Origin of the sequence: Streptomyces sp. NPDC058985, from assembly GCF_042740985.1 — a bacterium.
GTDB lineage: Bacteria > Actinomycetota > Actinomycetes > Streptomycetales > Streptomycetaceae > Streptomyces.
Genome location: NZ_JBHYJX010000002.1, coordinates 34,153 through 91,823, shown reverse-complemented (window position 1 = coordinate 91,823; position 57,671 = coordinate 34,153). Strand labels below are relative to the sequence as shown.

Here is a 57,671-nt window from a genome sequence, read left to right as displayed (position 1 = left end):
CACCCCGCCAGTACAGCTCGTTGTGGCGGCAGCGGCCGGCGTCGGAGGTGGCCCAGTTCGACACCTCGTACCAGTCGAAGCCCGCCGCCGAGAGGGTCTCCTCGGCGATCAGGTACCGGTCGGCGTGCACGTCGTCGTCGGTCATCGGGACCTCGCCGCGCCGGATGCGCCGGGCGAGCTGGGTGCCCTCCTCGACGATCAGGGCGTACGCCGAGACGTGGTCGGGTCCGGCGCCGAGCGCGGCGTCGAGGGAGGCCCGCCAGTCGTCGTCGGACTCACCGGGGGTGCCGTAGATCAGGTCGAGGTTGACGTGGTCGAACCCGGCGGCGCGGGCCTCGGCGACGCAGGCCTCGGGGCGGCCGGGGGTGTGCGTGCGGTCCAGGACCTTCAGGACGTGCTGCCGCGCGCTCTGCATGCCGAAGGAGATCCGGTCGAAGCCGCCCTCGCGGAGGGTGGCCAGGTAGGCGGGGTCGACCGACTCGGGGTTGGCCTCCGTCGTCACCTCCGCGTCCGGCGCCAGGCCGAACTCGTCGCGGATCGCGCCCAGCATCCGCACCAGGTCCCCGGCGGGCAGCAGCGTGGGGGTGCCGCCGCCGACGAAGACCGTGCGGACCTCGCGCGGGTCGTCGCCGAGCACCTTGCGGGCCAGGCGGACCTCGTCGACGAGTGTCCCGGCGTAGTTGTCGCGGGAGGCGAGGACGCCGCCGGTGCCGCGCAGCTCGGTCGCGGTGTAGGTGTTGAAGTCGCAGTAGCCGCAGCGGGTCGCGCAGTAGGGCACGTGCAGGTAGAAGCCGAGGGGGCGGTCGGCGGCCCCGGCGAGCGCGGACGCGGGCAGGGCACCGTCGGCGGGGACGGGTTCGCCGTCGGGGAGTGCGGAGGGCATGCGTTCCATTGTCCCGTACGGGAACGGTTGCCCCGTCCTGCGACCGCCCGGCCCGCGCCGCCCCGGCCCGCCACCACCCGGCCCGCCACCACCCGGCCCGCGACCACCCGGTCCGCCGCTATTGGGCCTGGAGCACCAGCAGCGCCAGGTCGTCCTCCGGGGGCCGGGGCCCGAACTCGTGCACCAGCCGCCGGATGCGCTCGGCGACCAGTTCGGCGTCAAGCCCCGCGCACCCGGCGAGCGCCGCGGCGAGCCCGTCCCCGTCGTCGAACTGGCGGGAGCCGCTGCGCCGCTCGGTGACCCCGTCCGTGACGCAGAGCAGGGTCTCGCCGGACCGCAGCTCGAAGGTCTCGCTGGCGTACGTGGCGTCCTCGACGACGCCGAGCAGGGTCTGCGGCGCGGCGACCGGGCGCACCGCGCCGTCGGGTCCGAGGAGCAGCGGCAGCGGATGCCCGGCGGAGGCGAGGGTGCAGCGGACACCGCCCTCGAAGGGTTCCAGTTCGCCGTAGAGCAGGGAAAGGAAGCGGGTCTGCGGTCCGTCGCCCGGGGCAACCGGCGGACCGCCGACGGCGACCAGGGCGCGGGCGGCGGCGTCCGCGGCCTCGGTGGCGTCGTCGAGGAGGAGCTGGTTGAGGCGGTCGAGGACGTCGGGGACGCCGTACTGCTCGCGGGCGAGCAGCCGCAGCCAGGGCCGGGCGAGGCCGATGACGACGGCGGCCTCGGGGCCCTTGCCCTGGACGTCGCCGACGGCGAAGCACCAGCGGCCGTCGCCGGCCGGGAAGAGGTCGTAGAAGTCGCCGCTGGGGCCGCCCTTGTCGCAGGGCTCGTAGACGAGGGCGCTGCGCATGCCGGGGATCTCGGCGACGGCGCCGGGCAGCAGGCCGCGCTGGAGGACGGCGCTGATGGTGGCCTGGCGCGCGTACTGGCGGGCGGCGCCGATGGCGAGCGCCACGCGGCGGCTGAGGTCCTCGACCAGGCCGGTGATCTCGTCCGGGAAGCCCGTGGTGCCGGCCCGTCCGATGACCAGGGTGCCCAGCGGCCTGCCCCCGGCGACCAGGCGGTAGGCGAGCGCGGCGCCGTGCGGGCCGAGCGCCCCGGCGGGCCAGGGGTGGCCGACGGGGCCGGAGCGCCACGGGTCGCGGGCGCGGGGCGGGTCCTTCTCCAGGGCCCGGCGCAGTTCGTCGATGTGGCCTTCGCCGGCGTGCCAGACGCGGGCCAGCCGGGCGCCCACGGCCGTGCCGGGGTCGTCGCTCCAGGCACCCCGGCCCAGGGACTCGTCCTCCAGCCACACCCCGCACCAGTCGGCGAGCCGCGGCACGACGAGCTGCCCGGTGAGCGAGGCGACCAGGTCCTCGTCGAGCTGCCCGGCCAGGAGGTCGGAGGCCTCGGCGAGGAAGGAGAGCGCGCCGCGCCCGAGCCACTCCCGGTCGCGCAGGCCGCGCAGGCCGGTGCCGGGGGCGGCGTCCGGGCTCTCCCGGCCCTCGTCCGCGGCGTACACCTCGATCTGCCCGGCGGTCACGGTGTCGTTCCCGGCGTCCGCCGCCGTCTCCGTGCCCGCGGCCGGGAGCCGGGCCCACACCGTCTTGGTGCCCGGCCGGTACGTGATGCCCCAGGCCTCCGAGAGCGCGGCGACCAGCCGCAGGCCGCGCCCGTACTCGGCGGGGTCCTGCGGTGTCCCGTGGTCGCCGCCCCTCGGCGCGCGGGAGGGGTGGTGGTCCGTGGCCTCGACGACGAGGGTGCCCGTCTCCTCCATCCGGCAGGTGACCTCGACGTCCGTACCGGCGTGCACGACGGCGTTGGTGACCAGCTCGCTGACGACCACCAGGACGTCGGTGGCGCGGTGCTCGGTCAGCTGCTCCGTGCCGGGCAGACCGCGCGCGGACCAGTCGGCGAGCGCCGCCCGCACCATCGCGCGCGCGGCGCCCGGCGCCAGGGAGCTGCCGAGCAGCACCGCGTGCGCCCGCGCGCACTCCTGGGCGGATGCCTCAGCGGTGTACGCGGGCGCCCCGCTGGCGCGGAAGGCGGTCTCCCGCTGCGTCGGAATGGCCCCCATTGGACGTCTCCCCGGGCAGTTCGTGCGAGGTGCTCGCAGTCGATGCCGACAGAGTGACAGACCGGACCCGTTCATAAGCACGGAGTTACCGAAGTCGGCCGCCATGGGGGAGTTCCGTGCTACGCGAACGCTCGGATCCCGCCGGAAACGGACGGTTCCGAGCATCCGCCGGCCACGGAGCGAGGAGCGACGAGCGCGCTCACGCCTCGCGCGAGCCCTCGTACATCTCCTCGATCAGGTGCTTGTACTCCCGCTCCACGACCGGCCGCTTGAGCTTGAGGCTCGGGGTGATCTCGCCGTGCTCGACGTCCAGGTCACGCGGGAGCAGGCGGAACTTCTTGATGGTCTGCCAGCGCTGGAGGCCCTCGTTGAGCTGCTTGACGTAGCCGTCGACCATCTCCACCGTCACCGGCGCCGCGACGATCTCCGCGTACGGCTTCCCCTCCAGGCCGTTCTCCTTGGCCCATTCGGTGATGGCGATCTCGTCGAGGGAGATGAGCGCGGTGCAGAAGTTCCGGTCGGCGCCGTGCACCAGGATGTTGGAGACGTAGGGGCAGACCGCCTTGAACTGGCCCTCGACCTCGGCGGGCGCGATGTACTTGCCGCCGGACGTCTTGATGAGGTCCTTCTTGCGGTCCGTGATCCGCAGGTAGCCGTCGGCGGAGAGTTCGCCGATGTCGCCGGTGTGGAACCAGCCGTCGGCCTCCAGCACCTCCGCCGTCTTCTCGGGCAGCTTGTGGTAGCCCTCCATGATGCCGGGACCGCGCAGCAGGATCTCGCCGTCGTCCGCGATGCGCACCTCGGTGCCGGGCAGCGGCTTGCCGACCGTGCCGGTGCGGTAGGCCTCGCCGGGGTTGACGAAGGACGCGGCGGAGGACTCGGTGAGGCCGTAGCCCTCCAGGATGTGGATGCCGGCGCCGGCGAAGAAGTAGCCGATCTCGGGGGCGAGGGCGGCCGAGCCGGAGACGCAGGCGCGCAGGCGGCCGCCGAAGGCCTCGCGGATCTTGGCGTAGACGAGCTTGTCGGCGACGGCGTGCCTGGTGCGCAGGCCGGCGGGGGCGCTCGCGGTGCCGGTGCGCTTGAAGTTGTCCTGGGTGACCTTGGCGTATTCGCGGGCCACGCCGGCGGCCCACTGGAAGATCTTGTACTTGGCCCCGCCGCCCGCGCGGGCCTTGGCGGCGACGCCGTTGTAGACCTTCTCGAAGATGCGCGGCACGGCCGCCATGTAGGTCGGCTGGACCACCGGCAGGTTCTCGATGATCTTGTCGACGCGGCCGTCGACGGCGGTGACGTGGCCCACCTCGATCTGGCCGGAGGTCAGCACCTTGCCGAAGACGTGCGCGAGCGGCAGCCACAGGTACTGCACGTCGTCCCCGCTGACCAGGCCGGTCGCGGCGATGGCCTTCGCCATGTACGACCAGCAGTCGTGCGGGAGCCGTACGCCCTTGGGCTTGCCGGTGGTGCCGGAGGTGTAGATGAGGGTGGCGAGCTGGTCCTTGGTGAGCGCGCCGACCCGCTTGGCGACCAGCTCGGGGTCCGTCTCCAGACGGGCCGCGCCGCTGCGCTCCAGCTCGTCGAGGGTGAGGATCCAGTCCTCGGTGGTGTCCGCGCCGGTCGCGTCGATCACCACGACGTGGGTGAGTTCCGGCAGCTCCGCGCGCTTCTCCCTGGCCTTGGCCAGCTGCGCGGCGTCCTCCGCGATCAGCACGCGGCTCTCGGAGTCGGAGAGGATGTACGCCGACTCGTCGGCGTTGGTCTGCGGGTAGACGGTGGTCGTGGCGGCGCCCGCGCACATGATGCCGAGGTCGGCGAGGATCCAGTCCAGCCGGGTGGCCGAGGCCAGCGCCACGCGCTGCTGCGGCTGCACGCCCAGCTCGATCAGGCCGGCCGCGATCGCGTAGACCCGTTCGGCGGCCTGGGACCAGGTCAGCGACTTCCACGCGTCGGGGCCCTCGCCCGAGGCCGGCGGCACCGGGTAGCGGTACGCCTCGGCGTCCGGCGTGGCGGCCACCCGCTCCAGGAAGAGTCCCGCCACGGAGGGCGGACGGTTCTCGATCGTTGTCTGTGTGTCGCTCACGACATCCTCCGTGGGCCCGCGACGGCGCGGCTTGCTCAGGTGCGGCTGGATTCACTCTCGGGCGGTGTTCAGGCAGGGCTCGGACAGTTGCCCGATCACTTGTTTAACTCACGAGTAACTACGGGGCAGGCATCAGAGTAGAGGGCGACCGGCCCCCGCGTAAGAGTCCGCGCCCTGTCACTTCCTACAGACGCGCGCCCGTGACATGCGAAGGGACCCGCCGCACTTTCGCACGACGAGCCCCTCTGCGTCCTTTTTGCCCGGACTCGGCATGCCGCGGAGCGGTTACTTCTTGCCCTTGCCCGACCCCGCGCTGTCATCGCTGGAGAGGACCGCGATGAAGGCCTCCTGCGGAACCTCCACGGAACCCACCATCTTCATCCGCTTCTTGCCTTCCTTCTGCTTCTCCAGCAGCTTCCGCTTGCGGGAGATGTCACCGCCGTAGCACTTGGCGAGGACGTCCTTGCGGATGGCGCGGATGGTCTCGCGGGCGATCACCCGGGAGCCGATGGCGGCCTGGATGGGCACCTCGAAGGCCTGGCGCGGGATCAGCTCACGCAGCTTGGCGACGAGCCGCACGCCGTACGCGTACGCCGCGTCCTTGTGGGTGATCGCCGAGAAGGCGTCCACCTTGTCGCCGTGCAGCAGGATGTCGACCTTGACCAGGCTGGAGGTCTGCTCGCCGGTGGGCTCGTAGTCCAGCGACGCGTAACCGCGCGTCTTCGACTTCAGCTGGTCGAAGAAGTCGAAGACGATCTCCGCGAGCGGGAGGGTGTAGCGGATCTCGACCCGGTCCTCGGAGAGGTAGTCCATGCCGAGCAGCGTGCCGCGCCGGGTCTGGCACAGCTCCATGATCGCGCCGATGAACTCGGTCGGTGCGAGGATCGTGGCGCGCACGACCGGCTCGTAGACCTCGTTGATCTTGCCCTCGGGGAACTCGCTCGGGTTGGTGACGTCGACCTCGGTGCCGTCCTCCATGATCACGCGGTAGACCACGTTGGGCGCGGTGGCGATCAGGTCGAGGCCGAACTCGCGCTCCAGCCGCTCGCGGATCACGTCGAGGTGCAGCAGGCCCAGGAAGCCGACGCGGAAGCCGAAACCGAGGGCCGCGGAGGTCTCCGGCTCGTAGACGAGGGCGGCGTCGTTGAGCAGGAGCTTGTCCAGGGCCTCGCGCAGCAGGGGGTAGTCCGAGCCGTCCAGCGGATACAGACCGGAGAAGACCATCGGCCTGGGGTCCTTGTAGCCGCCGAGCGCCTCCTCGGCGCCCTTGTGCATGCTGGTGACGGTGTCACCGACCTTGGACTGGCGGACGTCCTTCACGCCGGTGATCAGGTAGCCCACCTCGCCGACGCCGAGGCCGTCGGCGGCGAGCATCTCCGGTGAGTTGGTGCCGATCTCCAGCAGCTCGTGCGTCGCGCCGGTGGACATCATCCGGATCCGCTCGCGCTTGTTGAGCTGGCCGTCGACGACACGGACGTACGTCACGACACCCCGGTAGGAGTCGTAGACGGAGTCGAAGATCATCGCCCGCGCGGGGGCGTCCTTGACGCCCACCGGGGGCGGGACGTCGGCGACGACCTTGTCCAGCAGCGCCTCGACCCCGAGGCCGGTCTTGGCGGAGACCTTGAGCACGTCGTCGGGGTCGCAGCCGATCAGGTTGGCGAGTTCCTCGGCGAACTTCTCGGGCTGCGCGGCCGGCAGGTCGATCTTGTTCAGCACCGGGACGATCGTGAGGTCGTTCTCCATCGCCAGGTAGAGGTTGGCGAGGGTCTGGGCCTCGATGCCCTGGGCGGCGTCCACGAGGAGGATCGTGCCCTCGCAGGCGGCGAGCGACCGCGAGACCTCGTAGGTGAAGTCGACGTGCCCCGGGGTGTCGATCATGTTGAGGATGTGCGTGTTGCCCTCGTCGTGGGACGGGGCCCACGGCAGTCGCACCGCCTGGGACTTGATCGTGATGCCGCGCTCGCGCTCGATGTCCATGCGGTCGAGGTACTGGGCGCGCATCTGCCGCTGCTCGACCACACCGGTCAGCTGGAGCATCCGGTCGGCGAGCGTGGACTTGCCGTGGTCGATGTGCGCGATGATGCAGAAGTTGCGGATCAGCGCCGGGTCGGTACGGCTCGGCTCGGGCACATGGCTGGGGATCGCGGGCACGCAGGGTCCTGATTCTTGAGGCGTCCGCAGTGTCTGCGGTCTCGGGTCTCGGGTCGGATCGATACGTAGCCTCCATCGTCCCACGGGTGGGGAGCCGGTATGGGTCTGGGACGGCCTGAGGCGGGGTTGTGGCCGGGTTGTGGCCCGGGTTGCGGGCTGGTTGCGGCCTGGTTTTGGGGGCGCTGCGGGCCGCTGGTACTGTGGGGAGCTGTGTCTCTTGCCCTCTCAGCGTGAGGCACTCCTTCAAGAAATCATCGGTACGGGACCCTCGTGGCCTCGTGCCTGAACCTGCAAAGGCTCAATTCGTGGCGAACATCAAGTCCCAGATCAAGCGGAACAAGACCAACGAGAAGGCCCGGCTGCGCAACAAGGCCGTCAAGTCCTCTCTGAAGACCGCGATCCGCAAGGCCCGTGAGGCCGCTGCCGCGGGTGACGTCGAGAAGGCCACCGAGTACCAGCGCGTCGCTTCGCGCCAGCTCGACAAGGCCGTCTCGAAGGGTGTCATCCACAAGAACCAGGCCGCCAACAAGAAGTCGGCGCTTGCGACCAAGGTCGGCGCCCTCAAGGGCTGAACCCCTCATCTGGTCTGATCGGCCGGGTGGACCCAGAGCGGGCCCTCTCTCATCCGCTCCCGTCCGGCACCCAGGATCCATGCGCGGCCTGCGTTCGCCACGCGGGCATGGATCCGCGAGCTTGATCCGAAGGCCCCGGTGGCCGTCCTTCCCCGGACGGACGCCGGGGCCTTCGGTCTGTCGTGCGCCCGGGGCCTTCGGTCCGCCGTGTGCCCGGGGCCTTCGGCCGGCCGGTGCGGTCGGGGGCGGACTACGAGCGTCCGCGTGAGCGCGCCGCGCGTGCGATCGTCACCACGGCCTTCTCCAGCGCGTACTCGGGATCGTCACTGGCGCCCTTCACCCCCGCGTCCGCCTCGGCCACCGCGCGCAGGGCCACCGAGACGCCGTCCGGTGTCCAGCCGCGCATCTGCTGCCGGACGCGGTCGATCTTCCAGGGCGGCATCCCCAGCTCGCGGGCGAGGTCAGCCGGGCGGCCACCACGGGCGGAGGAGAGCTTGCCGATGGCCCGCACGCCCTGCGCCAGCGCGCTGGTGATCAGCACCGGCGCGACCCCGGTCGACAGCGACCAGCGCAGCGCCTCCAGGGCCTCGGCCGCACGTCCCTCGACGGCCCGGTCGGCGACGGTGAAGCTGGAGGCCTCGGCCCGTCCCGTGTAGTACTGCCCGACCACCGCCTCGTCGATGGTCCCCTCGATGTCGGCGGTCAGCTGCGACACCGCCGAGGCCAGCTCCCTGAGGTCGCTGCCGATCGCGTCGACCAGGGCCTGGCACGCCTCGGGGGTGGCCGACCGCCCGGCGGCACGGAACTCCGAGCGCACGAAGGCCAGCCGGTCCGCGGGCTTGGTCATCTTCGGGCACGCCACCTCGCGCGCGCCCGCCTTGCGGCCGGCGTCCAGGACGCCCTTGCCCTTGGCGCCGCCCGCGTGCAGCAGGACCAGGGTGATCTCCTCGGCGGGAGAGCCGAGGTAGGCCTTGACGTCCTTGACCGTGTCGGCGGACAGGTCCTGCGCGTTGCGTACGACCACGACCTTGCGCTCGGCGAAGAGCGAGGGGCTGGTGAGCTCGGCGAGCGTGCCGGGCTGCAGCTGGTCGGGGGTCAGGTCGCGTACGTCCGTGTCGGCGTCGGCGGCCTTCGCGGCGGCCACCACCTCCTGCACGGCACGGTCGAGCAGGAGGTCCTCCTGGCCCACGGCAAGGGTCACCGGGGCGAGAGGGTCGTCATTCGCAGTCTTCCTGGCCATCGCGACAAGCATCGCACGCACCACTGACAACGGACGCCGGCCGCCAGTGCCAGGGCCGGTGCCGGGGCCGGGTCCGGTGCGGGACTACGGCTCCTCGCGCCAGCCCTCCCACTCCCCCGCGAACTCGTCCAGCTCTCCGGGGTCCAGCAGTTCCCGCTCGTCGCACAGGAGGACGAGCCACTGGGCGTCCTCGGCGTCGTCCTCGCCGGCCAGGGCGTCCCTCAGGAGCCGGGGTTCCTCGTCGAGCCCGAACCGCTCCCCGAGTGCCTGGGCCGCCTCCTCCGCCGCGTCGCGGTCGGGCAGCACCAGTACGTGTCTCACATCGCTCACGGGTGCCATTGTCGGACACCGCGCGGCGGGCGGAGCGCGGGGGCGGACTCCGAGCGGCTTCCGGGCCGCGGTCAGCCCTTGGGCACCGTCTGCACGTCGAGGTCGATGCGGATGCTGGGCCCGACCACGGCGATGCCGCGGGCCAGCATCGTCTGCCAGCTCACCGTGAAGTCGTCGCGGTGCAGTTCGGTGGTGGCGCGGCAGGCCGCCCGCGTCTCGCCCTCCATGCCGTTGCCGAGGCCGAGGTACTCGGTGTCCAGCGTGACCGTGCGCGTCACACCGTGCAGGGTCAGCGCTCCCGTGACGGCCCACCGGTTGCCGCCGCGGTGCGTGAACCGGTCGCTGTAGAACTCCAGTGTCGGAAACCGCTGCACGTCGAGGAAGTCGGCCGAACGCAGGTGGTCGTCGCGCATCGTCACGTTGGTGTCGATGGAGGCCGCGTCGATGACCACGTGCATCGCCGACCGCTCCATCTCGTCCGCGATCCGCACCGCGCCCGCGAAGGAGTTGAACCGGCCGTGGATCCGGGCCAGCCCGATGTGCCGCGCGGTGAACGCGATCGAGGAGTGCGCGGGTTCGATCTCCCAGTCACCCGGCGTGGGCAGCTCCGGCGGCTGGGCCACCTGGAGGGTCACGTCGCCGAGCGAGGCCAGCGCGTCCTCGGCGACCGTCACGGATGCCCGGTACGGCGCGTAGCCCTCGGCGGAGACGGCGAGCCGGTACTCCCCGGCGGGCACCGCCGCCAGGAACGACCCGAAGGGATCCGTGCCGCCGCCGACCACCTTGCGTCCCATGCCGTCGCTGACCACGAACTCCGCGTTCGGCACCGGCTCGTGGACCGGGTCGAGGACCCGGCAGCTGAGCACCCCGGCGTCCGGCGGGGTGCGCACGGCGGCCAGGGGACCCGTCCGGTGCATCCGCTTCGTACGGCTTCCCAGCAAGCGGCCGATCATCTGCGACACCCTCTGCCCCACATCAGAATTGGTTGACGAAGCAACATTCGATCACCGATGGGGCTTTCGAGGCAACACGGGACCACTCACCCGGTATCGGCACACCTCCGTACCGGGACCCGGTCGAGCCGGATGCCGAAGTGCTCGCGGTACGCGGTGAGCACCTCCTCGTCCGTGCCCAACTCGCGCTCCTCCCGGTCGCCGCCGGGAGCCGTCGCCGTGAGCCGGCGTCCGCTGAGCGTGATCCGTCCCCCGTCCTCGGTGATCCGGGAGCAGACCGTCGACTGGAGGAAGTGCGACCGGGGAGAGGTGCTGTGCCACCACGCGCCGGTCACGAAGTCGTCCAGCACCCTCGGGCGGACGTCCACCCGGTACACCGGCCGCCCCTCGCGCAGCACGTCCAGGTCGGCCGCCCGCGCCGTGGCCTCCGCCCCGCGCACCCCGGCCGCGTCCGGCCCCGCCTCCACGACCCGGAACGTCCCCCCGGGGTCCTCCTGCTCCGCCCGCTCCGCGAACGCCAGCGGACCGTGACTGTGCGCCCCGAACCCGACGTCCGCCAGCCAGTCGCCCCCGTCCACCGTCCGCACCAGCAGCACCATGTGGTCGTACGGGATCCCGAGCCGCCCCCCGTCCCCGTACACCCGCGCGGCGAGCATCGTGACCTCGTATCCGAGCGCCGCGAGCAACGCGCCGAACAGACCGTTGAGTTCGTAGCAGAAGCCGCCCCTGCGCCCGCCCACCACCTTGTCCAGCAGCCGCCCCTCCTCCAGGACGATCTCCTCGCCCAGGTGGACGGAGAGGTTCTCGAACGGCACCGCCCGAAGATGAAGCAGGTGCAGTGCGCGCAGCGCGTCGAGGGTGGGCCGTGCCGGGTACTCGGCCCCCAGCCGGCGGAGATAGGCGTCGACCTGTGCGGAATCCATGCCCTCAGTCTCCCGCCACTGCGCACTCAGTACGATGCACCGGTGGTCAGCCCGTCCAGGCTCGGAGATCCGCGCCGGTTGTTCTTCGTCGCCTGCGCGGTGCTCGCCCTGGGCGCTGTCGCCCTAGCCTGGTATGCGACACGGACCGTACGTCCCGACTGCGTGGTCGGCGTCTCCACCGTCACCGGCCGCGACGGACCCGGCCTGCCCGGCGCGAACGGCCGGATCCGGCCGGACCCGGAGCTGATCGACCGCGCCTACCGACAGGCCATCGCCTCGGGGCACTGCGATCCGCCCGGCGCCCGTTGGAAACGGTGGCTCGACTGACGGCCGGTGGCGCGATGTCTTGTCACGCCTCCCAGTACAGGCCGCGGACCTTCGCGCTCGTGACCGTGATCGGGGCCTGGTCGCCCGAGTCGGGCGGGTAGTGGATGAACTCGAAGCGCAGCCGTTCGTTGGCGCCGATCGAGCCGCTGTTCCCGAAGTCGGGGAAACTGCTGCCGTCGGTGCCCACCCGTTCGACGATCGGACCGGTCCACCGGGTTCCGTCCGGACGCAGGTGGTAGAACCGGCCCTGGAGTGTCGAGCCGGGTGGAACGACCGCCCGGAGGTGGGCCGTGGCCTGGTAGTGGGACGCGCCGGTCAGCAGGTCCACACCGTCCACGGGGAGCGTCGTCCACTGTCGGGGCGTGATCTCCCGGTCGTGGCTGTCGGACCGGCTGATCGCTCGCGGCATGTCTTCCTCCTCGGGATCGCCGGGTGTCCAGCCGGCGGGGTGGGTGAGGCGTTCTTCGACCCGGGCGCGCATCGACGCCATCGTGAACCCGCGCGGGTCGATCTTTCCGGGCTGCCATTCGAGGTGGCCGATCACCGAGCGCTCGTTCCAGCCGTGGTGCCGGCACACGGCCGCGGCCGCGCGTTCGATCGCGTTCAGTTGCGCGGCCGGCCACGGGTCCTTGCCGTCGCCGAGGTTCTCGCACTCGAAGCCGTAGAAGTGCCGGTTGCCGTCGGTGTTGGCCTCGTTGTCGGGGGGCAGGGCCTTCTCCGCGATGACGGCACGCAGGACGTCGTCGTCACCCAGGCCGGCGTGGTTGGCACGGCCGTAACCGACCAGGTGCACGCGTCCGTCCTTGGTGATGACGCCGTGACACAGGGGACCGGGCAGGCCCGCGTAGCCCTTGCGGCAGATCTCCACGGTGGCGGCGCTGCCACGGGTCACGGTGTGATGGAACATCACACCGTTGACGGGCCCCCACGCGCCCACGTGATTGCGGTTGTGGTCCCGCCAGTCGCCGACTTCGACGACGACCAGCCCCTCGTCCCGCAGGGCCTTCAGGAAACTGCCGGCGGTCATGGGCGCGGCCATCACACACACTCCGGCCACGGATGGGTGACCCACCGGTCGTCCGGTCGGGGCGCTTGGGGAGGTTGGGGCGGTTGGGGCATAGGGTCCTCCTTCTGCCGGGGGCGGGCATCCCGTTGACGAACCGCATCGCTGTCAGGTCGCGACGACCGGCACGTCCTGCGCGTCAAGGGTGTGGTGGACGCCGCCCGCGGCCGCGCGTGTCCGCTGCACGGCACCGCCGGCGTCTTCCGCGCTGGAATCAAAATTCCCGGCGATCGCCAGGCCTACGCCTTCTACGGCACGGCGGCGACCGGAGCGACTCACGATCCGGCCAGTCCCGGACCGCCCGCGCCCTCGCCGCTACAGGGCGCATGCCTGCTGACGAGCAGAGCGAGGTCGCCCCCACGCAGACTGAGGGCGCGACCTGCGAGAGGGCCGCCGCAGGCGACAGCCGCCTGCCAAAGGCGCGATGACGGCGCGCAGGACAGGGGGGCGGCCGGGCAGAACCAGGCGAGCGGTCCGGAACGGCGAACGCGGCCGCAGCGGGCGATGCGTCTTCCCTCGTCATTCTTCCGCCACCCGCAACTCCCTGCCGGTACCCGCGACCGCCAGTGCGCCGTCCCGGTCGGTGCGCAGCACGGTCGCTCCCTGGGCGCGCAGTGCCGCGACCGTGGCGGGTGCGGGGTGGCCGTAGGTGTTGTCCTCGCCGCAGCTGATGAGCGCCAGGCGCGGGGCCACGTTCCGTAGGAGGCCGAAGTGCTGGTGCGCGGAGCCGTGATGGGCCACCTTCAGCACATCGACGTCCGCCAGCTCCGCTGCGGCCGGAGAGCGCGCCAGCTCCCGCTGGGCCGGCGGCTCCAGGTCCCCGAGCAGGAGGAGACGCAGGCCCGCCGTCCGCACCAGGAGGGTGACACTGGCGTCGTTGGGTCCCTCGGTGCTCGTGGGTGGCATCGCCCGCGAACCCGTGCCGGACGGCGGCCACACCACCTGCCAGGAGAGCGGGCCGGCCCGTCGCCGCTCCCCGGCGGCCGCGTGCCGCAGGGGGATCCGTCGCGCCGCCGCCTGTCTGCGGACGGCGTCGGCCTGGTCCGCGGGCTCTTCGAGGGCGGTCGTCTCAATGGCCCCCACCGCACGCCCCCGCAACACCCCGGACAGCCCGGCGACGTGGTCGGCGTGGAAGTGGGTCAGCACCACGAGCGGGACGCGGGTGACGCCGAGCGAGCGCAGACAGCGGTCCACCAGCGCCGGATCGGGCCCGGCGTCCACGACCACGCCCGCGCCCTCCCCCGCCGCGAGCACCATGGCGTCGCCCTGTCCCACGTCGCACATCACCATCCGCCAGCCCGGCGGCGGCCAGCCCTTGATCACCCGGGCCAGCGGCGGCGGCTGCACCACCGCGAGCACCAGCAGCAGCGCGCAGACCCCGCACCACCAGGGATGCCGCAGCAGCCGCCGACCGACGAGCAGCCCGCCCGCCGTGACGAGCGCGAGCAGCGCCGCCCCCGCCCAGCTTCCCGGCCAGTCCACTCCCGCGCCGGGCAGCGCGGCCCCGGTGCGGGCGATCCCCGCGATCCACCCGGCCGGCCAGCCCCCGCACCAGGCCAGCGCCTCGGCCACGGGCATCGCCACCGGCGCCGTCGCCAGCGCCGCGAACCCCAGCACCGTGGCCGGGGCCACCGCGAACTCCGCGAGCAGGTTGCACGGCACCCCCACCAGGCTCACCCGCGCCGACAGCACGGCGACGACCGGCGCGCACACGGCCTGCGCGGCCCCCGCGGCGGCCAGCGCCTCCGCCAGCCGCGGCGGCACCCCGCGCCGCCGCAACGCCGCGCTCCACCGAGGCGCGAGCGTGAGCAGCGCCCCGGTGGCCAGCACGGAGAGCAGGAACCCGTAACTCCTGGCCAGCCACGGGTCGTACAGCACGAGCAGCAGTACGGCCGTCGCCAGCGCCGGGAGCAGCGACCTGCGCCGTCCGGTGGCCAGGGCGAGCAGGGCGACGGACCCGCAGGCCGCGGCCCGCAGCACGCTCGGGTCGGGCCGGCACACCACCACGAAGCCGAGTGCGAGCGCCCCGCCGAGCAGCGCCGTCGTCCGCAGGGAGAGCCCGAGACGGGGCGCGACTCCCCGGCGTTCACTGCGCTGAGCCAGCCCGGGCGGGCCGAGCAGCAGGGCGAGCACGATCGTGAAGTTGGCCCCCGAGACGGCCAGCGTGTGCGCCAGGTCCGTCTCCTTGAACGCCTCCTCCAGCTCCGGAGTGACGCGGGACGTGTCCCCCACGACCAGGCCCGGGAGCAGCGCCCGCGCGTCACCCGGCAGACTGTCCGTCGCCTCGCGCAGCCCGGCCCGCAGCCGCCCCGCCAGCCGCTGCGCCGCCGACGGGCCGGCCAGCACCTCGGGCGCGGCCCTGCCACCCCGTACCCGGAGCACGGCGGCGATCCGGTCCCCGCTCGTCCTCGCGGGCGCCGAGCGGGCGGTGACGCGGAGCCGGGTGGTCGGCAGGAGCCCGAGCCAGCGCGAGGCCGCGGGATCGGCACGCGACGGCCGGGCGTCCCCACCCTGGTCCTCCTCCCCCACGTCGACGAGGACGAGCACCGGCGTCCGCGTAGCGACCACCGTGCCGTCCTTCTCCATGACCCGTCGTACGTCGGCCTCGATCAGCACCGTGGGCGGGGCGGCACGGTTGCCCCGGACCCGCGGCGTGGTGAGGCGGGGATCCGCGGTGACCTCCACCTCGGCGGTGACCGTGGCGTACTCCCGGGCCGACCCCGGCACGGGCCCCCGGCGCAGGTCGGCGCCGTGCAGCGCGGCCGAGGCGGCGGACGCCGCGACGCAGAGAAGCAGGGCGGCGACGGCGACCGGGGACCGCCCCAGCCTCACGCGTTGCCTCCGCGACCTCCGGAGCAGCACGCAGCCCAGCACCACGGCACCGGTCACCATGCCCACGGCCCACCCGGCCGGTGCGCCCAGCGTCAACGCCGCCGTCGCCCAGGCCGCGAGCGCGGGCGGCACCAGCCGCAGGTCCGTGGGCCCCTCCTGGCGGGGGTGGGCCGCGCCGAGCCGGTGGCCGGAGGCGGCGTGCACGGCCGCGCGTGGGGGTGCCGTCCGGGTGTGGGACCGCCCGGCAGGGTCCGTCGGCTCACCCGTGGGCAGGTCCGGGGACAGACCCGCAGGCCGGTTCGGGGACAGACCCGTGGACCGATCCGTGCTCATGGCCGTACGAGATCCCGCAGGTCGGCGAAGCGGCGCTCGCCGATGCCGTTGACCTCGCGCAACTCGTCCACCGAACGGAAACCGCCGTGCTGGGCGCGGTAGTCGATGATGTGCTGGGCGAGCACGGGGCCCACGCCGGGCAGGGTGTCCAGCTGGTCCGGGGTCGCGGTGTTGAGGGAGACCGGTGCCGCGGGCGCCGCCGCCCCGCTCCCCGCGGTACCTCCACCGCCTGGGGCGACCCCCGCGACGGGTGCGGGAGCGCCCACGACGACCTGCTCGCCGTCCACCAGGAAACGCGCCTGGTTCAGCCCGTCGGTCTTGGCGCCGTCCCGCACGCCTCCGGCGGCCCGCAGGGCGTCCGCGACCCGTGAACCGGCCGGAAGACGGTGGACACCGGGCTTGCGGACCTTTCCGCCGACGTCCACGACGATCTCGGCACCGGCCGTGGGCGCCGCCCCACCGACCGTCGCACCGACCGCCTTGCCCTCACCCTCACGCGCGCCCTCGTCCCGCGATCCGAACGGCGCCGCCTGCCGCACCACCTCGGGCGCCGCCACGGACTGGGTGCGGCCGGTCCAGAAGTGCTGCACGGCGAAGAGACCCGCGACGACGAGCAGCACCGTGAGCGCGGCCACGCTGCGCCGCTCCAGCCCGCACCGCGCCTGCAGCCACACCGGCATCCGCTCCCGCAGCGCCTGCCCGGCCCGCTCCTTCCAGGTCGCCCGGACGGCACCATCGGCCGCGACGGGAAGCGGCGCGTCTCCGCCTCCGCCGTACACCGGCGGCCCCTTCCCCGACTCCCCGCGCGATCCATCGTGCTCGGCCTGCCCGGCCCGCTCGGCGAACAGCGCCTCCGCCCGCCGGCGCAGTTCCTCCGCGGGTGCGGGCCGGCGTCCGTGCCGGGCGTGGGGGCGGGGCGGGTGGCGCCGACGGAGCCGGCCGTCGGAAGCCGGTGCGCGACCCGGACCGCTGGATCCGGTCGCCGTGCGGGACTGTGAGCGTGATCGAAGTGCCATGCGCCGAGGATCCGACACCTCGCCCCACCCGCGACGATCATGGTCAATTCCCGTGGACTACCCACGGGTTGTGGAAAACTCCGCCCCCCGAACGGGCGACGAGCCACGGCGCGATCGCACCACCGCGCAACGCCCCCTCACCGCGACGAGACGACAACCCCCAGCAACCCGGGCCCCGTATGCGCCCCGATCACCGCCCCCACCTCGCTCACATGCAGGTCGGCCAGCCCGGGCACCCGCTCCCGCAGACGGTCCGCCAGGGCCGACGCCCGGTCCGGGGCGGCGAGATGATGGACGGCGATGTCGACGGGTGCGCCGCCCGCCCGGTCGGCGGCGATCTCCTCCAGCCGGGCGATGGCCTTGGACGCCGTCCGGACCTTCTCCAGGGGCTCGATGCGGCCACCGTCGAGCTGCAGCAGCGGTTTCACGGCGAGCGCGGAGCCGAAGAGCGCCTGGGCCGCCCCGATCCGGCCACCGCGGCGCAGATAGTCGAGGGTGTCGACGTAGAAGTAGGCGGAGGTGCCCGCGGCCCGCTTCTCGGCGGCCGCGACGGCCTCGTCCACCGTGCCGCCCGCCTCCACCGCGTCCGCGGCGGCGAGCGCGCAGAATCCGAGGGCCATCGCGATCATCCCCGTGTCCACGACGCGCACCGGGACCGGCGCCTCACGGGCCGCGACGACGGCCGCGTCGTGCGTGCCGGACAGCTCGGCGGAGAGGTGCAGCGAGACGATGCCGTCGACGCCGGACTCGGCGACCTTCCGGTAGGTCTCCGCGAACAGGGCGGGGCTGGGGCGGGAGGTGGTGACCGGGCGCCGTTTCTGCAGGGCCTGGGCCAGGGAGCGGGTCGAGATCTCGGTGCCCTCCTCCAGCGCCCGGTCGCCCAGGACGACGGTCAGGGGTACCGCGGTGATGCCGTGCCGCTCCATCGTCCGGGCCGGGAGGTAGGCCGTTGAATCGGTGACGATCGCGACATGGCGGGACATGAGCTGGAGGTTACCTGGCGTACTGTCCGTCCGGCAGCCCGGCCCCGGTGACCGGGTGTTCACACGGGAGTCGTCAGGTCGTGCTCTCCGGGCGGGCCTTCTTCTGCCAGGGATACACGGGGTTGGGTCCGGGCGGGTCGAGGGCGGGGCGTGTCGTCTCCTGCGCCGGCTCCTGGACCGGGGGCTCCGGCCAACTCTGCCGGGCGGCGGGGGCGTCGGCGGCCGGGGCCTCGGGCCAGGGCGGCGGCGCGGCGGCGGGCTCCGTCTCCGTCCAGTGCCGCAGGGCACCGGCCTCGACGTCGATCTGCGCGCTCAGCGAGTCGAGGTCGTCGTCCGCGAAGCGGCGGGCCCGGTCACGGGCCGCCCAGCGCAGGGACTCGGCCGACCGCGTGATGCGCTCGGTGCGCTCGCGCAGCGAGGGCAGCAGCTCGGCGAGCGTCACGCGGTCCGGCTCGGCCTCCAGCCGCCGCAGCTCGCCGTCGAGTTCGAAACCGTGGGCGCTGAGCCGCTCGAAGAGGGCCAGCGACTCCTTGAGGGACGCGTCCTCCGCCACGCGCGCGTGCAGCGCGTCCTGCGTGGCCCGCATGGACGTGCGCAGGCTCAGCCGCAGCTGCGCCAGCTCGCCGACGGGGCCGGCCTGCACGAGGGACTTCGCGCGCAGGGTGTGGTCCTCGACCGTGCGCCGGGCCTGGGTGATACCGCGGTCCACGCTGCGCTTGGCCGCGCCGACCGCCTTCACCGTGGCGTAGACGCCCAGCACCACGGCGAGCACGAAGAGCAGGGCGAAGACGGTGATCACTGCTTCCACGAAGCTCCTCCTCCGAGCGTCCGGCCCGCGCGCGCCGGCGTCCGCGGCGCTCTTCGCGCCGCTCTTCCACGGTAAACGCAACGGGCAGGCCCAGGGTTCCGGCGGAACCCCGAACCTGCCCGTACTCGACCCCGGACCTCCCCGTAAGGGACCACCCCGAGACCGGCGAAATCCAGCACCCGGCCCGCCCGAGCGGGCCTCTGAGCCGAAAAGCCTCAGCGCCTCAGGACCTCCGGGCCTCCGCGCCTCCGCACCTCAGGACCTCAGGACCTCACGCGGGAACGATGTTCACCAGCTTCGGCGCCCGCACGATCACCTTCCGGATCCCGGCCCCGCCCAGCGCGGCCACGACCTTCTCGTCGGCCAGCGCCGCCTTCTCCAGGTCGCCCTCGGAGATGGCCGGGTCGACCTCCAGCCGCGCCTTGACCTTGCCCTTGATCTGCACGACGCAGGTCACGGTCTCGTCGACGACGTAGGCCGGGTCGGCCACCGGGAAGTCGTGGTGCACCACGGAGTCCGTGTGCCCCAGCCTGCGCCACAGCTCCTCGGCGACGTGCGGGGCCAGCGGCGCGACCAGCAGCACCAGACGCTCGGCGACCGGGCGCGGGACCGGGCCGCCCACCTTGGTCAGGTGGTTGTTCAGCTCGGTGACCTTGGCGATGGCGGTGTTGAACCGCATCCCCTCCAGGTCCTGCCGCACGCCGTCGATGGCCTTGTGCAGGGCGCGCAGCGTGTCCGTGTCGACGTCGGCCTCCGCGACGTCCGTGACGGTCACCTCGCCGCTGTCCTCGTCGACGACGTTGCGCCACAGCCGCTGCAGCAGCCGGAACTGGCCCACCACCGCGCGCGTGTCCCAGGGCCGGGAGACGTCCAGCGGGCCCATCGCCATCTCGTACAGGCGCAGCGTGTCGGCGCCGTACTCGGCGCAGATCTCGTCGGGGGTGACCGCGTTCTTCAGGGACTTGCCCATCTTGCCCAGCAGCCGGGAGACCTTCTCGCCCTGGTGGTAGTAGGCGCCGTCGCGCTCCTCCACCTCGACGGCCGGCACCGCGATGCCGCGGCTGTCCCGGTAGACGTAGGCCTGGATCATGCCCTGGTTGAACAGCTTGTGGAACGGCTCGGCCGAGGACACGTATCCCAGGTCGAACAGCACCTTGGACCAGAAGCGGGCGTACAGCAGGTGCAGCACGGCGTGCTCGGCGCCGCCGACGTACAGGTCGACGCCGCCGTGCGGCAGGCCCTCGCGGGGGCCCATCCAGTACTGCTCGATCTCCGGGTCGACCAGCCGCTCGCTGTTGTGCGGGTCCAGGTAGCGCAGCTCGTACCAGCAGGAGCCGGCCCAGTTGGGCATGGTGTTGGTCTCGCGGCGGAACCGGCGGGGGCCGCGCCCGTCGCCCAGGTCCAGGGTGACGTTCACCCAGTCCTCGTTGCGCGACAGCGGCGTCTCGGGGCGGGTGTCGGCGTCGTCCGGGTCGAAGGTGCGCGGGGAGTAGTCCTCGACCTCGGGCAGCTCCAGGGGCAGCATCGACTCGGGCAGCGAGTGCGCGATGCCGTCCTCGTCGTAGACGATCGGGAAGGGCTCGCCCCAGTAGCGCTGGCGGCTGAACAGCCAGTCGCGCAGGCGGAAGTTGACGGTGCCCTCGCCGGTGCCGGTGCGCTCCAGCCACTCGGTGATGCGCTCCTTGGCGTCGGCGACGCCCAGGCCGTCCAGGCTGATCTCGCCGTTGGACGAGTTCATGATCTTCGCGTCGTAGGAGCCGAAGGCGTCCTCCCACGTCGCCGGGTCGGTGCCGCGGCCGTCGGTCGGCTCGACCACGCAGCGGATCGGCAGCTCGAAGGCGCGCGCGAACTCGAAGTCACGCTGGTCGCCCGCCGGGACGGCCATGATCGCGCCGGTTCCGTAGCCCATCAGCACGTAGTCGGCGATGAAGACCGGGACCCGCTCGCCGTTGACCGGGTTGGTGGCGTAGGCGCCGATGAAGACGCCGGTCTTGTCCTTGGCCTCGGCCTGCCGCTCGACGTCGGACTTGGAGGCGGCCTGCGCGCGGTACGCGGCCACGGCCTCGGTCGGCGTGGCGTGACCGCCGGTCCACACCTGGTGGGTGCCCTCGGGCCAGGCGGCCGGGGTGAACTTCTCGACCAGGGGGTGCTCGGGCGCCAGCACCATGTAGGTGGCGCCGAACAGGGTGTCCTGGCGGGTGGTGAAGACGGTGATGCGCTCGCCGTCGACGGGGAAGTCGACGCGCGCGCCCTCGGAGCGGCCGATCCAGTTGCGCTGCTGCAGCTTGATGGCCTCGGGCCAGTCCAGCTCGTCCAGGTCGTCCAGCAGCCGGTCCGCGTAGGCGGTGATGCGCATGTTCCACTGGCGCAGCTTCGACTTGAAGACGGGGAAGTTGCCGCGCTCGGAGCGGCCGTCGGCGGTGACCTCCTCGTTGGCCAGCACGGTGCCCAGCCCGGGGCACCAGTTGACGGGCGCGTCGGAGGCGTAGGCCAGGCGGAACTCGCCCAGGACGTCGGCGCGCTCGGCCTCGCTCAGCACGCTCCAGGCGCGTCCGGCGTGCCCCGGGATCTCCCGCTCACCGGAGGCGAACCGGGCGACCAGCTCGTCGATCGGGCGGGCCTTCCTCGCCTCCTCGTCGTACCAGGAGTTGAAGATCCGCAGGAAGATCCACTGGGTCCACTTGTAGTACTCGGGGTCGATCGTGGCGAACGACCGGCGCTTGTCGTGGCCCAGGCCCAGCCGGCGCAGCTGGCTGACCATGTTCTTCATGTTGGCCTCGGTGGACACGCGCGGGTGCGTGCCGGTCTGCACCGCGTACTGCTCGGCGGGCAGTCCGAAGGCGTCGAAGCCCAGGGTGTGCAGGACGTTGTGGCCGGTCATCCGCTGGAAGCGGGCGAAGACGTCGGTGGCGATGTACCCCAGGGGGTGGCCGACGTGCAGGCCCGCGCCCGAGGGGTACGGGAACATGTCCATGATGAACTTCTTGGGCCGGGCGACGACCTCGGGGTCGCCCGCCAGGTCACCCTTGGGGTTCGGCGCCGCGTACGTCTCCTCGGCGTCCCAGAAGTCCTGCCAGCGTGCCTCGATCTCGGCGGCCATGGCGGCCGTGTAGCGGTGCGGCGCGGCGTCCGCCGACACAGGGGCGGTCGCCGCGGGGTTCGTCTCGCTCATGATCCTCAAAGCTCCATCGATCGTCTCTGCCAGCGGCTGCGACCTTCAAGACCAGCGGCAACCAGCGGCTGCGAATGCCGGGAAATGAAAAATCCCCTCGCACAGGAGGGGACGCCGCGCCGATTCCGGCCACCGGACTTCGACCGGGGTCGGGACTGATCAGCGCGGCTCGCTAAGCAGAAGGCGTACGGCACGCATGGCGTCAGGGTACCGCAGTCGCCGATCGTGCCGCGACGCGCGTTCCGGCCACCACACGACCGGCAAACCTGAACCAAGGTCAAAGGTTACTTCGCGTAACAACCAGTAAGGGGACAACACTACGAGCGCACTGTCATTTGATAACAACGCAATAACTCAAACCTCGTACCCACGGGTATGGCGCCACTTAGAGTGCGGCAGCGGGACCGCTTTCCCGAACCGCTCCGGAGTTGCCCCCATGAACCCTCCCCCGATCCGCCCTCCGCTCAACCCCCCGTTCCACCCTCGCGACACCAGCCCGACGCCCCTCGGTACGTCCGCGGCGTGGGGAGGTCTGCCGTGGTGACCAACGACAGCACGGCAGACGACACCTTCGCCGAGTTCCTCAACTTCGGCGCCGGCGTCCTCTCCCTGGTCTTCCTCAGCTGCTCGGTGATCTGGGGACTCCTCGCCCAGGACCGGATCGTCCTCGACACCCGCCAGCGGATCCTGGCCCAAGCGGTGCACCGGATCACCGCGGTCGCCTCGGTCGTGTTCCTCCTGGTGCACATCGGGGTCAAGCTGGCCCTGGACCACACCACCTGGGTCGCCGCCGTCCTCCCGTTCGGGCTGCTCGCCACGGACGACGAGGCGTTCGGCGGCCGCGCCGTCCTGATCGGCTTCGGCACCCTGGCCAGCATGCTCATGATCTTCGTGAGCGTCACCGGCGCCCTGCGCACCCGCTTCGCCTCCGCGCCCCCCGTGGCCTCCCGCTGGCGGGCCATGCACATGCTCGCCTATCCGGCGTGGTGCCTGGCCCTGCTGCACGGGCTCTACGCGGGTCGAGCGGCAAAACCGGTCTTCACGATCCTGTACGGCCTGTCCGTACTGGGCGTCATGGGCGCCCTGGCGCTGCGGGCGGCCCCCCGGCCGGTCAAGCGCAGGGCCGCCGACCGGATCGCGGCCCTCTTCGGCACCGGGGAACGGCCGGTCCGCGAGGAGCGGCCGGAGGAGGGGGCCCAGTGGAAGGACCCCGCGGCGCTGCCCGGCTACGAGCGGGCCGGGGCGAGGCGGCGGCGCGGCAGGTCCGCACCGCTGTACGAGACCGCGGAGCGCCTGGCTCCGCCGGAGCGCGCGAGCGGCTTCGCGGCGGCCTACCGCGCCGTGTCCGGCCCTTCCGGCGCCCGTCGGCCACCGCTGGCGAGCGACGGCACCGGGTCCCACACGCTGCCGCCCGACATGCGCCCCACCGAGACGATGCCCCACGTGGACAGCGCCGCCGGCACCTCGGGCAGCTGGCCCATACCGTCGCCGCCACCGGTCGGCGAGGCACCCCCGTCGGCCTACGACCCGCTCAACGACACGGGACACACCATCCCGGTCTACGGCAATCCGGACGCCTCCGGCTACGGGTCGAGTGACGTGTACGACACCGCTGAGACGAACGCGGTCTACGACACGTACTACCCGAACGACACGTACAACAGCGGTCCCGCCAATGAACCAGCCCCCGGTGCGCCGTCGTCGGCCTACGACTTCGACGCACCGGGTTCGGGCGAACCTTGGAACACGCCTTCCGGAGGCCATAAGTGAACGAGGCCCTGCCCGACGTCCCAGAAGTCCGCGTGGTCGGCCTTCCCCAGCTCACGTCGGGCTTCGACCTTGTCGAGCGCCTGGATCTGCCGATGCACCTCAAGGTGCACGGTCCGCTCGAACCGATGGGCGGGGAGCAGCTCGCGCAGCTCTCGGAACGCATCAACCTGAAGGGCCGCGGCGGCGCGGGCTTCCCCTTCCACAAGAAGCTGCGCTCGGTCGCCGAGGCGGCGATCAAGCGCGGCGTCCGGCCGGTCGTGGTCGTCAACGGCAGTGAGGACGAGCCGGCCTGCCGCAAGGACACGGTGCTCATCAACCGTGCCCCGCACCTGATCCTGGACGGCGCGCTGCTGTGCGCCGAGGCGATGGGCGCCCGCACCCTCGTGATCGGGGTCACCCGCGAGTCCACCCAGCGCTCCATGGAGGCCGCCCTCGCCGAACGGGGCCTCAGCAACGGCCGCCGCTCCGCCCTGCGGGCACGCGTGCAGCGCAACCCGGTCCGCATGGTGACCGGCGCCGCCGCCTCGCTGATCCGCTCCATCGACGGCGGCCCGGCGATCCCGCCCGGCCGCAAGGTCAGCGCCTCGAAGAGCGGGGTCGGCGGCGCCCCGACCCTGCTGTCCAACGCCGAGACCTTCGCCCAGCTCGCGATCGCCGCCCGCATCGGCCCGGAGCGCTACGGCAACACCGGCCTGTACGACGAGCCCGGCACCGTGATGCTCACCGTCTCCGGCGCGGTCGCCCGGCCCATGGTGATCGAGGTGCCGACGGGGGTGCCGCTGCGCTACGTCCTCCAGCTGGCCGGCGCCCCGCCGGTGCCGCAGGGCGTGCTGACCGGCGGCTACCACGGCAAGTGGATCGACGCGGCGAGCGTCGACGAGGCGATCGTCTCCCGCAACTCCCTGCAGCAGGTGGGCGGCTCGCTCGGCGCGGGCGCGATCCTGCCGATCGGTCAGGACACCTGCCCGCTGGGTGAGTCCCTGCGGGTGGCCCAGTGGCTGGCGCAGGAGAGCGCGGGCCAGTGCGGCCCCTGCTACCTCGGTCTGCCCGCCGCCGCGCGGGGTCTGGAGGACATCCTGAACGGCGGCGGCCCGGCCGCCCTGGAGGCCGTCAAGCAGGTCGCGCGGAACGTGAAGCGGCGCGGCGCCTGCTCGCACCCGGACGGCTCGGCGATGTTCCTGGAGTCGACCGTCGCCGCGTTCACCGACGACCTCGCCGCGCACGTCCTCGGCAACGGCTGCGGACGGCCCGTGGAAGGCGTCCTGCCGCTCTTCGAGGGGGGCATGGCACCCACGGGCGTCCCCGGCGGTGACGGGGCGAACGGCCCCAGCCGCCAGAAGATCTTCGTCGACTGGACCCTGTGCCGGGGCCACGGGCTGTGCGCGGACATCCTCCCGGAGGTCTTCCAGCTGGGCGCCGACGGTTTCCCGACGGTCGCACAGGCCGACGTGCCGCGGTTCGCGGAGGCCAAGGCGGTGCGCGCGGTGCGCCGCTGCCCCGCGCTGGCCCTGCGGATCGAGGAGGATCTGCGCGGACCCGCTCCGTCCTCGCGCACCAACCTGCCGGTCCTCTCCCAGGGCCGGGGACGCCGGGCGCTCGGCCGCTGACGGCGGACACACGGAGAAACCCCCGGATCGGTGATCCGGGGGTTTCCTTCTGAAGCTGTGGAGCTAAGGAGAATTGAACTCCTGACCTCCTGCATGCCATGCAGGCGCTCTACCAACTGAGCTATAGCCCCTTGTCCTTCATCCGCCCGGTCTCCCCGGCGGCGACGCCAACATTACACGGTCCACCGGGGCGAACACCAAATCGTTTCCGTTCCGTCCGGTTTGCCCTAGTGCGTTGCAGTACTAGGCCGTCACGAACGAGTAGAACCGCTTGAGGGTGCAGTGCTCCTCCAGGAGCCGGCCGTAGATCGGTTCGCCCTCCAGCTCGCGGTACGTCTCGATCGGGTCGCCCTTTATGATCAGCGCCCGCGCGCATTCCTCGCACCAGTACTGGTAGTCCGGGTTGAGCGGCTCCATGTCGCGCACGATCGGCGTACCGCTGCCGCACCAGTCGCACTTCCGCCTGTGTGCACCCATCGATCAGCTCCAGCTGTGGCCGCAGGCCGTGCACACGTACGAGATTCCGCCGTTGTCACCCAGGACTTGGGCCACGTGGCCGGAACCGCAGGAAGGGCAGCGGAGGCGAGTGACCGTGTTCCGTGCCACCGCTCCGCCGAGGAGGTGACCGACCTCCTCGAGGATGCTCGCAGGCATCGCCACTCCCTCCCGTCGGGTCGCGGTCCCCTTCCGGCCGTTTGATTCTGCCACGACCGGGCCAATACGGTCAGCGACGCCTCAGTACCAGTCGGGACACGGAGTTCCACAGGGGTATACGCCCCTGGGAGCCCAGTTGCTCAAGCGGGCGGATGCGAAAAATCCCGCCCCCCGAGGGGGACGGGATTCGTCCGTGGGCTGTGGAGCTAAGGAGAATTGAACTCCTGACCTCCTGCATGCCATGCAGGCGCTCTACCAACTGAGCTATAGCCCCTGGTGTCACGCGGCCGGGCCGCGTGCTCCTGTTCGCTCCGCTCGGCGGGGCGAACAAGAAGAACTTTAGCCTGTGGCCTGCCGGAAAGTGAAATCCGGGGACCGGGCCCGCCGCCGGCGGCTCAGTCGTCGTCGCCGAGCACCGGTTCCGGCAGCGTGCCGGCGTTGTGCTCCAGCAGCCGCCAGCCGCGCGCGCCCTCGCCGAGGACCGACCAGCAGCAGTTGGTCAGGCCGCCGAGGCTCTCCCAGCTGCGCGGGTCGAGGCCGAGCAGGCGGCCGATGGTGGTGCGGATGGTGCCGCCGTGGCTGACCACGACGAGGGTGCCGTCCTCGGGGAGCTTCTCGGCGTGCCGCAGGACCACGGGAGCGGCGCGGTCGGCGACCTCGGTCTCCAGCTCACCGCCGCCGCGGCGCACGGGCTCGCCGCGCTTCCACGCCGCGTACTCCTCGCCGTGCCGGGCGATGATCTCGTCGTGGGTCAGCCCCTGCCAGACGCCCGCGTAGGTCTCCCGCAGGCCCTCCTCCAGGGTCACTTCGAGGCCGGTGAGGACGGACAGCTCGGCGGCCGTGTCCGCGGCCCGCACCAGGTCGGAGGCGACGATCGCGTCGGGCCTCAGGTGGATCAGCAGCTCGGCCGCGCGGCGGGCCTGGGCGACGCCGGTCCCGGTCAGCTCGACGTCCGTGCTGCCCTGAAAGCGGCGCTCCACGTTCCACGCGGTCTGGCCGTGCCGCCAGAGGATGACGCGCCGGCCGCGGCCCGGCCGGCCCGCCGCCACCTCGCCGGTGGCGCTCATCGCCAGTCCCCGTCGGTCTGCGTCGCCTCCTCGGCGGCCTGGAGCCTGGCGTGCTCCTCGGCCTTGCCGCGGGTCTCCTTGGCGTCGGCGGGCAGCTCCAGCTCGGGGCAGTCCTTCCACAGCCGCTCCAGGGCGTAGAAGACGCGCTCCTCGCTGTGCTGGACGTGGACGACGATGTCGACGTAGTCGAGCAGGACCCAGCGGGCCTCGCGGTCGCCTTCGCGGCGCACCGGCTTGGCGCCCAGTTCCTTGTTCAGCCGCTCCTCGATTTCGTCGACGATCGACTTGACCTGGCGGTCGTTGGGCGCGGAGGCCAGCAGGAAGGCGTCCGTGATCGACAGCACGTCGCTGACGTCGTAGGCGATGATGTCGTGCGCGAGCTTGTCGGCCGCCGCCTGGGCGGCGGTGCTGATGAGTTCGATGGAGCGGTCGGTCGCGGTCACTGCCTGGCTTTCGGGTCGGCGGTCGGTTGACCTCAAGGGTCTCACGACCGCCGACGGCGGCCCACGCGATAACCGGGCCGCCGCCCCGCGAAGGGGCCCACGGCCGCTACGACGCCGGTTCGTAGTCCTGGCCGAGCACCACCGAGACCCGTGCGTTCGCCGAGGTCTTCCCCTGGGCGACGGCGTCGGTGGGCAGGCCCAGGGTCTTGGCGACCTGGACGGCGTTCTCCTGGTCGGCGGCCTCGGCGTAGACGACCTCCGACTTCGCCTCGGTGCCGGAGGCGGTGCCACCGGACAGGAAGGTGAAGCCGCCGTTGAGCAGGACGACGCGGGCCTTGCCGGCGCGGTCCTCGACGCCGGTGGCGTTGCGGACGGAGACGCTGACGGCCGCGTCCTTGTCGGGGCTCTTGGCGGTGCCGCCGAGGATGTCCTTGACGACGCTGTCGCTCGCCTCGGCGCTGAGCGAGCCGCCCTCCTCGACGGGCAGCAGCTCGGTCCTGAAGTCGCCGCCCTTGGCGAGGTCGGAGAGCCCGGCGAGGAAGGAGCCGAGGTCCTTCTCGGTCAGCGGCGGGTCGAGGATCAGCCCGAGGGTCTGGATGGTGGTCGTCGCCGCCTGCGGGTCGGACGACAGCTTGCGCAGCACCCCCTGCATGACCTGCCCGAACCGCTGCAGCTGGGCGTCGGCCCGCTCGTCCGGGCCGCGGTGGGTGGCGTAGGCGACGGCCATCTTGCCGCTGAGGGTCTGGCCCTGGCCCTTGCGCACCAGCGGTGTGGCGCCCTTGTCCTTGGCCTCCGGGTCGGCGACGTCGGCGTCGGTGTCGACCTCGATGTTGCCGACCAGGTCGACGAGGATCTGGAGGTACGGGGTGTCCAGGCGCCAGGTGCCCTCGATGTCGGTGCCGAGGGAGGAGTCCAGGGCCGTCCGGGTGGCGTCGGGGCCCTCGTCGTCGACGGACTTGGCGAGCGTGGTGGTGCTGCCGTCGTCGCCGGTCAGGGCGAGGTCGTTGGGTACCAGAACGGCGGTGCCCTTCTTGGTGGTGGTGTTGTCGACGAGCAGCGCGGTGGAGGTGGAGCCGCCCTTGGTGTCGTGCAGGTGGACGGCGATCACGTCGCGCTTCTGGGCGCCCGCCGCCGTCGCGGAGCCGGTCTTGTCGTCGGAGGAGCCCACGCCGGGGAGCTTTCCGGCGTACCAGAGGTAGCCGACGCCGCCGACCGCGACCAGGGCCAGGACCACGACCAGGGCGACGGCACGCGTGCGTGCGCGCCGACGGGCCTCCTCGCGGCGCTCGGTGCGGTTCTCCGTGAACTTCATCCAGTCGATGACGTCCTCGGAGTCGTCGGCCGGCTCCTCGACGAAGGCGAACTGCTCGGTCCGGTAGTCCCGGTCGTCGGCGGCGGGGGCGGACGGCTGCGGCTCCTCGCGCGGACCCGCCTGCTGCGGGATGTGCGCGGTCTGCTCGGCGACCCGGGGCTGCGGGCCGCTGGTCGCGGCCTGGCCGTAGGGGTCGTACGGCTGCTGCGCGGCGGGCGGATGGCCGTAGGAGCCGTGGCCTGGCGTGGCGGGCTGCTGCCCGGTGTCGTAGGCGGACCCGGAGCCGTAGGGGTCGTACGGGTCGTAGGGCCGCTGGGCGGCCTGCCCGCCGTCCGCGGCGGTGTACTGGTCGTAGCCGTAGCCCTGCTGCCCGTACTGCTGGCCCTGCTGCTGGTACGGGTCGTACTGCTGCTGCCCGCCGGGAGCGGCCTGGGCCTGGCGGTAGACCGGCCGGCCGTACTCGTCGTAGCCGACGAGTTCGTACTGGTCGCCGCCGTATCCCGCGTCGTATCCGTCGTTCACCGGTGCCCCTCTCGGTTCACTCGCCGCGGTACAGCTGGCGTTTGTCGATGTAGCGCACGACTCCGTCCGGCACCAGGTACCAGACGGGATCTCCCTTGGCGACTCTCGCCCGGCAGTCCGTGGAGGAGATGGCGAGGGCCGGGACCTCGACGAGCGAGACGCCGCCCTTGGGGAGCCCGGCGTCCGTGAGGGTGTGGCCGGGCCGGGTGACGCCGATGAAGTGCGCCAGGGAGAACAGTTCCTCGCTGTCGCGCCAGGTGAGGATCTGGGCGAGGGCGTCGGCGCCGGTGATGAAGAACAGGTCCGCGTCCGGATTGAGGGCGCGCAGGTCGCGCAGGGTGTCCACGGTGTAGGTGGGGCCGCCGCGGTCGATGTCGATGCGGCTCACGGAGAACTGCGGGTTCTCGACGGTCGCGACGACGGTCATCAGGTAGCGGTCCTCGGCCGCGGACACCGTTCGGTGGCTCTTCTGCCACGGCTGTCCGGTGGGGACGAACACCACCTCGTCGAGCTGGAACTGCGCGGCGACCTCGCTGGCCGCCACGAGGTGCCCGTGGTGGATCGGGTCGAAGGTGCCGCCCATGACGCCCAGGCGGCGCTTGCCCGGCGACGACGGGCCGTTGCCCGGACCGGTGGCGCGGGCGGGCACCGCGTTCTGCGTGCCGCGCCCCGGCGTGTACGCCGGGCCGGTAGGCGTGTCCTGCTCTCCCATGCGTGCAGACCCTACCGGCCCTCCCCGGGCACCCCGGCCGCCCCCACGGCCACGGGTGCTCAGCGGTCGCGGTTGAACCGGGTGGTGATCCACAGCAGGAGCATCAGGGCGATGAACGCGCCGACGCCGGTGACGTAGGGGCTGAGGCTCTCGTGGTTGCCGCTGTGCTCCTCGCCGCCCTCGGCGGCGAGGGTGGCGAACTGGGCGGCGCTGAGGGGAAGGCTCATCGGCAGGACCTATCCGGTGTGGGCGGGACAAGACGTCCGCTCATCGTATGCGGGCCGCTCACGGGCGATCACGCCGACTCCGCCGACGGGGCCGGGCGGGAGGGGGCCGGGGAACCTTCGGATCGGCTCAGTCGTCCTTCCGCTTGTACCCCCGCAGCAGGAACCACGCGGTCAGCACGGACCCCAGGACCATGACGATCAGGACGATCCGCAGCAGATTCCCCGGCCCCTGCTGCTCGGCGGCGGTCGCGGCCCCGGCGAGCCAGTCGGGGTGGGGGATGGGCTGCATGGCGTGGACTCCTTCGACGTACTGCCCGTCCACGGTATCTCCGCCTAGGCTGGACCCGGCTCCGGGGGTGCAAAGGACCGCACAAGGGTTCGCAAGGGCCAGACACCCGCACAGGCCACACACACGCACATGGGGGAAGACATGTCCGACGGCCATCAGGACAACGGGCACGAGCACGTGCCGAGCCGGCAGCGCAGGCGCTTCCCGGGGATCTCCTCGCGTGCGTACGAGCATCCGGCCGACCGCAGCGCGCTGGTGGCGCTGCGCAAGCTGAGCGGTTTCGACACCGTCTTCAAGGCGCTGAGCGGCCTGCTGCCCGAGCGGAGTCTGCGGCTGCTGTTCCTGTCCGACTCGGTGCGCGTCTCGGACCGGCAGTTCGCCCATCTGAACGTCATGCTGCGCGACGCCTGCTACATCCTGGACCTGGAGAAGGTCCCGCCGATGTACGTCAACCAGGACCCGGTGCCGAACGCGATGTGCATCGGCCTGGACGAGCCGATCATCGTCGTGACCACGGGCCTCGTCGAGCTGCTCGACGAGGAGGAGATGCGTGCGGTGGTCGGGCACGAGGTCGGGCACGCGCTGTCCGGGCACTCAGTCTACCGGACCATCCTGCTCTTCCTGACCTCCCTGGCCGTCCGGGTCGCCTGGATCCCGCTGGGCAACGTGGCGATCATGGCGATCGTGACCGCGCTGCGCGAGTGGTTCCGCAAGTCGGAGCTGTCCGCCGACCGCGCGGGGCTGCTGGTGGGCCAGGACATCCAGGCGTCCATGCGCGGCCTGATGAAGATCGCGGGCGGCAACCACCTGCACGAGATGAACGTGGACGCGTTCCTGGAGCAGGCCGAAGAGTACGAGGCCGGGGGCGACCTGCGCGACTCCGTGCTGAAGATCCTGAACGTGCTGCCCCGCAGCCACCCCTTCACCACGGTGCGGGCGGCCGAGCTGAAGAAGTGGGCGGCCTCCCGGGACTTCCAGCGGATCATGGACGGCCACTACCCGCGGCGCGACGAGGACAAGGACACCTCGGTCCGGGACTCCTTCCGGGAGTCGGCGTCCCACTACGCGACGCACGTGCGCGGCTCCAAGGACCCGCTGATGAAGCTGGTCAACGACATCGCGGGCGGCGCCGGTGACCTCGGCGACCGGATGCGGCGGGGCTTCGGCGGCTTCACCTCCTCCCAGCCGCGGCCGCCCGGTGACGCGAACGGGTCCTCCGAGGGCCCGGCGGGCACCGACGGCCCCCAGGACCCGGACGACCGCCCGCCGCGCGACGGCGCCTGAGCCGGCGCGGGAAGCTCACACCTCGGGCTGGGCGCTCGCCGCGAGGGTCCCGCACAGGGCGGTGGCGTTGTCCGAGGTGTACGGGTCGGTGCCGGCGGGGGCGCCGGTCCTGGCCGTCTGGCCGGCGAGCAGCGGGCGCAGGTGGTTCGCCGAGTCCTCGGCGCAGGAGAGCGGCCCGGCCTGCACGTAGGAGGCGACCAGCCGCGTCTGGTGCAGGCGCAGGTCCTCCCGGTCGTAGCGGAAGGTCAGCTCGCGCCGGACGGTGAACAGCGACGTCCCGGCCCGCTGGTCGCCGGCCGGCCGCAGCGCGTAGACCATGGTGTGGTCGGCGGTGACCTCCAGCGTGGACGCGTCGGTCTCCAGGGCCCGCAGGCTGCCGTCCACCCGGATCTCGGGGTCGGCCAGCTCGGCCCGGGCGGGGTCGAAGCGCACCAGCCACCCGGTGGGCGCGTGCCGTCCGTCGGCGGTGGGCCGCTCGAAGCTCTCGTCGAACTGGTGGAGCTGGTCGGGGTCGAGCAGGACCCGCACGGAGCGCACCTCCCGGCCGCCGAGCACGTCCGGGTCCAGCGCCGAGCGGACGATGTAGTTCTTGGCGGTGGTCAGGGCGTTCAGCACCTGGTCCTCGGAGAAGTGCGCCGTGCGCCGGGCCCCCGGCAGCGGGACGCCCTCGGCGGCGGTGCGGAACCCCGCGGCGGGACTGTGCTCGTAGAGGAAGCCGGCGTCGTCGGCGCCGGGCACCCTGCCCCGGGGTGCGAGCGGGACGACCGTCATCCGCACCGGCTCCGCGGCCCGCTGCGCGGACGGGTTCTGGTACGGGTGCCGTACGCCCATGTAGATGGCGGTGCCGAAGGCCACGGCGATCAGGACGACGAGGACGAGCGCCTGCCGGGAGAGGCCGGCCCGGCGCAGCGGCGGGCGGCGGCGGACGGCGGGGGCGTGGTCGGTGATGCGTTCCTGGGCGGAGAACTCCTGGAGCCGGGCAGCACGGACGAACGACTCGTCGAAGACGGTGGATCGGTATTCGTCCTCTCCGCCGCCGGGGGCGCCTTCGGGCGTCCCTCCGGGCGGATCGCCAAGCCCTGCCATACCTTCAGGGTAGGTCGGCGGAAGGTCGCGTAAACGCGCCGGTGCAGGTCAAGTTGGGACAGCTTAGGACCGCGGGACGGCAGGTCAGGGGCTGCTCGGAAGCACCGGGACGGCGGGCTGCGAGTAGTCGGCGGAGGCCGAGGGGGTCACGGAGCCGCCCTGCTCGGGGCCGGTCGACGCGGGTGGCGGCACCTGCTGCGTGCCGCTGCCCGAGGACGCTCCCCGGTAGACGGCCGCGAAGGCCAGTGCGACCATGCCCACGCCCATCACGAGGGCGAGCATCCAGGCGACGGGCCGGTGCCAGCGGACCTGCTTGCCGGACGCGGGAGGGGCGCCGTAGGGGCGGTCCAGGAGGTCGCGGTCGTCGTCCGGGTCGTCGAGGTCGGGATCATGGCCGAAATCGCCGTACCCGTCGTCGTAGCGCTCGGCTCTGGTGCGCCCGCGGCGGGCCGCCTCCGCCTCGGTGGCCTCGGCGCGGGCCTGCGCGGCGGCCAGGAGGCGCTCGACGGCGGTCGGCTCGTGCACCGCGGCCGCCCGTACGAAGGCCTCGTCGAAGACCACGGAGGCGAACTCTTCGTCCGACACCCCGCGGTCGTGTTCGTCGTCGGGCTCCCAGCCGTCGGGAAACGGCGTACCCCCCACGTCCTCCGGCACGGATCCAGAGTAGACCTGGGGGGTCGTTTTGGGCAGACGGCCGGGAAATTCGTCCGTTGGGTGGGATGCCCCGATCGTGTCAGCGCCGTACGTGCCCGTCGCCGGTGACGATGTACTTGGTGCTGGTCAGCTCGGGCAGCCCCATCGGGCCCCTGGCGTGCAGCTTCTGGGTGGAGATGCCGATCTCGGCGCCGAAGCCGAACTGGCCGCCGTCGGTGAAGCGGGTGGAGGCGTTCACCGCGACCGTGGTGGAGTCGACCAGCTGGGTGAAACGGCGGGCGGCCTGCTGCGAGGTGGTCACGATGGCCTCGGTGTGGCCGGAGGTCCACAGCCGGATGTGCTCGACGGCCTTGTCGAGCGAGTCGACGACCGCCGCGGCGATGTCGTACGACAGGTACTCCGTCTCCCAGTCCTCCGGGGTGGCCTCGACGGCCGTCACCTTGGAGTCCTGGGCGTACGCCATCACGCGCTCGTCGGCGTGCACCGTGACCCCGGCCTCCGCGAGGGCGTCCAGGGCGCGGGGCAGGAAGTCGGCGGCGATGTCCTGGTGGACCAGGAGGGTCTCGGCGGCGTTGCAGACGCCCACCCGCTGGGCCTTGGAGTTGACCAGGATCTCGACGGCCGTGCCGATGTCGGCCAGCGCGTCGACGTAGACGTGGCAGTTGCCGGTGCCGGTCTCGATGACGGGGACGGTGGACTCCTGGACCACGGTGTTGATCAGCGAGGCGCCGCCGCGCGGGATGAGGACGTCGACCAGCCCGCGGGCCCGCATCAGCTCGCGCACGCTCTCGCGGCTCTCGCCGGGCACCAGCTGGACCGCGTCGGCGGGCAGCCCGGCCCCGCCCACGGCGTCGCGGACCACCCGGACCAGGGCGGTGTTGGACTGGTAGGCCGAGGAGGAGCCCCGCAGGAGGACCGCGTTGCCGGACTTCAGGCAGAGGGCGGCGGCGTCGACGGTCACGTTGGGCCGGCCCTCGTAGATGATGCCGACCACGCCGAGCGGCACCCGGACCTGGCGCAGGTCGATGCCGTTGGGGAGCGTGTTGCCGCGCACGACCTCGCCGACCGGGTCTGGCAGGGCGACGACGTCCCGCACGTCGGAGGCGATGGCGCGGACCCGCTCCGGGGTCAGGGTGAGCCGGTCGATGATGGCCTCGCTGGTCCCGGCGGCGCGGGCCTTGGCCACGTCCTGCGCGTTGGCCTCGACGATCTCGCTGGTCCGCACCTCCAGCGCGTCCGCGACGGCGAGCAGCGCGTCGTCCTTGGCGGCCCGCGGCAACGGCGCGAGGTCGGCCGCGGCGGCCTTGGCCCGGTAGGCGGCCCGGGTGACCGGGGACATCGAGTCGTACGGCGAGAGCGTGGTCATGGGGGCAGCGTAGTGGGCCGGACGGGGGCCCTCACCGCATGTCCCGAACCCCGAGACATGCAACGGACGGTACGGAGCCCCGCCAATAGGAACTCCGCCAAGAGCGGAACCCCGCTAGAAGGGGTGCACCCCGACCGGCGTCGCCGGCGCGGGGCCGTACCCCGCGGCGATGCGCTGGTGGTAGGTGGCCCGGTCGATGACCTCCAGGCCGACGATCTCCCACGGCGGCAGTCCCGCGGTCTGCCGGTGCTCGCCCCACAGGCGCAGGGCGACCGCGGCGGCGTCGTGCAGGTCGCGGGCCTCCTCCCAGTACCGGATCTCCGCGTGGTCGTCGGCGTACCTGCTGGTCAGCAGGAAGGGATGGTCGTGCGCGAGCTGTTCGAGGGCGCGCCGCACCTCGGTGAGGGGGGCGCGGGCGCCGGAGACGCTGAGGGTGACGTGCCACAGGCGCGGGGTGTGGCCGGGGTCCTCGCCCCGGAACCGGTCTCCGGCCGCGACGCTGGTCAGGGCGCGTTCCTCGCCGGGTGCGCGGGCGCCGTTGCGGGGGCCGCCGGTACGGGCGCCCGTGCCGGCGCGGGAGCCCGAGCCGCCGCGGGAGGCGGTACCACCGCGGGACGCCGCCGGCCCAGGGCGCACTCCGCTCACGACGGCCTCCTTCACACACACGGCTGGCCCGGCGGTCGGCCGGGTCCGTCCCTGGGAAAAGTTGAGCAGGCCGCGCGGGATCGCGGGGCGGTTTTGCGGAACGTCCACCGCCGATTCGGGGACGTTTCGACCTATTACGGGTGCAGGATCACCAGATCGTCCCTGTGTACGACCTCACGTTCGTACGCGGGTCCCAGCTCGCGGGCCAGCTCCCGGGTGGAGCGGCCGATCAGCCGCGGGATCTCCTTGGCGTCGAAGTTGACCAGGCCCCGCGCCACCGCCCGTCCGGTGCCGTCCCGCAACTCGACGGGGTCGCCCGCGGCGAACTCGCCCTCGGCGCCGGCGATCCCGGCCGGGAGCAGCGACTTGCGGCCCTCGACGACCGCGCGCACCGCCCCGTCGTCGAGGATGAGCGCCCCGCGCGGGGTGGAGGCGTGCTGGAGCCAGAGCAGCCGGTCGGCGAAGCGCCTGCCGGTGGCGTGGAAGTAGGTGCCGGTGTCACCGCCGGCCAGGGCGTCGGCCGCGTGGACGGCGCTGGTCAGGACCACCGGGATGCCGGCCGCGGCGGCGATCCGGGCCGCCTCGACCTTGGTGACCATGCCGCCGGTGCCGACGCCCGCCTTGCCGGCGCTGCCGATCTCGATCTGCGCGAGGTCGGCGGGGGCGTGCACCTCGGCGATCCGCGAGGTGCCGGGCCTGCTCGGGTCGCCGTCGTAGACGCCGTCCACGTCGGAGAGCAGGACCAGCAGGTCGGCCCGGACCAGGTGGGCGACGAGGGCGGCGAGCCGGTCGTTGTCGCCGAAGCGGATCTCGTCGGTGGCGACGGTGTCGTTCTCGTTGACGATCGGGAAGGCGCCCATCGCCAGCAGCTTGTCGAGGGTGCGGGAGGCGTTGCGGTGGTGCGCGCGGCGGCTCATGTCGTCGCTGGTCAGCAGCACCTGGCCGACGCGGACGCCGTAGCGGGCGAAGGAGGCGGTGTAGCGGGCGACCAGCAGGCCCTGGCCGACGCTGGCGGCGGCCTGCTGGCGGGCCAGGTCCCGGGGGCGGCGGCGCAGGCCCAGCGGGGCGAGCCCCGCGGCGATGGCGCCGGAGGAGACGAGGACGATCTCCCGCTCCCCGCCGGAGCGGACCTTGGAGAGGACGTCCACCAAGGCGTCCACGCGGTCCGCGTCCAGACCGCCCGACGCGGTGGTCAGCGAGGAGGAGCCGACCTTGACGACGATCCTGCGGGCCTCGCCCACGGCCTGCCTTGCCCCTGCCACGGCCCCGTCCGCCTCTCCCGTTCGACGCGCGCGAAACCCGCGCTCGCCAGGCAATCTACGCGAAGGGGCACCCGCCCCGCGCCTCGGTCCAGGCTGCGGACAGGGCGGCGGGGCACCTCCGCGCGGGGGCCCGCGTCAACACGCGCGTGTCGTCGGGAGGCCGCCCGGCGTTAACCCGGATGTCCGATGCGCGACAAGCCTGGAGCGACCGCAGTGCCCCTCTCTCTGCCCCGCCCCCGCCTCCCCCGCCCCTCCCGCCTCCGCCTGCCCGGCCGGGAGACCGTGGTGAAGCTGCTCGTCCTGGGCGTCCTGGCGGCCGCCTTCGCCGCCCAGGCGTTGGGCGCGCTGCTGCCGCACGTGCCGCTGCTGCTCGCCGCGACCGCCGGTTCGCTGGCCGCCGAGGGGGTGCTGTACCGGTGGCAGCGGGGCATGGTGTCGCTGTTCGCCAAGTCGCACGCCGACGTCACCGTCCGGCACGTGCTGCGGGACCTGCTGCTCGTGATCGGGCTGCTGCGGCTCGGCGAGCAGCACCGGGAGGGGGTGTACGCCCCGCTGGTCGCCGCGCTGCTCGTCTTCTACGCGCTGCACTGGGCGGTGCAGGCGGTGTCCGTCCTGGTCCGCCGCACCCGGACGCTGCCCGTGGTGACCCGGAACATCGACGCCTCGGCGCTGCGGCTGACCCCGGCGCCCCCGCTGCTGCTGCGCCGCCCCGGGCACCGGCTGGCGGTCTTCGGACTGCCGGCGTCGGCCGGGCTGCTGGCCACGGCGGCCACCGACGCGCCGGTGTGGGGCGCGGCGGGCCTCGCGCTCTCCCTCACGCTGGCGCTGACGGGTCTGTGCGCGCTGCTGACGCGGCTGCTGCCGGGGCGCAGGCCCGCCGGTGAGCAAGAGGTGCTGGACTGGTTCGAGGCGTGGCTGGCGGAGTACCGGCCGACGGTCGGCCTGTACTTCTCGGGCGGGGCGTCCTCGGCGTACCAGGCGAACATGTGGCTGGAGCCGCTGGCGCGGCTGGAGGGGCGGCCGGTGATCGTGCTGCGGGAGCGGTTCATGGTGCAGCGGATCGCGGCGACGGACATCCCCGTGGTGTGCCTGCCGAAGGTGTCCACGCTGATGCGCCTGGAGCACTCCACCCTCCGGGTCATGCTGCACCCCTCGAACTCCGGGAAGACCTCGCAGGTGCTGCGCATCCCCACCATCAAGCACGCCTTCGTCAATCACGGGGAGAGCGACAAGCTGTCCTCCTGCAACCCGTACGCGAAGGCGTACGACGAGGTGTGGGTGGCCGGTCCCGCGGCGCGCGAGCGGTACGCGCTGGCGGAGGTCGGCGTCGAGGACAAGGACGTGGTGGAGATCGGCCGCCCGCAGCTGGGCGCCGTACGCCCGCACACGGGGCCGCCCGCGCCGGGAGCCTTCACGACCGTGCTGTACGCGCCGACCTGGGAGGGCTGGGACGGCAATCCGGGCAACACGTCGGTGGTCGAGGCGGGCGAGCACCTGGTCCGGGCGCTGCTCGCGGACCCGGCGGTACGGCTGCTGTACAAGCCGCATCCGCTGACGGGGTCGGTGGATCCGCGGGCCCGGGCGGCCGATCTGCGCGTGCGGGAGCTGGTGCGGGCGGCGAACCGGGAGCGGGGCGGGCCCCGGCCGGCGCCGTCGGCGGCTGCCGAGCTGGCCCGGCGGACCGCGGAGCTGGACCGGCTCACCGCGCCCGGCTTCCGGTCGGCCGCCGACCAGGCGGAGCGGATGCTGCGCGGTCCGGCGCCGGCGTCCGGGCGGGCGGAGGCGGTGGCGCGCGCGACGACCGCCTGGGAGGAGGCGTACTGGGCGTCGCTGCCCGAGTGGGAGCACCAGGTGGTCACGGACGTCCGGCCGCCGCTCTACACCTGCTTCAACCGGGCGGACCTGCTGATCAGTGATGTCTCCAGCGTGATCAGCGACTTCCTGGCGAGCGGCAAGCCGTACGCGGTGGCCAACACCAGCGGGCTGGCCGAGGACGTGTTCCGCAAGTCGTTCCCGACGGTGGCGGCGGCGACGGTGCTGACGCCGGACGCGGCCGGGGTGCCGGAGCTGCTGGACGCGGTCCGCCATCCGGAGCTGGACGAACTGGCCGGGGAGCGCGCCGCGTTGGCCCTGCGGCTGCTGGGTCCGGCCGGGCCGCCGCCGCAGGAGCGCTTCGCGGCGGCCGTGCGGTCGCTGTGCACGGCGGCCGGGGAGCACCGGGCGCGCATGGCCGAGCGGCTCGCCACGGAGCTGCCCCTGCCCGGGCCGCGGCGCGGGCCCGCCCAGCGGCCCACGGCGTCGGCCGGCACTGCGCACGCCGGGCAGCCGGAGCCGCGGGGCCGCGCCTGAGCGGCGCCGGGCGGCCGGGACATGCGGGCGGCGCGGGCGCCGGGCGTGCACGGGGCGACCGCGGCCGGCGCGTCAGCCGTGCCGGTGGCGCCAGCCCTGCCAGGCGGACTCGATCATGGCGTCCAGGTCGTGGCGGGCCGTCCAGCCCAGTTCCTCGCGGGCGCGGTCGGCGGAGGCGACGACGCGGGCCGCGTCGCCGGGGCGGCGGGGGCTCACCCGCGGCGCGGCGTCCTGCCGGCCGGTGACCTTGAGGATGCGGTCCACCATCTCGCGCACCGAACTGCCCTCACCGCGCCCCACGTTGAGGGTGAGCGCGGTCCCCTCCGGGGCGTCCGCCAGACGCCGCGCGGCCGCGAGGTGGGCCGCGGCGATGTCCTCCACGTGGATGTAGTCCCGTACGCAGGTGCCGTCGGGGGTGGCGTAGTCGTCGCCGAAGACACGCGGGGCGTCGCCCGCCTCCAGGCGTTCGAAGACCATCGGGATGAGATTGAAGACGCCGGAGTCGGACAGCTCGGGGGCGGCCGCGCCCGCGACGTTGAAGTACCGCAGTGAGGCGGCGCGGATGCCGTGGGCCCGGGCGGCGGCGTTGATCAGCCACTCGCCGGCCAGCTTGGTCTCGCCGTAGGGGCTCAGCGGCAGGCATGGGGTGTCCTCCGTGACGAGGTCCACATCGGGCATGCCGTAGACCGCGGCGGAGGAGGAGAAGACGAGGCGGCCGACGCCGGTGGACGTCATGGCCTCCAGGAGGGTCGCGAGGCCCGTGACGTTCTCCCGGTAGTAGTGGAGCGGCCGCTCCACCGACTCCGCGACCTGTTTCTTGCCCGCGATGTGCACCACGCCTGTCACAGCATGGTCACGAATCGCGCCCTCCAGGAGGGCTCCGTCGAGCACACTGCCGACCACCAGCGGGACCCCGTCGGGGACGCGGTCGGTGCTGCCGGTGGACAGGTCGTCGTAGACAACGACGTGTTCCCCGCCGCCGGCGAGGGCGCGCACCACATGCGCGCCGATGTACCCGGCTCCGCCCGTGACCAGCCAGCTCATCCTCATGCCTCCCAGGTCTTCGTCACTGGGTGCAGACTCGTCCGTGGGCCCCGGAAAATCGAGTCGGGCACTTGGGGTGGAATACGACGGAAGTCGGTAAAGAGGACAGGGGGGCCGAATGTGAGGAAGTTCTCCGGCCGCTTCCCGGCGGCCGATTCGAGCGGCCGATCGCGGCCATTTCCGGCTGTGGCAAGCCACAGAGTGTCCGGCTACCGTGCCCACGGAAACTCCGCGTGAATCCTTTACGCTGATGCGGCGGCGCGCTCCAGGCCCCACGGCGCCCGGAGCGCGTTCCGGTTCCAGCCCGCGGTCCCCTGGTCAGATCTCGGAACAGGTTGTAAGGATGCCCAAGCTCTCTCTCGTTGTCCCCGTGTACAAGGTGCAGGGCTATCTGCCCGAGTGCCTTGACTCCGTACTCGGGCAGGACTGCACGGACTTCGAGATCATCGCGGTCGACGACTGCTCGCCGGACGGGTCCGGTGCCATTCTCGACGAGTACGCGAAACGGGACTCCCGGATTCATGTGATTCACCTCACGGAAAACGTGGGCCTGGGGCGTGCGCGCAACGCCGGTCTGGAAAAGGCAAGTGGCGATTACGTGTTGTTCCTGGACAGTGACGACACACTGTCCGACGGCGCGTTGTCGGCCATTGCCGACCGGCTGGAGGCCACCGGCAATCCCGAGATCCTGGTCTTCGACTACGCGCGTACCTACTGGGACGGCCGGGTCCGCCCGAACCTGCGGGCCGACCTGCTCAAGGAGGAGGGCCCGGACACCTTCCCCCTGTCCGAGCGCCCCCGCCTGCTCGACCTGCTCCAGATCGTGTGGAACAAGGCGTACCGCCGCGACTTCGTCACCCGGGCCGGGCTCACCTTCCCGCCCGGGTACTACGAGGACGCCCCCTGGACGTTCTGCTCCATGATCAGCGCCGAGCGGATCGCCGTTCTGGACCGTGTCTGCGTGCACTACCGGCAGCGGCGCGAGGGCGGCAACATCCTCAAGACGGTCAGCCGCAAGCACTTCGACGTCTTCGACCAGTACCAGCGGGTCTTCGACTACCTGGACGCGCACGAGGAACTCGCCGAGTGGCGCGGCCCGTTGTTCCGCAAGATGGTCGACCACTACCTGACCATCCTGGAGCGGCCGGGCCGCCTGCCGCAGGACGCGCGGGCCGAGTTCTTCCACCGCGCCTCGGCCGACTACCGGGCCCGCTTGCCGGAGGGCTGGACCCGACCGGCCGGCGGCCGCGGCCACAAGTACGGGATGCTGGAGCGCGACGCGTACACGACCATGGTGAGCGCGCTGGCGGCGGTGAAGTTCCGCCAGCGGGTCAAGACCCGCACCCGCACCGCGCTCAACCGCTCCAAGCGGGGCGCGATGGGCGCCTTCTACCAGTCGCAGCTCAGGCTGCCGCTGGACGACAACCTGGTGCTGTTCTCCGCCTACTGGAGCCGCAGCGTCTCCTGCAACCCCGCCGCCATCGACGCCGAACTGGCCCGACTGGCCCCCGGGATGCGCCGCGTGTGGGCGGTGCGCGCGGAGAACGCGCACCTGGCACCCAAGGGCGTGCAGGTCGTCCGGGTGGGGTCCCGCGCGTACTGGGCGGCCCTGGCCCGCGCCAAGTACCTCGTCAACAACGTGAACTTCGCCGACTCCGTGGTCAAGCGCGAGGGCCAGATCCACGTGCAGACCCATCACGGCACACCGCTGAAGACCATGGGCCTGGACCAGCGCAAGTACCCGGCCTCCACCGACATGGACTTCGAGAAGCTCCTGGAGCGGTGCGACCGCTGGGACTACAGCATCAGCTCCAACCGGTTCTCCACCGTGGTCTGGGAGCGGGTCTACCCCTGCTCGTACACCACGCTGGAGACCGGCTATCCGCGCAACGACGCCCTCGTGAACGCCACGTCCGAGGACGTGCGCGCGGCCCGCGCGGCGCTGGGCCTGGCCGACGGCGCCAAGGCGTTCCTGTACATGCCGACGCACCGCGAGTACCAGCCGGGCTTCACCCCGCCGCTGGACCTGGCCCGGTTCGCCGGCGAACTGGGACCGGACGTGACCGTCCTGGTGCGCGGCCACTACTTCTACGGCAACTCCTCCCCGCACATCGCCGAACTGCGCCGCACCGGCCGGATCGTCGACGTGTCCGGGCACGGCCGGGTGGAGGACCTGTACCTCGCCGCCGACGCGCTGATCACGGACTACTCCTCGGCGATGTTCGACTACGCGGTCCTCGACCGCCCGATCATCAGCTACGTCCCCGACTGGGACGTCTACTCCGCGGTGCGCGGCACCTACTTCGACCTGCTCCAGGAACCGCCCGGCGCGGTGGCCACCACGCAGACGGAACTGCTGCGGCTGCTCGCCTCCGGCGAGTACGACAGCCCGGAGACGACCGAGCGGCGGGACGTCTTCCGCCGGCGTTTCTGCGAATTCGACGACGGACACGCAGCCGAACGCGTCGTACGGCGCGTCTTCCTCGGTGAAGAGAGCCTGCTGCCCGTCGTTCCGTTCGACGAACGCCACCACGCCCCGACCCCCGACCAGGCGCTCGAACTGGTCGAGCGGGCCTGACCCCGAAAGGAGATCACCAAGCCATGGCCCCTCGGCTCAGTGTCATCGTCCCCATCTACGACGTGGAGCGTTACCTCCCCGCCTGTCTGGACTCGCTCGCGGCGCAGACCTTCCGCGACTTCGAGGTCCTGATGGTGGACGACGGTTCACCCGACGGCTCCGCCGCCATCGCCGAGGAGTACGCCTCCCGCGACTCCCGCTTCAAGCTCATACGCAAGGAGAACGGCGGCCTCGGCGCGGCCCGCAACACCGGCATGACGCACCTCGCGCCGGAGTCGGAGTTCCTGACCTTCGTCGACAGCGACGACCTGATACCGCCGGACGCCTACCGGCTGATGGTCGGCAGCCTCGACGAGAGCGGCTCGGACTTCGCGACGGGCAACGTCTTCCACCTCAAGGGCGAGAAGTCCTGGCAGGTGCCGCTGATGCGGATGCTGGCCGGCGAGGCCCGGGTGCGCACCCACATATCCCGGTACGCCAAGCTGGTCGCCGACCGCATCGCCTGCAACAAGGTCTTCCGCCGCACCTTCTGGGAGAAGAACGGCTTCGCCTTCCCCGAGGGCCGGCTGTACGAGGACACCCCGGTCACCATGCGGGCCCACTACCTGGCCGAGAGCGTCGACGTCATCTCGGAGCCCTGCTACTACTGGCGGCTGCGCGAGGGCGAGTCCGCCCCGTCGATCACCCAGCGCCGCACCGACCCGGCGGGCGTGCGCGACCGCACCACCTCCGTCATGGAGATCAGCGCCTTCCTCGCCGACCAGCCCGGCGAGACCTTCGCCCGTCTCAAGCGCGAGTACGACACCCGCGTCCTGAGGGACGACCTGCGGCTGTTCCTCAACGTGGTGCCGGACGGCGACGAGGAGTACCGCACCGAGTTCCTGCGCTCGGCCAACCGCTTCCTCGACAGCATCGACCCCAAGGTCGTCATGGACCTCCCGGCCGAACTGCGCGTGCAGTGGCTGCTGGTGCGCAAGCACCAGATGGAGGAGCTGATCGCCCTGCTGGCCGGCCAGCGCCGCAAGGAGACGCCCGAGGTCAGCGGCCTGCTGCGCAAGTACGCCTCGTTCCCCTCCCTGGAAGGTGCCGACCTGCACCTGCCCAAGGAGGCGCTCCGCATCGACCAGCACCTGACCATGCGCGCCCCGCTCCAGGAGGTGAGCTGGTCCGGCGACAAGCTCGTACTCTCGGGCAACGCCTGGATCGACAAGATCGACCTGCCCTCGCGCAAGGCCTCGGTCAAGGTGCTCCAGCTGCGCAAGGACCGCTCCCGCCGCCGCATCCTGCTGCCGGCCCGCAACGTGCCGCGCCCGGAGGTCACCACCGACTCCGGCCAGGACCGCTACAACTACGACTGGGCCGGCTGGGAGGTCACCATCGACCCCGCCAGGCTCCGCAAGGGCGGCGAGTGGCAGGAGGCCGTGTGGCACGTGGGCCTGGGCATCTTCGCCTCCGGCCTGGTACGCCGCAACGCCGTCCACTCCAGCGGCGGCGCGGCCTGCAACTTCCCGCCGTACCACTGGCTGAGCCCCGACTTCCGGCTGCTGCCGTCCGTCGAGCGCGGCGCACTGAAGCTGCGCATCGAGAAGGTCCGCGCCCTGATCACCGGGCGCACCCTGGAGGACGACCGGATCAAGGTCACCGGTGAGATCCGCGAGCCCCTCACGGCGGACGAGCAGGTCGTCCTGCGGGTCAAGAACCAGAAGGGCGCCGAGACCCTCGAGTACCCCGTCACGGTGGCCCGCGAGGGCGGCAAGCAGGCGTTCTCGGTCCAGGTGCCGGTGGCCGACGTGGCGCTCGTCTTCCACGAGGGCGTCGACGAGATGGCGCAGCCCGAGAAGCGGACCTGGTCCACGGTGCTGGTCGCGACCGACCCGCAGGGCAAGGAGCGCCGCTTCGGCACCGTGATGCAGGAGGGGCTGTCCGACGCCGAGTTCCCGCTGCCCGCCTCCCTCGGCGACCAGTCCCGCCTGGTGGAGCTGGCCGTGGTCGGGGGTCACACCGGCTTCCTGAAGTTCTCCGGCCGCACCCGCCGCGCCCTGATCGACACGGCGACCGTGCGCGACGGCAGGATCGCCCTCACCGGCCACGCCGACCCGCGGCTGTCCGGCTCCCGCTTCCTGCTCAAGCCGCGCAACCGCTACGAGGAGCGCTTCGTCGAGACCCACTGGCTCGACGACGGCCGCTTCGAGGTCTCCTTCGACCCCTCCAGCCTCGGCGGCGACGGCAGTGTCCCGCTGCGCGCCGGCCGCTGGAACCTCTTCCTGCGCCCCGACGAGGAGGGCACGCCCGACGTGCCCTTCGTGGTCGACCGGCTGGCCGCGGACTCGTTCCCGGTCCAGGCCGAACTGGGCGGCCGCCGCTACTGGCTGGAGAACCGCTGGGGCGACTTCCCGCAGCTCAACGCCCGCTCCGAGCTGAGCGACCTGGAGCGCGGCCCGTACCGCCAGCGGGAGCTGCGCCGTGAGGTGTACGAGCCGCTGTTCCAGCAGCCGCTCAAGGACCAGGTCTTCTACCTGAGCTACAACGGCAAGCAGTTCTCCGACAGCCCGCGCGCGATGTACGAGGAACTGGTGCGCCGCGGCATGGACCTCAAGCACCTGTGGGCGGTCCGTGACGGCCAGGTCAACCTGCCCGACGGGGTCGAGAAGGTCCGCATGTGGGGCAAGGAGTGGTACGAGGCGCTGGCCTCAAGCCGCTACATCGTCACCAACGGCCACCTTCCCGACTGGATCGTGCGCCGCCCGGGCCAGTCCATCGTGCAGACCTGGCACGGCACGATGCTGAAGAAGATCGGGCACGACATCGACACGCTGCACTTCGACCGGCGCTACCAGGAGAAGCTGGCGCTGGAGGCGAAGCAGTGGAGCCTGCTGGTGTCCTCCAACCGCTTCAGCACGCCGATCCTGAAGCGGGCGTTCTCCTACGACGGTGAGATCCAGGAGGCGGGCTACCCCCGCAACGACTACCTGTACTCGCCCGACCGGGACGCGGTCGCGGACCGCGTCAGGAAGGCGCTCGGGCTGCCCGAGGGCAAGAAGGTCGTCCTGTACGCGCCGACCTGGCGCGACGACCAGTCGCACAGCGCCGGGCAGTACTTGTTCGACCTGCGCATCGACCTGGACGACGCCCAGCGCCGCCTGGGCGACGACCACGTGCTGCTGATCCGCCGCCACTCCAACGTGGTGGACGCGGTGCCGGGCGCGGGCAACGGCTTCGTGTGGGACGCCTCGGAGTACCCGGACATCGCCGACCTGTACCTCGCGGCGGACATCATGATCACGGACTACTCGTCGGTGATGTTCGATTACGCGCACCTGAAGCGGCCGATGCTGTTCTTCACGTACGACCTGGAGCACTACCGGGACACGCTGCGCGGGTTCTACTTCGACTTCGAGCAGGACTCCCCCGGTCCGCTGATCGGCAACTCCAAGGAGCTGGTCGACGCGATCCGGGACATCGACCAGGTGCAGGCGGAGTACCAGGAGCGGTTCGACCGCTTCCACCACCTCTTCTGCGACCTGGACGACGGCAACGCGTCCGCGCGGGTCGTCGACCGGATGCTGGAGCAGGCGCGGGAGGGCTGACCGCGCGGTCACGCGACAGGGGCGGGGCCCGGAGGATCGTCTCCTCCGGGCCCCGCCCCTTTTCGGTGTCGTACGCGGATCAGAGCCGCACGGTCTTCACCGCGAACTGGCAGGCGGCGGTGAAGTAGGGCCGCAGTTCCGTGCGCCGCCGGGTGGGCGGCAGCTGCGCGGGCGTCTGGCCGAGCGCCCGGCGGGACTTGCGCACCGCCCGCGTCAGCACGGTCGGCGCCGCCGCGGCCTCGCTGAGCACCGGACGCGGGAAGGTGAACACGTTGATCGGGGCCAGCACGTCGGTGGCCAGCTTGGCCAGCTGCACCCGGGGCGCGTCGGCCGCCGTGCGCACGGAGAAGTCCCAGATCACCTCGGGCTCGTCGGCCTCGGTGTGCGCCCGCACCAGCGCCGCGCAGTCGATGTCGACCGCGACCCGGCCGTCGCCCTCGGCGCGCAGCGGGAAGGTCAGCACCCGCTTCTTGTCCCTGCGGTGCACGGCCTCCACGACGGCGCCCGCGGTGGCCTCGGCGCCCCACAGCTCCGCCTGTACGGCGATGGCCCGCTCGTCGACCCTGACCGGGCCGACCTCGGCGTGGGCCTCGCGCAGGGCGCTGCGCAGCCGCAGCCCGCCGTCCTCGTGCAGGTGCGGCAGCAGCAGCGCCAGGGACGGCCCCTGCGGGCGCGGCAGCTCGACGGCGAGCAGGTCGCGGGTGTCGCAGCCGTAGCCGTCGGTGCCCAGCGCCACCTCGCGGCCGCCCTCGCGGGTGGCCAGGGTCAGCTCCCAGGTGCCGTGCGGCACTCCGGCGTCCCAGGGCACGACGGCGTCGCCGGCGGCGGAGAACGGGAAGCGGTGCTCCTCCGTGCCGGCCCCGCCCTTGCGCAGCACGAGGTCGGCCTGTCCGGCGCTCGGCGGCAGCGCTCCCACGGAGACGTGCACCGAGCCCTGCCGGTCCACACGGGCCGTGGCGTGGCGGGGCAGTTCCTTGCGTGCGAAGGCCTCCCGGAGGATGGCCTCGAAGCGCTCACGGCTCGCCCGCTCGTGGAAGCGCTCGGCGTTGCGGATGCCCGCGGCGGACATCTTCAGCCGCAGTCCGTCGTCCTGGACCAGGCTGCGGATCGCCTCGGCCATGGCGTCGACGTCACCGCGCGGGACGATCAGACCGTCCTCGCCGTCGGTGAGGATGTTCCGCGGCCCGTGGTCGGCGTCCGTGGCGACGACGGGGAGCCCGGCGGCCATCGCCTCCACGACGACGTTGCCGAACGCCTCGCGCTTGGAGGGCAGGACGAAGAGCGAGCCCTTGCCGAACTCCGGGGTGACGGGCGAGGTCTGGCCCATCAGCAGGATGCTGTTGGACAGCCCCAGTTCCTCGATGCGGGCCCGGAGCTTCTTCTTCTCGGCGCCGTGGCCGTAGATGCGCAGCGTCCAGTCCGGCGCCTCGGCGTGGACCCGGGCGAACGCCTCGATCAGCAGGGCGTGGTTCTTGTTGTCGGTCAGGTGACCGGCCGAGACCACGACCTTGTTGGTGCCGGTGGACCGGATGGTGGAGGCGGGCACGCAGTTGGGCATCACCGCCAGGCGGTTGCGCACCGCGGGCACCTGCCGGGCGATGGCGGCGACCTCCTCCGGGGTGAGCGCCGTCAGGGCGTCCAGGTGCCGGTAGGCCGGGAAGAGGCGTTCCTTGATGTCCGTGGCGTAGATGGCGGGCATCGAGTGCTCCTGAGTGACCTTCAGGTAGTCACCGCGGGCCTGCGCCAGCATGATCGTGTTGCGTGGGCTGGAGCTGACGATCACGTCGGCGTCGGTGGTGTCGAAGTACTCAAGGAGCCGCAGTTCCGCGAGCCGGCTCACCACCGGTGTCTTGGCACCGGCGTTGAGCGGGTAGATCAGCGGGAACTTGTCGGACAGTGGGTTGTCCACGTCGGAGACCGGGGAGTCCGGTCGCATGTCGCTGAGCACCCGGACGGAGACCCGCGGGTCCAGTGGGAAGTAGGACTCGTCGCGCACCTTGCGCAGCGCGACGATCTCCACGTCGTGCCGTTCGGCCAGCGCCCCGGCGAGGTTCTGCGTCGCGCTGACCACGCCCCCCATGTGGCAGAGGTCCCGAACGAGAAATGCGATCTTCACTTTGCTGCTTCCCTCTGCTTCCAGGAACGGATGGTCAGTCCGCTTCCCCACCCCTGGCCACGCACCGCGGCCACATCCTCCTCACAAAGTACACATGGCTGTTCGACAGCGGATCACAGACCTGCCACACCTGTGTAACCCTGCGGACAGCAAGATGCCGTCCGCAGGGCCGTGGTTCCAGAGGGCGGGCTCAGAACGGCTCGAAGCCGTCGAACTCCCGCTCCGCGTCGTCCCGTTCGGCATCCCGGTCGCGGCGGCGCTGGGCGGCCGGCCGGGGGGCCTCGAAGCGGTGGTCCTCGCCGCGGCGGCCGAGCATCTCGGCGCCGGCCGTGACCGACGGCTCCCAGTCGAAGACGACCGCGTTGTCCTCGGGGCCGATCGCCACGCCATCGCCGTTGCGGGCGCCGGCCTTCATCAGCCGGTCCTCCACGCCGAGGCGGTTGAGCCGGTCGGAGAGGTAGCCGACGGCCTCGTCGTTGTTGAAGTCGGTCTGGCGCACCCAGCGTTCGGGCTTCTCGCCGCGCACCCGGAACAGGCCGTCCTCCTCGCGGGTGACGGTGAAGCCGGCGTCGTCCACGGCCTTGGGCCGGATGACGATCCGCGTGGCCTCCTCCTTGGGCCGGGCGGCACGCGCCCCGGCCACCAGCTCGGCCAGCGCGAAGGACAGCTCCTTGAGGCCCATGTGGGCCACCGCGGACACCTCGAAGACGCGGTAGCCGCGCTCCTCCAGGTCCGGGCGGACCATCTCGGCGAGGTCCTTGCCGTCAGGTACGTCGATCTTGTTGAGGACGACGATCCGGGGCCGGTTGTCCAGGCCGCCGTACTCGCGCAGCTCGGCCTCGATGACGTCCAGGTCGGAGAGCGGGTCGCGCTCGGACTCCAGCGTCGCCGTGTCCAGGACGTGCACCAGCACGCTGCACCGCTCCACGTGCCGCAGGAACTCCAGGCCGAGGCCCTTGCCCTGGCTTGCGCCGGGGATGAGGCCGGGGACGTCCGCGATGGTGTAGACGGTCTCGCCGGCCGTCACCACGCCCAGGTTCGGGACGAGCGTCGTGAAGGGGTAGTCGGCGATCTTCGGCTTGGCCGCGCTCAGTACGGAGATCAGCGAGGACTTGCCGGCGCTCGGGTAGCCGACCAGCGCCACGTCGGCGACGGTCTTCAGCTCCAGGTGGATGTCCTGGAGGTCGCCGGGCTCGCCGAGCAGCGCGAAGCCGGGCGCCTTGCGCCGCGCCGAGGCCAGCGCCGCGTTGCCGAGGCCGCCCCGGCCGCCCTGCGCGGCGACGTACGAGGTGCCGTGGCCGACCAGGTCGGCGAGGACGTTGCCCGCCTTGTCGAGGACCACGGTGCCGTCGGGCACGGGCAGGACCAGGTCCTGGCCGTCCTTGCCGGAGCGGTTGCCGCCCTCGCCGGGCTTGCCGTTGGTGGCCTTGCGGTGCGGCGAGTGGTGGTAGTCGAGGAGCGTGGTCACGGACTGGTCCACGGTGAGGACGACGTCGCCGCCCCGGCCGCCGTTGCCGCCGTCCGGGCCGCCGAGCGGCTTGAACTTCTCACGGTGGACGGAGGCACAGCCGTGGCCTCCGTTACCCGCGGCGACGTGCAGCTCGACGCGGTCCACGAAGGTGGTCATGGGATGTGCCTCCAGTTACTGCTTACTGCGGGGATGTCTCTTGGGTAACACGCGAAAGGCGGACCCGCTTCCCCTCGGGGAAGTGAGGCCCGCCTCGCGAAAGTGTCCGGTCAGGCGACCGGGACGATGTTCACGACCTTGCGGCCACGGTGGGTGCCGAACTGCACCGCACCGGCCTGCAGGGCGAACAGCGTGTCGTCGCCGCCACGGCCGACGCCCGCGCCCGGGTGGAAGTGGGTGCCGCGCTGACGGACCAGGATCTCACCCGCGTTGACGGCCTGACCGCCGAAGCGCTTCACGCCGAGCCGCTGGGCATTCGAGTCGCGACCGTTCCGGGTGGACGATGCGCCCTTCTTGTGTGCCATGTCTCCTCAGTCCCTTACTTCGCAGCCGCGGGGATCTCAGTGACCTTGATCGCCGTGTACTGCTGGCGGTGGCCCTGACGACGGCGGTAGCCGGTCTTGTTCTTGTAGCGCAGAATGTCGATCTTCTGGCCCTTGTGGTGGTCCACGATCTCGGCCTGGACCTTGATGCCGGCCAGCACCCACGGGTCGCTGGTCACAGCGTCGCCGTCGACGACGAGCAGGGTCGAGAGCTCGACCGTGTCGCCGACCTTGCCGGTGGAAATCTTGTCAACCTCAACGATGTCGCCGACAGCAACCTTGTGCTGGCGACCACCGCTGCGCACGATGGCGTACACGCGGATCTCACTCTCTCGCTCGGGAACGGCACCCCCGCAGTCCAGCCACCCGGTGACACACGGGCAGCCTCTCCCGGCCGGGGCCCGCGAAGGGCCCGTACCCGGAAGGAAAGAGGTTTACGGGGATGTGACGTGTCACTCGACACGCCGACGGTCAAGATTACGGGGCCGCACGACAGGGGTCAAACCGGGCCCCTGTCCGCCCACGCACCGTGGCCCCGGCCGCCCGGATGCCGGGCGAACGGGGCCACAGGGCCTGCGACGGATACCGGATCAGCCCTCGTCGGTGGCGGCCGTGACCGAGGACGGTGCCTGCTGCGCCGCGGCCGCGGTCTTCTTCGACGCCGTCTTCTTGGCCGCGGTCTTCTTGGCGGTCGTCGTCTTGGCCGCCTTCTTGGCCGTGGCCTTCTTCGCGGTCGTCGTCTTCTTGGCCGCGGTCTTCTTGGTGGCGGCCTTCTTCGCCGTCGCCTTCTTGGCCGTCTTGCGGGCCGCCGCCTTCTTGGCCGGGGCGGCCTCCTCGGCGGCCTCCTCGGCGGCCTCCGTGTCCGGCACGGCCTGCTCGGCCCGCTCCTCCTCCGGCCCGGTCGACGGGACGACCATGACGGCCGCCTCCTCGGACGCGGTGGGCGCGGTGGACTTGCGCACCGCCCGGCGGCGCGGACGGGCCGGGGCCGCTTCCTCGGCGGCGGGCTCCGCGGGGGCCTCGGCGGGCGCCTGGGGCGCCTGCTCGGCCTGCGGGGCCGGTGCGGACGGAGCGGTCTCGGGAACCGTCAGCACGGCGGCCTCAGCACCCGCGGGCGAACCGGCCGGTGCGGACACCTTCCGGGTGGCCCGGCGGCGGGTACGGCCCTTGGGCGCGGCCTCCTCGACGGAGGGCGCCGGCGCCTCGGCGGGTGCCGTGACGTGACCGCCGGCCACCGCGTCCTCCACGGCCGCGGGCTCGGCCAGCACCTCGGCGGCGGGCTCGCGCCGCACGGGACGCTCGACCTCCTCCCGCACCGTGACGTCCTGCGCGGTCGGGCCCTCGGCGTGCGCGGCCTCGCCCTTCCCGGCCTTCGGCGCGCCCGCCGGGGCCGACGCCCTACGGCTCGCGCGACGCCGGCCACGACCGCGCGTGGCGGCCGCCTCGGCCTCGGCGGCGCTGCTGTACAGCTCCTCGTCCGGGGTGAAGTCGGGCGCCGGGAGGGCGACCGGCTCGGCCACCTCCGCGGCGACCTCGGACTCGGACTCGGTCTCCGCCTCCTGCTCCGCCGTCGGACCGGTCTCGACGCCGGCCACGGCCTCGTGCTCGTGCGGCTGGTCGGCCCCGGCCCGCGCCCGCTTGCGGCGCTTGCTCCCTCCACCGCCGCCACCGGCCGCGGCCGGCTGGTCGAGGTGGACGATGACACCGCGGCCGTTGCAGTGGACGCAGGTCTCCGAGAACGACTCGAGCAGACCCTGGCCGACCCGCTTGCGGGTCATCTGCACCAGACCCAGCGAGGTCACCTCGGCGACCTGGTGCTTCGTACGGTCCCGGCCCAGGCACTCCAGCAGACGCCGCAGCACCAGGTCCCGGTTGGACTCCAGCACCATGTCGATGAAGTCGATGACGATGATGCCGCCGAGGTCGCGCAGCCGGAGCTGACGCACGATCTCCTCGGCCGCCTCCAGGTTGTTCCTGGTGACCGTCTCCTCCAGGTTGCCGCCCTGGCCGGTGAACTTGCCGGTGTTGACGTCGACGACGATCATCGCCTCGGTCCGGTCGATCACCAGCGAACCGCCGCTGGGCAGCCAGACCTTGCGGTCCAGCGCCTTGGCGAGCTGCTCGTCGATCCGGTACGTCGCGAAGACGTCGACCTCGCTGGTCCACTTCGACAGCCGGTCGGCGAGGTCCGGCGCCACGTGGGACACGTAGCCGTGGATGGTCTGCCAGGCGTCGTCACCGCTGACGACGACCTGGGAGAAGTCCTCGTTGAAGATGTCGCGCACGACCCGGACGGTCATGTCCGGCTCGCCGTAGAGCAGCGTCGGCGCGTTGCCGCTCTTGGCCTTCTTCTGGATGTCCTCCCACTGCGCCTGGAGCCGCTCGACGTCGCGGCGCAGCTCGTCCTCGCTGGCACCCTCGGCCGCGGTGCGCACGATGACGCCCGCGTCCTCGGGGACGATCTTCTTGAGGATGGTCTTCAGCCGGGACCGCTCGGTGTCGGGCAGCTTGCGGCTGATGCCGGTCATCGAGCCCTCGGGCACGTAGACCAGGTAGCGGCCGGGCAGCGAGACCTGACTGGTCAGGCGGGCACCCTTGTGGCCGATCGGGTCCTTGGTGACCTGCACCAGGACCGACTGGCCGGACTTGAGGGCGGACTCGATGCGCCGCGGGCCGTTCGCCATGCCCAGCGCCTCGAAGTTGACCTCACCGGCGTACAGGACGGCGTTGCGGCCCTTGCCGATGTCGATGAAGGCGGCCTCCATCGACGGCAGCACGTTCTGCACCTTGCCGAGGTAGACGTTGCCGACGTACGAGGTGGCCTGCTCCTTGTTGACGTAGTGCTCGACGAGCACGCCGTCCTCCAGGACGCCGATCTGCGTGCGCTCGCCGTGCTGGCGCACGACCATGACGCGCTCGACGGCCTCGCGGCGGGCCAGGAACTCGGCCTCGGTGATGATCGGCACGCGCCGGCGGCCCTGCTCGCGGCCCTCGCGGCGGCGCTGCTTCTTGGCCTCCAGGCGGGTCGAGCCCTTGATGGACTGCACCTCGTCGGAGGGCTCGCTCTTCTCCCGCGGCGGGCGGGGCTCGCGGACCTTGACGACGGTGCGCTCGGGGTCGTCGGTGGACGCGTCGCCGTCCCCGGAACCGTCCCCGGCCCGGCGGCGACGGCGGCGACGGCGCCGGCTGCTGCTGGAGCCGCCACCGTCACCGGCGGACTCCGCGCTCTCCTCGGCGTCGTCCTCGGTCTGCTCTGCGGTGTCGGCGGCGTCCTGATCGGCCCGGTCGGCCTGATCGGCGGCGGTCTGCTCGCTCTCGCCGTCGTTCAGGTCGCCGTCGGCGGAGTCGCCGCGGCGACGACGACGGCCGCCCCGGCGCCGGCGGCGGCGCGAGCCGGACTCCTCGGAGCCGTCGGCGTCGTCGTGGTCCTCGCCCGACTCGTCGGAGTCGGCGTCGGCCTCGGTGTCGGAGCCGGCGCGGGTGGCGGTCTCCCGCTCGTCCTGCGCGGCGGCGGGCGTCCGGTCCTCGGTGACCTCCTCGGCGGCGCCCCTGCGGCGACGACGGCGACGCGACCCGGCGGACTGCTCCTCGGGCTGCTCATCGGCGGCCTCGGCGGGCTTCGCCGGCTCGGCACCGGCCGCCTCGGCGGCGGCCTCGGCGGCGGCCCGCTCGGGCGTCTGGAACTGCGGCTCGGCGAAGACGGGCGCCTGGAACACGGCGACGGCGGGCCGGGACGGGCGCTTGGGCGCGTCGGCGTCGTCGGAAGCGGAGGCGGTCTGCGCCGGAGCGGCGAAGCCGCTAGCGGCCTTACGGGTGGACCGGCGGCGCGCCCGGCGCGGAGCGGCGTCCTCGGCGGGCGCGGCGGCAGCGGCGGTCTCGGCGTCCTCGGCGGCCTCGGGGGCGGGCTCACGGACGGGTTCGGGGGCGGGCTCGCGCACCTCGGCGGCGGCCTCGGCGGGCGCCTCGGCCGGGGCCGCCACGCGGCGCGTGGCACGACGGCGGGTGCGGCCCTTGGGCGCGGCGTCCTCGGCCTCCGTCACGGCGGCGGGAGCGGCGGCAGGCTCGGCGTCCGCGGCGGCGATGGGCTCGGCGGCTGCGGCGGTCTCGGCGGCGGCCGGCTCGGCGGGCGTGGTGACGCTGCGCGTGGCCCGGCGACGCGCCCGGCGCGGAGCGACGTCCTCAACGGGCGCGGCGGCCTCGGCGACCGGCTCGGCGACGGGCGCCTCGGCACCGGAGGGCGCCGCGACGACGGTCTCGGCCGCCTCCGTCGACGTCGGGGTCCCGGCGGGCGCGGAGGCGCGGCGGACCGCACGGCGCCGCGGCCGGGCGGGGGCGGCCTCGGGGGCCGGGGCGGCGGCCTGCGCGGCCTCCGTCTCCTCGGTCTCTTCCGCCTCGTCGGTCGCGGCGGTCACCTCGGCGGGCGCGACGGTCTCGGCCGGCGCGCCGGAGCCGCCGGACGGCGGACCCGCGGGGCGGGAAGCGGCCCTGCGCCGACGGCGCGGCGGCAGGGTGTCGCTCGGGGTGTTCGACTCGGAGTCGGTCGAGGCGGTCGACGACTCGGTGGGTTCGGTCGGTTCGAGCATGCGGGGGTTTCTCCCGTCAGGCTCCCGGGCGCCGCGCACCTGGCCCGGCGTCGATCTGATCGACCGCCGATGACGTCCGCGGCTCGCGCGGTGCGCGGTCGCCGCCGTCCGGGGCGCGGGCGCCGCTCGGAAGCTCTCCGTGTCTTGTCTCGCCGGTTCCGTACCCCTTGTCGTGCACGGCCTGGCGAAAGTCTTGTGGTCGGTGCGCTGCCCGACCCAGGTGGCTCCCGAGTTCGAGGGCGACGCTACGACGTCCGTCCCTACGCGGAACCTTCCCTACGCGGGCGCCTTCGCGGCGGCTGAAGCGGCGGCCGGTTGCGGCTCGGGCGCTTCTGCCTCGCGGTCGGGCGCGAGCGGGTCGGTCACCGCACCGGTCTCTTCATCGAACAGCCCCTGCGCCAGCCTGGTCACCGCTGCGGGGACCGGCGGCGCCAGGTCGGCCACGGCGCGAAGACCGGACAGGACGTCGTCGGGTCGTACGGCAGGCGTCACGTGCCGAACAACCAGCCGCAGTATCGCACAGGGCTGGTCGGTCGGCCTATCAGCCGGTGAACTGTGCGTGGTGGCGCTCTCCAGGCTCGCGACGGCGGAGCGGGCGTCGAAGGTACGGACGCCGTTCTTCGTCCGGCGCTGGACCTCCACGGCCGGGGCCGAGTTGAAGGCCGCCACGGCGCGCTCGGCGTCCGCGGGCTCCACCCCGTCCAGCCGCAGCTCCCACACCGATGCCGTCAGCCGGTCGGCGAGCCCGGAGGTCCGGGCCTCGACCGCGTCGACGACGTCGAGCCCGGCGGGCAGCGACGCGTCGAGAACCACCCTGAGCTGCTCCGGGTCCCGCGCCGCGGTGAGCGCGATCTCCAGATACTCCGCCTCACTGCCCGTGCCGGTGGGTGCGGCATTGGCGTACGACACCTTCGGGTGGGGCGTGAACCCCGCCGAGTACGCCATGGGCACCTCGGCGCGGCGCAGCGCGCGCTCGAAGGCACGCTGGAAGTCACGGTGGCTGGTGAACCGGAGGCGGCCGCGCTTGGTGTAGCGCAGTCGGATGCGCTGCACCGCGGGTACGGGCGGCGGGCCTTCGGGCTGTCGCTTGCCCAGTGTCGTTCAGTCCTTCGTGAGAGCGGTCGTACTACTACCAAGAGTACGTGCCTCGGCGACGGATGGTTCCCGCCGGCCGACCGGGCGCCGCTTCGCGGGCTCCCCGAAGAGTGCCCGGCGTAGGTCGGCGCGGGTCTGCCGCACGGTCAGCCGGGCGGCGGCGAGAGCCTGCCGGGTCACCCGCCCGGCGGCGCGTCCGGCGTCCGCGAGGGGCCGCAGGACGGTGTCCCGCACGGCGTGCCCCACCGGAGTGAGCACGCTCCGGTACGCCCAGCGGGCCGGTTCGACCACGGTCCACCGCCACAGGGTGCCGAGGAACCGCCCGAAGGCGCGCGAGACGTACCCCGCGATCCGCCAGGCGTGCCCGAGGGCGTCCAGGACCTCCCTGCCGATGACCGCCAGGACCCGGCCCACCGGGGTGAGCACCCACCGCCACAGGACGAGAGCGGGCAGCACCACCAGCACCCGGGTGGTCCAGTAGAGGACCGCGCCGACACCGGTGACGATCAGGCCGAGACACCAGGCGAGCCCTCTCCCGCACCACGCGAGCGCGTGGCCCACCGGCGTGAGCAGCCAGGCGTAGAGCCAGGCGGCGGGTACGACGACGAGGTACCGCCAGAGCCAGGCGGCGGGGACGACCACGAGGTACCGGCCCATCCAGGCGAGCGCCGCGTACAGCCCGCGCCCCGCCGGCACCAGCACCCTCCGGTACAGCCACACCGCCGGCACCACGAGCAGCACCCGCCCGAGCAGGGCCACGCCTCTGCCCAGCGGTACGACGGCGTACCGCCAGATCCCGGCCAGCGGCCACACGAAGAGGAGCCGCCCGAGCCAGGCCAGCGCCCGCCCGGCCGGGCGGAACACGGTGTCCCGCAGGAACCGCCCGGCGACGACCAGCACGTCCCACGCCATCCGTACCGGTACGACCAGGACCAGGACGACGATCCGCACCGGAACGCGGACCGCCGCGGCGACGCACCCCTCCGGGTCCGATCGCCGCGGCGGCTCCTGCGGACGGCCCTCGGGCCGCTTCTCAAGCTCCATACCGGCACAGACGCCGAAACGCCCCGCCCGGATGCGCTCAGGTGAGTTCGCTGCGTCCCCAGCTCCAGCTGCCGAACGCGGAGCTGTCCCACTTGCGCACCGGCCCACCGAACCCTGAACCGTTACTGGTCAACGTCCACAGCGCGGTCCGAGCGACCCCGTCGCCCCCCTGCCCGTAGTCGTACAACACCGCCACATCACCACGACCGTCACCGTCGAAGTCGCCCGACGTCACCTTGGACCGCTCCCAGTCCCAACTGCCGCCCGCAGTGCTGTCCCAGACCTTCACGGGCTTACCGAACCCGGAACCACTACTGGTCAACGTCCACAGCGCGGTCCGGTTGGCCCCGTCACTCCCCTGGCCGTTCCCGTACAGCACACCCACATCACCACGACCATCACCGTCGAAGTCACCCGAAACGACCTTCGACCGCTCCCAGTCCCAGCTGATCGACCCGGCACTGTCCCAGACCTTCACCGGCTTGCCGAAGCCGGAGCCGCTGCTGGTCAGCGTCCACAGCGCGGTCCGGTTGACCCCGTCACTGCCCTGGCCGTAGTCGTACAGCACACCCACATCACCACGACCATCACCGTCGAAGTCACCGGCAACCACCTTCGACCGGTCCCAGCTCCAACTGCCGCCCGT

At 72.5% G+C, this 57,671-nt stretch carries 42 protein-coding genes, 2 tRNA genes and 1 pseudogene (1 of these 45 running past the window's edge); 8 read left to right on the top strand and 37 right to left on the bottom strand.

Annotated features, from left to right (window positions below; all coding sequences use genetic code 11):
* From hemW to lepA, 4 genes are all read right to left on the bottom strand, one after another.
* A protein-coding gene (hemW, locus tag ACFW01_RS02110) for a radical SAM family heme chaperone HemW (RefSeq protein ID WP_234954570.1) crosses the window boundary here: on the bottom strand, nt 1–883 show its 5' portion. The gene continues 350 nt to the left of window position 1, outside the view; only the first 883 of its 1,233 coding nucleotides appear in the window; its start codon is at nt 881–883; its stop codon lies off the left edge, out of view.
* Nucleotides 884–1,001: 118 nt separating this feature from the next.
* A complete protein-coding gene (locus tag ACFW01_RS02105; protein ID WP_384502182.1) occupies nt 1,002–2,936 on the bottom strand; it encodes a SpoIIE family protein phosphatase in 1,935 nt (644 codons plus the stop codon).
* A 199-nt stretch (nt 2,937–3,135) separates the two neighbouring features.
* Nucleotides 3,136–5,013: an AMP-dependent synthetase/ligase gene (locus ACFW01_RS02100; protein WP_234954572.1), complete on the bottom strand. Its 1,878-nt coding sequence runs from the start codon at nt 5,011–5,013 to the stop codon at nt 3,136–3,138.
* Between the two features lie 285 nt (nt 5,014–5,298).
* Entirely contained in the window at nt 5,299–7,167 is a 1,869-nt protein-coding gene (lepA, locus tag ACFW01_RS02095; RefSeq protein WP_234954574.1) for a translation elongation factor 4, read from the bottom strand.
* A 305-nt stretch (nt 7,168–7,472) separates the two neighbouring features.
* On the opposite strand from lepA, the gene rpsT reads away from it, so the two are divergent.
* The gene (gene rpsT, locus ACFW01_RS02090) at nt 7,473–7,739 is read left to right on the top strand and encodes a 30S ribosomal protein S20 (RefSeq protein WP_055416861.1); all 267 of its coding nucleotides are present in this window, start codon (nt 7,473–7,475) and stop codon (nt 7,737–7,739) included.
* Between the two features lie 250 nt (nt 7,740–7,989).
* Here the strand turns inward: rpsT and holA are convergent, their stop codons facing one another.
* The 4 genes from holA to ACFW01_RS02070 all read right to left on the bottom strand — a co-directional run bounded on the left by holA (nt 7,990) and on the right by ACFW01_RS02070 (nt 11,185).
* Nucleotides 7,990–8,979: a DNA polymerase III subunit delta gene (gene holA / locus ACFW01_RS02085; RefSeq protein WP_234954576.1), complete on the bottom strand. Its 990-nt coding sequence runs from the start codon at nt 8,977–8,979 to the stop codon at nt 7,990–7,992.
* 84 nt (nt 8,980–9,063) lie between these two features.
* Nucleotides 9,064–9,309, bottom strand: coding sequence for a hypothetical protein (locus tag ACFW01_RS02080; RefSeq protein ID WP_234954578.1), 246 nt, complete (start codon nt 9,307–9,309; stop codon nt 9,064–9,066).
* A gap of 71 nt (nt 9,310–9,380) precedes the next feature.
* Nucleotides 9,381–10,262, bottom strand: coding sequence for a YceI family protein (locus tag ACFW01_RS02075; RefSeq protein ID WP_234954579.1), 882 nt, complete (start codon nt 10,260–10,262; stop codon nt 9,381–9,383).
* An 86-nt stretch (nt 10,263–10,348) separates the two neighbouring features.
* On the bottom strand, nt 10,349–11,185 hold the full coding sequence (locus tag ACFW01_RS02070; protein WP_234954581.1) for an arylamine N-acetyltransferase: 837 nt from the start codon (nt 11,183–11,185) through the stop codon (nt 10,349–10,351).
* Nucleotides 11,186–11,227: 42 nt separating this feature from the next.
* On the opposite strand from ACFW01_RS02070, the gene ACFW01_RS02065 reads away from it, so the two are divergent.
* Nucleotides 11,228–11,512 (top strand): hypothetical protein, encoded by a 285-nt coding sequence (locus ACFW01_RS02065; RefSeq protein WP_234954583.1) that lies wholly within the window; start codon nt 11,228–11,230, stop codon nt 11,510–11,512.
* A 22-nt stretch (nt 11,513–11,534) separates the two neighbouring features.
* Here the strand turns inward: ACFW01_RS02065 and ACFW01_RS02060 are convergent, their stop codons facing one another.
* The 6 genes from ACFW01_RS02060 to leuS form a co-directional block, all read right to left on the bottom strand.
* A complete protein-coding gene (locus ACFW01_RS02060; protein WP_234954585.1) occupies nt 11,535–12,551 on the bottom strand; it encodes an N-acetylmuramoyl-L-alanine amidase in 1,017 nt (338 codons plus the stop codon).
* A 543-nt stretch (nt 12,552–13,094) separates the two neighbouring features.
* On the bottom strand, nt 13,095–15,740 hold the full coding sequence (locus ACFW01_RS02055; protein ID WP_384502181.1) for a ComEC/Rec2 family competence protein: 2,646 nt from the start codon (nt 15,738–15,740) through the stop codon (nt 13,095–13,097).
* On the bottom strand, nt 15,737–16,756 hold the full coding sequence (locus tag ACFW01_RS02050) for a ComEA family DNA-binding protein (RefSeq protein ID WP_234954588.1): 1,020 nt from the start codon (nt 16,754–16,756) through the stop codon (nt 15,737–15,739). Before ACFW01_RS02050 ends, ACFW01_RS02055 begins: the two co-directional genes overlap by 4 nt.
* 137 nt (nt 16,757–16,893) lie before the next feature.
* Nucleotides 16,894–17,739: a DegV family protein gene (locus ACFW01_RS02045; protein ID WP_234954590.1), complete on the bottom strand. Its 846-nt coding sequence runs from the start codon at nt 17,737–17,739 to the stop codon at nt 16,894–16,896.
* A 73-nt stretch (nt 17,740–17,812) separates the two neighbouring features.
* On the bottom strand, nt 17,813–18,547 hold the full coding sequence (locus ACFW01_RS02040; RefSeq protein WP_234954591.1) for a hypothetical protein: 735 nt from the start codon (nt 18,545–18,547) through the stop codon (nt 17,813–17,815).
* Between the two features lie 271 nt (nt 18,548–18,818).
* A complete protein-coding gene (gene leuS, locus ACFW01_RS02035) occupies nt 18,819–21,719 on the bottom strand; it encodes a leucine--tRNA ligase (protein ID WP_384502180.1) in 2,901 nt (966 codons plus the stop codon).
* A gap of 537 nt (nt 21,720–22,256) precedes the next feature.
* On the opposite strand from leuS, the gene ACFW01_RS02030 reads away from it, so the two are divergent.
* A complete protein-coding gene (locus ACFW01_RS02030; RefSeq protein ID WP_384502179.1) occupies nt 22,257–23,489 on the top strand; it encodes a cytochrome b/b6 domain-containing protein in 1,233 nt (410 codons plus the stop codon).
* Nucleotides 23,486–25,096, top strand: coding sequence for an NADH-quinone oxidoreductase subunit NuoF family protein (locus ACFW01_RS02025; protein WP_234954594.1), 1,611 nt, complete (start codon nt 23,486–23,488; stop codon nt 25,094–25,096). The genes ACFW01_RS02030 and ACFW01_RS02025 overlap by 4 nt, the downstream gene beginning before the upstream one ends.
* A 58-nt stretch (nt 25,097–25,154) precedes the next feature.
* Here ACFW01_RS02025 and ACFW01_RS02020 read toward each other — a convergent pair.
* The 9 genes from ACFW01_RS02020 to ACFW01_RS01980 all read right to left on the bottom strand — a co-directional run bounded on the left by ACFW01_RS02020 (nt 25,155) and on the right by ACFW01_RS01980 (nt 30,322).
* Nucleotides 25,155–25,227: transfer RNA gene (locus ACFW01_RS02020), tRNA-Ala, on the bottom strand.
* A gap of 112 nt (nt 25,228–25,339) precedes the next feature.
* Complete coding sequence (locus ACFW01_RS02015) at nt 25,340–25,573, bottom strand: hypothetical protein (RefSeq protein ID WP_019523121.1); 234 nt, start codon at nt 25,571–25,573, stop codon at nt 25,340–25,342.
* A 378-nt stretch (nt 25,574–25,951) separates the two neighbouring features.
* A tRNA-Ala gene (locus ACFW01_RS02010) sits at nt 25,952–26,024 on the bottom strand.
* A gap of 121 nt (nt 26,025–26,145) precedes the next feature.
* Nucleotides 26,146–26,817 (bottom strand): histidine phosphatase family protein, encoded by a 672-nt coding sequence (locus ACFW01_RS02005; RefSeq protein WP_234954596.1) that lies wholly within the window; start codon nt 26,815–26,817, stop codon nt 26,146–26,148.
* The gene (gene rsfS / locus ACFW01_RS02000) at nt 26,814–27,260 is read right to left on the bottom strand and encodes a ribosome silencing factor (RefSeq protein ID WP_234954597.1); all 447 of its coding nucleotides are present in this window, start codon (nt 27,258–27,260) and stop codon (nt 26,814–26,816) included. Before rsfS ends, ACFW01_RS02005 begins: the two co-directional genes overlap by 4 nt.
* Before the next feature lie 106 nt (nt 27,261–27,366).
* Entirely contained in the window at nt 27,367–29,094 is a 1,728-nt protein-coding gene (locus ACFW01_RS01995) for a LytR C-terminal domain-containing protein (protein ID WP_384502178.1), read from the bottom strand.
* 16 nt (nt 29,095–29,110) lie between these two features.
* Complete coding sequence (nadD, locus tag ACFW01_RS01990) at nt 29,111–29,806, bottom strand: nicotinate-nucleotide adenylyltransferase (protein ID WP_122620144.1); 696 nt, start codon at nt 29,804–29,806, stop codon at nt 29,111–29,113.
* A gap of 59 nt (nt 29,807–29,865) precedes the next feature.
* Entirely contained in the window at nt 29,866–30,033 is a 168-nt protein-coding gene (locus ACFW01_RS01985) for a hypothetical protein (RefSeq protein ID WP_234954599.1), read from the bottom strand.
* A 127-nt stretch (nt 30,034–30,160) separates the two neighbouring features.
* Entirely contained in the window at nt 30,161–30,322 is a 162-nt protein-coding gene (locus ACFW01_RS01980) for a hypothetical protein (RefSeq protein ID WP_384502177.1), read from the bottom strand.
* Nucleotides 30,323–30,463: 141 nt separating this feature from the next.
* Here ACFW01_RS01980 and ACFW01_RS01975 point away from each other — a divergent pair, with 141 nt between their 5' ends.
* Nucleotides 30,464–31,606 carry a M48 family metallopeptidase gene (locus tag ACFW01_RS01975; RefSeq protein ID WP_234954689.1) on the top strand — a complete coding sequence of 381 codons (1,143 nt, stop codon included), beginning with the start codon at nt 30,464–30,466 and terminating at the stop codon, nt 31,604–31,606.
* Nucleotides 31,607–31,621: 15 nt separating this feature from the next.
* Here ACFW01_RS01975 and ACFW01_RS01970 read toward each other — a convergent pair whose 3' ends face one another.
* The 5 genes from ACFW01_RS01970 to proB all read right to left on the bottom strand — a co-directional run bounded on the left by ACFW01_RS01970 (nt 31,622) and on the right by proB (nt 36,598).
* Nucleotides 31,622–32,692: a hypothetical protein gene (locus tag ACFW01_RS01970; protein ID WP_384502176.1), complete on the bottom strand. Its 1,071-nt coding sequence runs from the start codon at nt 32,690–32,692 to the stop codon at nt 31,622–31,624.
* Between the two features lie 84 nt (nt 32,693–32,776).
* Complete coding sequence (locus ACFW01_RS01965) at nt 32,777–33,346, bottom strand: hypothetical protein (protein WP_234954603.1); 570 nt, start codon at nt 33,344–33,346, stop codon at nt 32,777–32,779.
* Between the two features lie 79 nt (nt 33,347–33,425).
* Nucleotides 33,426–34,712, bottom strand: a complete 1,287-nt coding sequence (locus ACFW01_RS01960) for a glutamate-5-semialdehyde dehydrogenase (protein ID WP_234954605.1) — start codon at nt 34,710–34,712, stop codon at nt 33,426–33,428.
* 114 nt (nt 34,713–34,826) lie between these two features.
* Nucleotides 34,827–35,348 carry a hypothetical protein gene (locus tag ACFW01_RS01955; protein WP_384502237.1) on the bottom strand — a complete coding sequence of 174 codons (522 nt, stop codon included), beginning with the start codon at nt 35,346–35,348 and terminating at the stop codon, nt 34,827–34,829.
* Nucleotides 35,349–35,491: 143 nt separating this feature from the next.
* Nucleotides 35,492–36,598: a glutamate 5-kinase gene (gene proB / locus ACFW01_RS01950; RefSeq protein WP_234954691.1), complete on the bottom strand. Its 1,107-nt coding sequence runs from the start codon at nt 36,596–36,598 to the stop codon at nt 35,492–35,494.
* A gap of 207 nt (nt 36,599–36,805) precedes the next feature.
* On the opposite strand from proB, the gene ACFW01_RS01945 reads away from it, so the two are divergent.
* Nucleotides 36,806–38,968 carry a hypothetical protein gene (locus ACFW01_RS01945; protein WP_384502175.1) on the top strand — a complete coding sequence of 721 codons (2,163 nt, stop codon included), beginning with the start codon at nt 36,806–36,808 and terminating at the stop codon, nt 38,966–38,968.
* A 72-nt stretch (nt 38,969–39,040) separates the two neighbouring features.
* Here the strand turns inward: ACFW01_RS01945 and galE are convergent, their stop codons facing one another.
* Nucleotides 39,041–40,012: a UDP-glucose 4-epimerase GalE gene (gene galE / locus ACFW01_RS01940; protein WP_384502174.1), complete on the bottom strand. Its 972-nt coding sequence runs from the start codon at nt 40,010–40,012 to the stop codon at nt 39,041–39,043.
* 343 nt (nt 40,013–40,355) lie between these two features.
* Here galE and ACFW01_RS01935 point away from each other — a divergent pair, with 343 nt between their 5' ends.
* Both ACFW01_RS01935 and ACFW01_RS01930 read left to right on the top strand, forming a co-directional pair.
* The gene (locus tag ACFW01_RS01935; RefSeq protein WP_384502173.1) at nt 40,356–42,590 is read left to right on the top strand and encodes a CDP-glycerol glycerophosphotransferase family protein; all 2,235 of its coding nucleotides are present in this window, start codon (nt 40,356–40,358) and stop codon (nt 42,588–42,590) included.
* Nucleotides 42,591–42,613: 23 nt separating this feature from the next.
* The gene (locus ACFW01_RS01930; RefSeq protein WP_234954614.1) at nt 42,614–46,177 is read left to right on the top strand and encodes a bifunctional glycosyltransferase/CDP-glycerol:glycerophosphate glycerophosphotransferase; all 3,564 of its coding nucleotides are present in this window, start codon (nt 42,614–42,616) and stop codon (nt 46,175–46,177) included.
* Between the two features lie 79 nt (nt 46,178–46,256).
* Here the strand turns inward: ACFW01_RS01930 and ACFW01_RS01925 are convergent, their stop codons facing one another.
* The 8 genes and pseudogenes from ACFW01_RS01925 to ACFW01_RS01890 form a co-directional block, all read right to left on the bottom strand.
* Nucleotides 46,257–48,293: a glycosyltransferase gene (locus ACFW01_RS01925; RefSeq protein WP_234954617.1), complete on the bottom strand. Its 2,037-nt coding sequence runs from the start codon at nt 48,291–48,293 to the stop codon at nt 46,257–46,259.
* Nucleotides 48,294–48,483: 190 nt separating this feature from the next.
* Nucleotides 48,484–49,920 (bottom strand): GTPase ObgE, encoded by a 1,437-nt coding sequence (gene obgE / locus ACFW01_RS01920; RefSeq protein WP_234954619.1) that lies wholly within the window; start codon nt 49,918–49,920, stop codon nt 48,484–48,486.
* A gap of 110 nt (nt 49,921–50,030) precedes the next feature.
* On the bottom strand, nt 50,031–50,285 hold the full coding sequence (gene rpmA / locus ACFW01_RS01915) for a 50S ribosomal protein L27 (protein ID WP_003976205.1): 255 nt from the start codon (nt 50,283–50,285) through the stop codon (nt 50,031–50,033).
* A gap of 14 nt (nt 50,286–50,299) precedes the next feature.
* Nucleotides 50,300–50,620 (bottom strand): 50S ribosomal protein L21, encoded by a 321-nt coding sequence (rplU, locus tag ACFW01_RS01910; RefSeq protein WP_003976204.1) that lies wholly within the window; start codon nt 50,618–50,620, stop codon nt 50,300–50,302.
* A gap of 273 nt (nt 50,621–50,893) precedes the next feature.
* Entirely contained in the window at nt 50,894–54,886 is a 3,993-nt protein-coding gene (locus ACFW01_RS01905; protein ID WP_384502169.1) for an Rne/Rng family ribonuclease, read from the bottom strand.
* A 276-nt stretch (nt 54,887–55,162) separates the two neighbouring features.
* Nucleotides 55,163–55,939 carry a TIGR03936 family radical SAM-associated protein gene (locus ACFW01_RS01900; RefSeq protein ID WP_234960351.1) on the bottom strand — a complete coding sequence of 259 codons (777 nt, stop codon included), beginning with the start codon at nt 55,937–55,939 and terminating at the stop codon, nt 55,163–55,165.
* Between the two features lie 48 nt (nt 55,940–55,987).
* Nucleotides 55,988–57,025 carry a hypothetical protein gene (locus ACFW01_RS01895; RefSeq protein WP_384502167.1) on the bottom strand — a complete coding sequence of 346 codons (1,038 nt, stop codon included), beginning with the start codon at nt 57,023–57,025 and terminating at the stop codon, nt 55,988–55,990.
* A 37-nt stretch (nt 57,026–57,062) separates the two neighbouring features.
* A pseudogene (locus tag ACFW01_RS01890) lies at nt 57,063–57,671 on the bottom strand (esterase); the annotation flags it as partial.

Excerpts from the sequence above, each read along its gene's own strand:
- ACFW01_RS02105 (WP_384502182.1), bottom strand. The coding sequence starts at position 2,936 with ATGGGGGCCATTCCGACGCAGCGGGAGACCGCCTTCCGCGCCAGCGGG.
- holA (WP_234954576.1), bottom strand. The coding sequence starts at position 8,979 with ATGGCCAGGAAGACTGCGAATGACGACCCTCTCGCCCCGGTGACCCTT.
- ACFW01_RS02075 (WP_234954579.1), bottom strand. The coding sequence starts at position 10,262 with ATGATCGGCCGCTTGCTGGGAAGCCGTACGAAGCGGATGCACCGGACG.
- ACFW01_RS02070 (WP_234954581.1), bottom strand. The coding sequence starts at position 11,185 with ATGGATTCCGCACAGGTCGACGCCTATCTCCGCCGGCTGGGGGCCGAG.
- ACFW01_RS02060 (WP_234954585.1), bottom strand. The coding sequence starts at position 12,551 with ATGGCCGCGCCCATGACCGCCGGCAGTTTCCTGAAGGCCCTGCGGGAC.
- ACFW01_RS02055 (WP_384502181.1), bottom strand. The coding sequence starts at position 15,740 with ATGAGCACGGATCGGTCCACGGGTCTGTCCCCGAACCGGCCTGCGGGT.
- ACFW01_RS02050 (WP_234954588.1), bottom strand. The coding sequence starts at position 16,756 with ATGGCACTTCGATCACGCTCACAGTCCCGCACGGCGACCGGATCCAGC.
- ACFW01_RS02045 (WP_234954590.1), bottom strand. The coding sequence starts at position 17,739 with ATGTCCCGCCATGTCGCGATCGTCACCGATTCAACGGCCTACCTCCCG.
- leuS (WP_384502180.1), bottom strand. The coding sequence starts at position 21,719 with ATGAGCGAGACGAACCCCGCGGCGACCGCCCCTGTGTCGGCGGACGCC.
- ACFW01_RS02015 (WP_019523121.1), bottom strand. The coding sequence starts at position 25,573 with ATGGGTGCACACAGGCGGAAGTGCGACTGGTGCGGCAGCGGTACGCCG.
- ACFW01_RS02005 (WP_234954596.1), bottom strand. The coding sequence starts at position 26,817 with ATGAGCGCCACCGGCGAGGTGGCGGCGGGCCGGCCGGGCCGCGGCCGG.
- nadD (WP_122620144.1), bottom strand. The coding sequence starts at position 29,806 with ATGGGAGAGCAGGACACGCCTACCGGCCCGGCGTACACGCCGGGGCGC.
- ACFW01_RS01985 (WP_234954599.1), bottom strand. The coding sequence starts at position 30,033 with ATGAGCCTTCCCCTCAGCGCCGCCCAGTTCGCCACCCTCGCCGCCGAG.
- ACFW01_RS01980 (WP_384502177.1), bottom strand. The coding sequence starts at position 30,322 with ATGCAGCCCATCCCCCACCCCGACTGGCTCGCCGGGGCCGCGACCGCC.
- ACFW01_RS01975 (WP_234954689.1), top strand. The coding sequence starts at position 30,464 with ATGTCCGACGGCCATCAGGACAACGGGCACGAGCACGTGCCGAGCCGG.
- ACFW01_RS01970 (WP_384502176.1), bottom strand. The coding sequence starts at position 32,692 with ATGGCAGGGCTTGGCGATCCGCCCGGAGGGACGCCCGAAGGCGCCCCC.
- ACFW01_RS01960 (WP_234954605.1), bottom strand. The coding sequence starts at position 34,712 with ATGACCACGCTCTCGCCGTACGACTCGATGTCCCCGGTCACCCGGGCC.
- ACFW01_RS01945 (WP_384502175.1), top strand. The coding sequence starts at position 36,806 with ATGCGCGACAAGCCTGGAGCGACCGCAGTGCCCCTCTCTCTGCCCCGC.
- galE (WP_384502174.1), bottom strand. The coding sequence starts at position 40,012 with ATGAGCTGGCTGGTCACGGGCGGAGCCGGGTACATCGGCGCGCATGTG.
- ACFW01_RS01935 (WP_384502173.1), top strand. The coding sequence starts at position 40,356 with ATGCCCAAGCTCTCTCTCGTTGTCCCCGTGTACAAGGTGCAGGGCTAT.
- ACFW01_RS01930 (WP_234954614.1), top strand. The coding sequence starts at position 42,614 with ATGGCCCCTCGGCTCAGTGTCATCGTCCCCATCTACGACGTGGAGCGT.
- obgE (WP_234954619.1), bottom strand. The coding sequence starts at position 49,920 with ATGACCACCTTCGTGGACCGCGTCGAGCTGCACGTCGCCGCGGGTAAC.
- rpmA (WP_003976205.1), bottom strand. The coding sequence starts at position 50,285 with ATGGCACACAAGAAGGGCGCATCGTCCACCCGGAACGGTCGCGACTCG.
- ACFW01_RS01905 (WP_384502169.1), bottom strand. The coding sequence starts at position 54,886 with ATGCTCGAACCGACCGAACCCACCGAGTCGTCGACCGCCTCGACCGAC.
- ACFW01_RS01895 (WP_384502167.1), bottom strand. The coding sequence starts at position 57,025 with ATGGAGCTTGAGAAGCGGCCCGAGGGCCGTCCGCAGGAGCCGCCGCGG.